Annotated in this window: 40 protein-coding genes and 2 riboswitches (1 of these 42 running past the window's edge); of the genes, 23 read left to right on the forward strand and 17 right to left on the reverse strand. The window is 70.2% G+C overall.

All coding sequences use genetic code 11. The features are described from left to right. Together aceA and aceB are read left to right on the forward strand one after the other, a co-directional pair. Positions 1–877: the 3' portion of an isocitrate lyase gene (gene aceA, locus AC0HS0_RS02950; protein ID WP_472961537.1), read on the forward strand. The gene continues 431 nt to the left of window position 1, outside the view; the window shows 877 of its 1,308 coding nt (coding positions 432–1,308); the start codon falls outside the window, past its left edge; it ends in the stop codon at positions 875–877. A 38-nt stretch (positions 878–915) separates the two neighbouring features. Next, complete coding sequence (aceB, locus tag AC0HS0_RS02955) at positions 916–2,562, forward strand: malate synthase A (RefSeq protein WP_472961538.1); 1,647 nt, start codon at positions 916–918, stop codon at positions 2,560–2,562. Positions 2,563–2,598: 36 nt separating this feature from the next. Here aceB and AC0HS0_RS02960 read toward each other — a convergent pair whose 3' ends face one another. From AC0HS0_RS02960 to AC0HS0_RS03005, 10 genes are all read right to left on the reverse strand, one after another. Then, positions 2,599–2,955, reverse strand: coding sequence for a DUF488 domain-containing protein (locus tag AC0HS0_RS02960; protein ID WP_472961540.1), 357 nt, complete (start codon positions 2,953–2,955; stop codon positions 2,599–2,601). A 27-nt stretch (positions 2,956–2,982) separates the two neighbouring features. After that, on the reverse strand, positions 2,983–3,357 hold the full coding sequence (locus AC0HS0_RS02965) for a cupin domain-containing protein (RefSeq protein WP_472961542.1): 375 nt from the start codon (positions 3,355–3,357) through the stop codon (positions 2,983–2,985). After that, positions 3,354–3,923, reverse strand: coding sequence for a peroxidase-related enzyme (locus AC0HS0_RS02970; protein ID WP_472961543.1), 570 nt, complete (start codon positions 3,921–3,923; stop codon positions 3,354–3,356). Before AC0HS0_RS02970 ends, AC0HS0_RS02965 begins: the two co-directional genes overlap by 4 nt. Positions 3,924–4,007: 84 nt before the next feature. Then, positions 4,008–4,370, reverse strand: coding sequence for an iron chaperone (locus AC0HS0_RS02975; RefSeq protein ID WP_472961545.1), 363 nt, complete (start codon positions 4,368–4,370; stop codon positions 4,008–4,010). A 22-nt stretch (positions 4,371–4,392) separates the two neighbouring features. Then, positions 4,393–5,820, reverse strand: a complete 1,428-nt coding sequence (locus AC0HS0_RS02980) for an MDR family MFS transporter (RefSeq protein ID WP_472962105.1) — start codon at positions 5,818–5,820, stop codon at positions 4,393–4,395. A 231-nt stretch (positions 5,821–6,051) separates the two neighbouring features. Beyond that, positions 6,052–7,200: a cysteine desulfurase family protein gene (locus AC0HS0_RS02985; protein WP_472961546.1), complete on the reverse strand. Its 1,149-nt coding sequence runs from the start codon at positions 7,198–7,200 to the stop codon at positions 6,052–6,054. 13 nt (positions 7,201–7,213) lie between these two features. Continuing rightward, the gene (gene nadC, locus AC0HS0_RS02990; RefSeq protein WP_472961548.1) at positions 7,214–8,074 is read right to left on the reverse strand and encodes a carboxylating nicotinate-nucleotide diphosphorylase; all 861 of its coding nucleotides are present in this window, start codon (positions 8,072–8,074) and stop codon (positions 7,214–7,216) included. After that, the gene (nadB, locus tag AC0HS0_RS02995) at positions 8,068–9,621 is read right to left on the reverse strand and encodes an L-aspartate oxidase (protein WP_472961550.1); all 1,554 of its coding nucleotides are present in this window, start codon (positions 9,619–9,621) and stop codon (positions 8,068–8,070) included. Before nadB ends, nadC begins: the two co-directional genes overlap by 7 nt. Before the next feature lies 1 nt (position 9,622). Beyond that, on the reverse strand, positions 9,623–10,918 hold the full coding sequence (gene nadA / locus AC0HS0_RS03000; protein WP_472961551.1) for a quinolinate synthase NadA: 1,296 nt from the start codon (positions 10,916–10,918) through the stop codon (positions 9,623–9,625). Beyond that, entirely contained in the window at positions 10,915–11,688 is a 774-nt protein-coding gene (locus AC0HS0_RS03005; protein WP_472961553.1) for an NUDIX hydrolase, read from the reverse strand. Before AC0HS0_RS03005 ends, nadA begins: the two co-directional genes overlap by 4 nt. Positions 11,689–11,849: 161 nt before the next feature. After that, positions 11,850–11,943, forward strand: a riboswitch (glycine riboswitch). 1 nt (position 11,944) lies between these two features. Next, positions 11,945–12,052, forward strand: a riboswitch (glycine riboswitch). A 68-nt stretch (positions 12,053–12,120) separates the two neighbouring features. Here AC0HS0_RS03005 and gcvT point away from each other — a divergent pair. Genes gcvT through gcvP form a run of 3 tightly spaced genes read left to right on the forward strand, consistent with a single transcriptional unit; the run spans position 12,121 to position 16,597 of the window. After that, positions 12,121–13,305, forward strand: coding sequence for a glycine cleavage system aminomethyltransferase GcvT (gene gcvT / locus AC0HS0_RS03010; protein WP_472961554.1), 1,185 nt, complete (start codon positions 12,121–12,123; stop codon positions 13,303–13,305). Positions 13,306–13,307: 2 nt separating this feature from the next. After that, positions 13,308–13,682, forward strand: a complete 375-nt coding sequence (gene gcvH / locus AC0HS0_RS03015) for a glycine cleavage system protein GcvH (RefSeq protein ID WP_472961555.1) — start codon at positions 13,308–13,310, stop codon at positions 13,680–13,682. 14 nt (positions 13,683–13,696) lie between these two features. Continuing rightward, the gene (gene gcvP, locus AC0HS0_RS03020; protein ID WP_472961557.1) at positions 13,697–16,597 is read left to right on the forward strand and encodes an aminomethyl-transferring glycine dehydrogenase; all 2,901 of its coding nucleotides are present in this window, start codon (positions 13,697–13,699) and stop codon (positions 16,595–16,597) included. Between the two features lie 13 nt (positions 16,598–16,610). Here gcvP and AC0HS0_RS03025 read toward each other — a convergent pair whose 3' ends face one another. Then, entirely contained in the window at positions 16,611–17,438 is an 828-nt protein-coding gene (locus AC0HS0_RS03025) for a CPBP family intramembrane glutamic endopeptidase (protein ID WP_472961558.1), read from the reverse strand. A 280-nt stretch (positions 17,439–17,718) separates the two neighbouring features. Here AC0HS0_RS03025 and AC0HS0_RS03030 point away from each other — a divergent pair, with 280 nt between their 5' ends. The 3 genes from AC0HS0_RS03030 (at position 17,719) to AC0HS0_RS03040 (ending at position 22,252) form a co-directional block, all read left to right on the forward strand. Continuing rightward, positions 17,719–19,512 carry an ABC transporter family substrate-binding protein gene (locus AC0HS0_RS03030; protein WP_472961560.1) on the forward strand — a complete coding sequence of 598 codons (1,794 nt, stop codon included), beginning with the start codon at positions 17,719–17,721 and terminating at the stop codon, positions 19,510–19,512. A 194-nt stretch (positions 19,513–19,706) separates the two neighbouring features. Continuing rightward, positions 19,707–21,239 (forward strand): ABC transporter permease subunit, encoded by a 1,533-nt coding sequence (locus AC0HS0_RS03035; protein WP_472961562.1) that lies wholly within the window; start codon positions 19,707–19,709, stop codon positions 21,237–21,239. Continuing rightward, the gene (locus AC0HS0_RS03040) at positions 21,239–22,252 is read left to right on the forward strand and encodes an ABC transporter permease (protein WP_472961564.1); all 1,014 of its coding nucleotides are present in this window, start codon (positions 21,239–21,241) and stop codon (positions 22,250–22,252) included. The genes AC0HS0_RS03035 and AC0HS0_RS03040 overlap by 1 nt, the downstream gene beginning before the upstream one ends. A gap of 44 nt (positions 22,253–22,296) precedes the next feature. Here the strand turns inward: AC0HS0_RS03040 and AC0HS0_RS03045 are convergent, their stop codons facing one another. Continuing rightward, positions 22,297–22,923: a PH domain-containing protein gene (locus AC0HS0_RS03045; protein ID WP_472961565.1), complete on the reverse strand. Its 627-nt coding sequence runs from the start codon at positions 22,921–22,923 to the stop codon at positions 22,297–22,299. A 68-nt stretch (positions 22,924–22,991) separates the two neighbouring features. Between AC0HS0_RS03045 and AC0HS0_RS03050 the strand changes: the two genes are divergently transcribed. The 3 genes from AC0HS0_RS03050 (at position 22,992) to AC0HS0_RS03060 (ending at position 27,430) form a co-directional block, all read left to right on the forward strand. Further along, the gene (locus tag AC0HS0_RS03050) at positions 22,992–24,848 is read left to right on the forward strand and encodes an ABC transporter ATP-binding protein (RefSeq protein WP_472961567.1); all 1,857 of its coding nucleotides are present in this window, start codon (positions 22,992–22,994) and stop codon (positions 24,846–24,848) included. A 139-nt stretch (positions 24,849–24,987) separates the two neighbouring features. Continuing rightward, positions 24,988–26,904, forward strand: coding sequence for a translational GTPase TypA (gene typA / locus AC0HS0_RS03055; RefSeq protein WP_472961569.1), 1,917 nt, complete (start codon positions 24,988–24,990; stop codon positions 26,902–26,904). 55 nt (positions 26,905–26,959) lie between these two features. Then, positions 26,960–27,430: a hypothetical protein gene (locus AC0HS0_RS03060; RefSeq protein ID WP_472961570.1), complete on the forward strand. Its 471-nt coding sequence runs from the start codon at positions 26,960–26,962 to the stop codon at positions 27,428–27,430. 7 nt (positions 27,431–27,437) lie between these two features. Here AC0HS0_RS03060 and efeB read toward each other — a convergent pair whose 3' ends face one another. Genes efeB through efeU form a run of 3 tightly spaced genes read right to left on the reverse strand, consistent with a single transcriptional unit; the run spans position 27,438 to position 30,875 of the window. Next, positions 27,438–28,766 carry an iron uptake transporter deferrochelatase/peroxidase subunit gene (efeB, locus tag AC0HS0_RS03065; protein ID WP_472961572.1) on the reverse strand — a complete coding sequence of 443 codons (1,329 nt, stop codon included), beginning with the start codon at positions 28,764–28,766 and terminating at the stop codon, positions 27,438–27,440. Positions 28,767–28,773: 7 nt separating this feature from the next. Beyond that, entirely contained in the window at positions 28,774–29,955 is a 1,182-nt protein-coding gene (gene efeO / locus AC0HS0_RS03070) for an iron uptake system protein EfeO (RefSeq protein WP_472961573.1), read from the reverse strand. A 50-nt stretch (positions 29,956–30,005) separates the two neighbouring features. Then, positions 30,006–30,875: an iron uptake transporter permease EfeU gene (gene efeU, locus AC0HS0_RS03075; RefSeq protein ID WP_472961575.1), complete on the reverse strand. Its 870-nt coding sequence runs from the start codon at positions 30,873–30,875 to the stop codon at positions 30,006–30,008. A gap of 98 nt (positions 30,876–30,973) precedes the next feature. Between efeU and AC0HS0_RS03080 the strand changes: the two genes are divergently transcribed. From AC0HS0_RS03080 to AC0HS0_RS03095, 4 genes are all read left to right on the forward strand, one after another. Then, a complete protein-coding gene (locus AC0HS0_RS03080) occupies positions 30,974–31,363 on the forward strand; it encodes a hypothetical protein (RefSeq protein ID WP_472961576.1) in 390 nt (129 codons plus the stop codon). 45 nt (positions 31,364–31,408) lie between these two features. Continuing rightward, complete coding sequence (fdxA, locus tag AC0HS0_RS03085) at positions 31,409–31,729, forward strand: ferredoxin (protein ID WP_011186402.1); 321 nt, start codon at positions 31,409–31,411, stop codon at positions 31,727–31,729. A 1-nt stretch (position 31,730) separates the two neighbouring features. Then, complete coding sequence (dapC, locus tag AC0HS0_RS03090) at positions 31,731–32,888, forward strand: succinyldiaminopimelate transaminase (protein WP_472961578.1); 1,158 nt, start codon at positions 31,731–31,733, stop codon at positions 32,886–32,888. A gap of 246 nt (positions 32,889–33,134) precedes the next feature. Further along, positions 33,135–34,397, forward strand: coding sequence for a citrate synthase (locus AC0HS0_RS03095; protein ID WP_472962107.1), 1,263 nt, complete (start codon positions 33,135–33,137; stop codon positions 34,395–34,397). Between the two features lie 97 nt (positions 34,398–34,494). Here the strand turns inward: AC0HS0_RS03095 and AC0HS0_RS03100 are convergent, their stop codons facing one another. Together AC0HS0_RS03100 and AC0HS0_RS03105 are read right to left on the reverse strand one after the other, a co-directional pair. Next, on the reverse strand, positions 34,495–37,113 hold the full coding sequence (locus tag AC0HS0_RS03100; protein ID WP_472961580.1) for a penicillin acylase family protein: 2,619 nt from the start codon (positions 37,111–37,113) through the stop codon (positions 34,495–34,497). Between the two features lie 87 nt (positions 37,114–37,200). Then, on the reverse strand, positions 37,201–37,824 hold the full coding sequence (locus AC0HS0_RS03105; protein ID WP_472961581.1) for an SACE_7040 family transcriptional regulator: 624 nt from the start codon (positions 37,822–37,824) through the stop codon (positions 37,201–37,203). A gap of 118 nt (positions 37,825–37,942) precedes the next feature. On the opposite strand from AC0HS0_RS03105, the gene AC0HS0_RS03110 reads away from it, so the two are divergent. The 8 genes from AC0HS0_RS03110 to AC0HS0_RS03145 all read left to right on the forward strand — a co-directional run. Next, positions 37,943–39,565, forward strand: a complete 1,623-nt coding sequence (locus AC0HS0_RS03110; protein WP_472961582.1) for a carboxyl transferase domain-containing protein — start codon at positions 37,943–37,945, stop codon at positions 39,563–39,565. 5 nt (positions 39,566–39,570) lie between these two features. Continuing rightward, positions 39,571–41,766, forward strand: a complete 2,196-nt coding sequence (locus AC0HS0_RS03115) for an acetyl/propionyl/methylcrotonyl-CoA carboxylase subunit alpha (RefSeq protein ID WP_472961583.1) — start codon at positions 39,571–39,573, stop codon at positions 41,764–41,766. Then, positions 41,763–42,965, forward strand: a complete 1,203-nt coding sequence (locus AC0HS0_RS03120; RefSeq protein WP_472961585.1) for an acyl-CoA dehydrogenase family protein — start codon at positions 41,763–41,765, stop codon at positions 42,963–42,965. The genes AC0HS0_RS03115 and AC0HS0_RS03120 overlap by 4 nt, the downstream gene beginning before the upstream one ends. A 43-nt stretch (positions 42,966–43,008) precedes the next feature. Continuing rightward, the gene (locus AC0HS0_RS03125; protein ID WP_472961586.1) at positions 43,009–43,797 is read left to right on the forward strand and encodes a CoA transferase subunit A; all 789 of its coding nucleotides are present in this window, start codon (positions 43,009–43,011) and stop codon (positions 43,795–43,797) included. Continuing rightward, positions 43,794–44,444, forward strand: coding sequence for a CoA transferase subunit B (locus AC0HS0_RS03130; protein WP_472961589.1), 651 nt, complete (start codon positions 43,794–43,796; stop codon positions 44,442–44,444). Before AC0HS0_RS03125 ends, AC0HS0_RS03130 begins: the two co-directional genes overlap by 4 nt. After that, positions 44,441–44,929, forward strand: coding sequence for a MaoC family dehydratase (locus AC0HS0_RS03135; protein WP_472961590.1), 489 nt, complete (start codon positions 44,441–44,443; stop codon positions 44,927–44,929). The genes AC0HS0_RS03130 and AC0HS0_RS03135 overlap by 4 nt, the downstream gene beginning before the upstream one ends. After that, on the forward strand, positions 44,926–45,753 hold the full coding sequence (locus AC0HS0_RS03140) for an HpcH/HpaI aldolase/citrate lyase family protein (RefSeq protein ID WP_472961592.1): 828 nt from the start codon (positions 44,926–44,928) through the stop codon (positions 45,751–45,753). The genes AC0HS0_RS03135 and AC0HS0_RS03140 overlap by 4 nt, the downstream gene beginning before the upstream one ends. Positions 45,754–45,924: 171 nt before the next feature. Beyond that, a partial coding sequence (locus AC0HS0_RS03145; RefSeq protein ID WP_472961593.1) for an aldo/keto reductase occupies positions 45,925–46,746 on the forward strand: 822 nt, incomplete at its 3' end.

Consider the following 46,746-nt stretch of genomic DNA (forward strand, 5'->3'; position numbering starts at 1 on the left):
CGAGGGCACCGACGGCCCGGTCTCCGACTGGATGGCCCCGATCGTCGCCGACGCCGAGGCCGGGTTCGGCGGCCCGCTCAACGCCTACGAGCTGATGCACGGCATGATCCAGGCGGGCGCCGCCGGTGTGCACTGGGAGGACCAGCTCGCCAGCGAGAAGAAGTGCGGCCACATGGGCGGCAAGGTGCTCATCCCGACCGGGCAGCACATCCGCACGCTCAACGCCGCGCGGCTCGCGGCCGACGTCGCCGGGGTGCCGACGATCGTCATCGCCCGCACCGACTCGCTCGCAGCGACCCTGCTGACGAGCGACCACGACGAGCGCGACCGCGCCTTCCTCACCGGAACCCGCACCGCCGAGGGCTTCTACGAGGTGCGGAACGGCATCGAGCCCGTCGTCGCGCGCGGCCTCGCCTACGCGCCGTACGCCGACCTCCTCTGGGTGGAATCGGCCGAGCCCGACCTGGAGCTCGCGCGCCGGTTCGCCGAAGCGGTGCACGCCGAGTTCCCCGGCAAGAAGCTGGCCTACAACTGCTCGCCGTCGTTCAACTGGCGCAAGCACCTCGACGACGAGACCATCGCCCGCTTCCAGCGCGAGCTGGCGGCGATGGGCTACGCGTTCCAGTTCATCACCCTCGCGGGCTTCCACGCCCTCAACTACTCCATGTTCACGCTCGCCAAGGACTACGCCGACCGGAAGATGAGCGCCTACGTGGACCTCCAGGAGGCCGAATTCGCCTCCGAGAGCTCCGGATACACCGCCACCCGCCACCAGCGGGAGGTCGGCACCGGCTACTTCGACCGCATCGCGACCGCGCTCAACCCCGACAGCGCCACGCTCGCACTCGTCGGCTCCACCGAACAGCACCAGTTCTGATCCGCGCCCGCCGCGGACCGAGAGACAAGGACACGACCATGATCGAGATCACCGGGCCCCGCGTCGACGGGACCGACGACATCCTGACCCCGGAGGCGCTCGCCTTCGTCGACCACCTGCACCAGGCGTTCGCCGCCCGCCGCCAAGAGCTCCTGCTGGAGCGCCAGCGCCGGCGGTCGGAGGCCGGCAACGGCCGGGACCCGAAGTTCCTCAGCACGACGGAGGCCATCCGCGAGGACCCGACCTGGCGGGTCGCCGGCGCCGGCCCCGGCCTGGAGGACCGCCGCGTCGAGATCACCGGCCCGACCGACCCGAAGATGGCGATCAACGCCCTCAACTCGGGCGCGCGGGTCTGGCTCGCCGACCTGGAGGACGCCACCAGCCCGACCTGGGGCAACATCGTGGGCGGCCAGCGCACCCTGCGCGACGCCGCGCGCGGCCGCCTCGCCTTCACCAGCCCGGAGGGCAAGGAGTACCGCGTCACCACCCCGCACGAGCACACGCCCACGATCGTGATGCGCCCGCGCGGCTGGCACCTGGTCGAGAAGCATCTCGCGTTCACCGACCGCGCGGGCCGCACGACGCCGGCGAGCGCTTCGCTCACCGACTTCGGGCTCTACTTCTGGCACAACGCGGCCGAGCTGGTCGCGTCGGGCCGCGGTCCGTACTTCTACCTCCCGAAGCTGGAGTCGCATCTGGAGGCGCGGCTCTGGAACGACATCTTCGTCTTCGCCCAGCAGCGCATCGGGATGCCGGTCGGCACGGTGCGGGCGACGGTCCTCATCGAGACCATCCCCGCCGCGTTCGAGATGGAGGAGATCCTCTACGAGCTGCGCGACCACTGCGCTGGGCTGAACGCCGGGCGCTGGGACTACATCTTCTCGATCATCAAGACCTTCCTCGGCCGCGGGCGGCGCTTCGCCTTCGGCGACCGGCGCGGGATCACGATGACCGTCCCGTTCATGCGCGCGTACACCGAACTGCTCGTGGCGACGTGCCACAAGCGCGGCGCTCACGCGATCGGCGGGATGAGCGCCTTCATCCCCAACCGGCGCGACGCTGAGGCGACAGAGCGCGCCCTCGCCCAGGTCGCCGACGACAAGCGCCGGGAGGCCGGCGACGGCTTCGACGGCACCTGGGTCGCCCATCCCGACCTGATCCCGACGGCGCTGGCGGAGTTCGATGCCGTGCTGGGCGACCGGCCGAACCAGGTCGGACGGCTGCGGGACGACGTCCACGTCACCGCGGGCGACCTCCTCGACATCCGCTCGGCGGGAGGTTCGGTGACCGACGCCGGGGTCCGGTCGAACGTCTCGGTCGCGCTGCGCTACATCGAGGCCTGGCTGCGCGGCACGGGCGCGGTCGCGATCGACGGGTTGATGGAGGACGCCGCGACCGCCGAGATCTCCCGCTCGCTGCTGCGGCAGTGGATCGAGAACAAGGCTGTCACCGATGAGGGGACGACCGTCGACCGGGCGCTCGTCGCCGGGGTGCTGGAGCAGGAGCGTGGGCGGCTCAGCGCCGCGGCGCGCAACGCCGGCGTCGAGGAGCGCTTCGACGACGCGGCCGAACTGCTGCGGGAGGTGTCGCTCGCCGAGGAGTTCCCGACGTTCCTGACCATCCCGGCGTACACGTGGTTCCTCGTCGACGAGTCCGAGCGCGAGGAGCTGGCGCCGGCCGTCTGAACCGGGCGCGGCCGGCGCCGACGGCTGTGGTTGCCGTCACCGGGGGTGGTGCTCGAGATATCTCTGGAGCACCACCCCCTGATTCATTTCGGGATCCCGCGCCCCGACCAGCAGGGTGACCACGGGATGGGTCCGGCCGAGCTCCCGCAGCTGATCGACGGGCCCGGGATTCGCGTCGAGCTCGGCCTCGTACCGCGCCGTGAACTCGTCGAACAGGGGAGCCACGTGGTGGAACCAACGTCGCAGCTCCGTCGACGGAGCGACCTCCTTGAGCCACACGTCGACGTGCGCTTTCTCTTTCGTCAGGCCACGCGGCCAGAGCCGGTCGACGAGCACACGGAAGCCGTCTTCAACGGCCGGCGCGTCATAGACGCGTTTGACGACGAACACCATGAGCGGCCTCCTGCAGCGTCGTGCGGATCAGAGCATCGTGAGCGTCGGCTCCTCGTGCGTCGCCACCGGGAAGTGGGCGAGGAACACGACGCCGTCGGGGCCGGCGTCGAACCGGGCGATCCGGGTGCCTTCCTCTTCGTAGAAGGTGTCTCCGACTTCGAGGGTGCGCTCCGGGCCTCCCTCGACCTGGTAGATCGCCGATCCTTGTTCGATCGAGCCGACGACCGGTCCGTTGTGGAGGTGCAGACCGCCCGCCACGTTCGGCTGCATCGTGATGCGGCGGGTCTGGATGCGACCGACCGGGCGCGGGTTGGCGAGCATCACGTCTTGGACGACGTCGCGCTCGATCGGAGCAGGGTCGGCCCGCGCGGAGTCGACCGGGCGCGGATCCCCGGCGTTCACAGCGGCGCCAGCAGCGCGCTGCGGAGGCTGTCGCTGATCCCGGGAGGGACCTCCACCGAGACGCCGAGAGCCTGGATGGCGCGGCTGAAGTAGTTGCGGGCGGCGGCCGCCAGAGTGATGTCGACGATCTCACGGTCGGTGAACCCGAGCTCGCGCAGCCGAAGCGCGTCGGCCTCGGTCATGGAGGCAGCGTCGGTGCTGATGCGCTCGGCATACTCCATCATCGCGACCTCCGCCTCGCTGAGGCCGGCGTTGCGGTAGTCGCGGGCGATGGCCTCCACCGTGTCGGCGTCCATGACGGCGAGCGTCTTGCGGCCGTGCGCCAGCCGGCAGTGCTGGGAGTGCGTTCCCTCGGCGGCGGCGAGGGTGACCAGTTCGTAACGGCGCACCCCGAGCTGCGAGACGATGGCCCGGACCAGCTGCTCCCACGCCTGGTACGCCTCCGGGTTCGAGGCCATCACGCGCGTGTACTCGGCCACGTAGCCGAGGTCGCGCTCGTCTTTCGCATAGATCTCCGCAACGGCCCCGGTCGCCTCACCGGGGTCGACGGTCTGGATGACGGTCATGGCCTCCTCCTCACCTTCACGGCTCCTCCATCGTCGCGAGACATCGTCCCACCGCGCGACGGCGGAGGCCAGAGCGCGCTGCCGCTAGCGACCGAGTTCGCGCAGCCGCACCGCCAGCACGGCGCGCAGCGTCTCGTCGCTCAGCGGCGCCGACGGTGGGAAGTGGAGCGTCGCACCGGTGATCGAACCCTCCGTCAGCCGGCCCGCCAGCTCGGCCGCGGCGGGCGGCGACATCAGCAGGAGGCTGCAGTCTTTCGCCGTCGCGGACAGGCCGACCAGGCTCTTTCCGTCGACCCTGAACGTCGGCACCCGATAGCTGATCAGTTGCTCGGAGTCGGGGACGAGGGCCGCGATCCGGTCGCGTACCGTCCTCAGCGCGGAGCCGAATGGTTCGCCGATCCGGTCCAGGTACTCCTCGACGGTGTCTGCGTCGACTCCGTGCGCCATGTGATCCCCCGTGTTTCTCGCGTCAGTGGGCGAACGCCGCCTCCGACGGCGCGTCGGCCGGCTTCGAGATGAAGAACGAGCCGACGACCCCGAAGAGCGAGATGATGGCCGCCGCAAGGAAGGCGCTGCGGATCCCACCCGCGGTGGCCGCGTCGAGCGTTGCTCCGCCCGCTGCGAGAGCGGCCGTCTGCGCCGAGAGCACCGCGACCAGGAGCGCGGTGCCCGCGGCCCCGCCGACCTGTTGGATCGTGCCGAGGATCGCGCTGCCGTGCGAGTAGAGGTGCGGAGGCACAGCGCCGAGTCCGGCGGTGAACAGCGGCGTGAACATGAGCGCCAGCCCGAGGCTGAGCGTGATGTGCGCGATGAGCACCAGGTAGACCGGCGTCGTCTCGGTCACCATCGTGAGCGACCACATCACGAGGCTGACCAGGATGGCGCCGGGAACGACGAGCACGCGCGGACCGAATCGGTCGTAGAGCCGCCCGACGAACGGCGCCGCGAGCCCCATCACCAGGCCGCCCGGAAGCAGCAAGAGGCCGGTGCCGAGAACATCCAGGTGCAGCACGTGCTGCAGGTAGAGCGGCAGCACGATGATCACGCCGAACAGGGAGGCCGTGGTGATCGCCATGAGGACGATCGCGACCGTGAAGATCGGGCTGCGGAACGTGCGCAGGTCGAGCAGGGCGCGATCCTTTCGCTGCAGCAGGAGCTGCCGCGTGATGAAGGCGGCGAGCGAGACGACGCCCACGCCGAGCGATCCCCAGAGCATCAGCTGGTTGCCGGAGGCCGCCGCCCCGGTCTCCCCGCTCACCGTCAGTCCGTAGACCAGGCCGCCGAAGCCGAACGCCGCGAGGATCACCGAGAGCACGTCGATGCGGCTCTTCTGCGTCTCGGTCACGTTCTCGACGAAGCGGATGCCGATCAGCAGCATCACCAGGGCGATCGGCAGGACGATGAGGAAGATCCAGCGCCAGGCGAGGAAGTTGAGGATGACGCCGGAGATGGTCGGGCCGACCGCCGGCGCGACCGAGATCACGATCGAGACGTTGCCCATGGTGCGCCCCCGGAGCGCCGGCGGCACGAGGGTCATCAGCGTGGTCATCAGCAACGGCAGCATGATGGCCGTGCCGCAGGCCTGGATCACCCGGGCGACGACGAGCACTCCGAACCCCGGTGCGACGGCGGCCACGAGCGTTCCGAGCGAGAACAGCGACATGGCCGCGACGAAGACCTGCCGGGTCGTGAAGCGCTGCAGCAGGAAGCCGGTCATCGGGATGACGACCGCCATCGTGAGCATGAAGGCGGTGGAGAGCCACTGCGCGGCGAGGGCGTCGATGTGGAGGTCGTCCATCAGCTTCGGGATGGCGACGCTCATGATCGTCTCGTTGAGGATCACGACGAACGTGGCGGCGAGCAGCAGCCAGATCACGCGCTGGTCGCGCGGCGCGATGCGCGGCCGCTCGGCGTCGCGGGCGGTCGAGCTGCGATTGCTGCTCCGATCCCCGCCGGACTCAGCGAGCGCGGCGGCGTCGGAGGCGTCGGTGGGCGCTGGTGAGGTCTTCTCAGTCACTGGTTCACACTATCCACGACGACCGACATCGTGGGTTTCGAACAGGTGAACTCGTCCGCCCGTTCACTCTCCGCTTAACTCGGAATACTCCGCAAATCTGGGGCTGGGGGGTCAGGAGGCGAGACCGGAGACCTCGCGCACGGCGTCGGCGACGGCGGGGGCCACGGCGCGGAGGTCGGCTTCCGACACGTCGGCGCCCCAGGAGAACCGCACGGCGGTGCGCGCCACGTCCTCGTCGTAGCCGAGGGCGAGGAGCACGTGCGAGGCGTCCTCGCTGCCCGCGGCGCAGGCGGAGCCGCTGGAGGAGACGATGCCGCGGCGCTCCAGCTCCAGCAGTACCGTCTCGCCGTTGGTGCCCGGGAAGACGAAGGAGGCCGTGCCCGGCAGCCGCTCAGCCGGATGCCCGGTCAGCTGCGCGCCGGGCGTCCCGGAGACCACCGCGGCCACGAACGCATCCCGAGCTGCGGCGGCGCGCGCGGCGTTGGCCTCCCGGTCGCGCATCGCCAGGCGTGCCGCCGTCGCCAGCGCGACGGCGCCCGCCACGTTCTCGGTGCCCGAGCGCCGCCCCCGCTCCTGGCCGCCGCCGTGCAGCACGGGCTCGAGCGGGAGCCGGCCGCGGGCGAAGAGCGCGCCGATGCCCTTGGGTGCGCCGATCTTGTGGCCGGAGACGCTGAGCGCATCGACGCCGAGCTCGCGCACGTCGAGCGGGAGCCAGCCCGCGGCCTGCACGGCGTCGGTGTGGAACGAAATGCCCTGCTCGTGCGCCAGCGCCGCCAGCTCTTTCACCGGCTGGAGGGTGCCGACTTCGTTGTTCGCGAGCATCACGCTCGCCAGCGCCGTGTCGGGGCGTAGCGCGGCTGCGAAGTCGGCGGCGGCTACCCGACCGTCGCGCCCGACCGGCACGAACGTGATCTCGAAGCCGTGGAGGCGCGCCAAGTAGTCGACGGAGGCGAGCACCGCCTCGTGCTCGATCGGCGTCGTGACGATGTGCCGCCCGCGCGGAGCGCCGAGCGCGATGCCCTTGATCGCGAGGTTGTCGGCCTCCGTGCCGCCGGAGGTGAAGACGACCTCCGAGGCTCGGCAGCCGAGCCAGGCGGCGACCGTCGCCCGGGAGTCCGCCAGCGCTCGCGCGGCCGACTCGCCGACCGAGTGGCGACTCGACGGGTTGCCGAATTCCCCGGTCAGGTACGGCCACATCGCCTCCAGCACCTCGCGGCGCACCGCGGAGGTCGCGGCGGCGTCGAGGTAGAGGCCGGTCATGGCTGCCGCCTGCTCACGGTGCGTCGACCACCACGTCGAGTCCGAGGTCGAGGGAGCGGACGCTGTGCGTGAGCGCCCCCGAGGAGATCACGTCCACTCCGGTTTCCGCGATCTCGCGCACCGTGGCGAGGCTGACGTTGCCGCTGGCCTCCACGATCGCGCGGCCGCCGACGATGGCGACGCCCTCCCGCAGCTGGTCGAGAGTGAAGTTGTCGAGCATGATCGTGTCGACGCCGGCGGCCAGCACGGGCTCGATCTGATCGATCTGGTCGACCTCCACCTCCAGGTGGGTGGTGTGCGACATCCGCGAGCGCACCGCGCGCAGCGCGTCGGTGACCGAGAGCCCGGTCTGGGCCGTCAGCACGGCGAGGTGGTTGTCCTTGGCCATGACGGCGTCCGACAGCGAGTAACGATGGTTGTGACCTCCGCCGCTACGCACCGCGTGGCGCTCGAACGCTCTCAGGCCCGGCGTGGTCTTGCGGGTGTCGACGATGCGGGCGGAGGTGTGCGCCACCTCTCGCACGAAGGCGCTGGTGAGGGTGGCGATGCCGCTCATCCGCTGCACGAAGTTGAGCGCGACGCGCTCGCCCTGCAGCACCGAGCGCGCCGGGCCCGTGACCGTTGCGAGCGTGTCCCCGGCCTCGAACGCGTCGCCGTCCGCCACGGCGAGCTCGACACGGATGGCCGGGTCGGTGAGCGTCATCGCCGCCGCGAAGACCGCGCCTCCCGAGAAGGTGCCCGGCTCGCGCGCGGAGAGGCGCGCCGTCGCATATGCCGTTTCCGGAATGAGCAGCTCGCTGGTCAGGTCGCCCCACGGAGCGTCCTCGGCGAGAGCGGCTCCGACGGCGTGGTCGATGATCTGGCGGGTCAGCATGGAACGGTCACCTCGGTCGGGACGGGCAGCGGCGCGAGCACCGTGTGATGCGGTGCAGCGTCTGCCGGCAGCGGGAAGTCGGAGCGGAAATGGGCGCCGCGCGACTCCTCGCGCGACAGTGCGGCGGCGACCACGAGCCGCCCGAGCTGGAGCAGGTTGGCGTCTTCCCCGGCCTCCGGGAGGCGCATCGCGGCGAGGGTGCGCGCGGCGCGTTCGAGCCCGGCGCGGTCGCGGTGGAGGCCGGCGCCGGCCCACAGCACCCGCTGGAGGCGGGCGCGGTCGAAGGGGAGGTCGGCATCGGATGCCGCCGAAGGCATGTGCTCGCCCGGGACCGGCGGGCCGTCCGTCCACGCGGGCGCGTCCGGCCAGGCCGCGCCGATCGCATCCGCGGCGCGGTGCGCGAACACCAGGCCCTCCAGCAGCGAGTTGGAGGCCAACCGGTTCGCCCCGTGCGCTCCGGTGCACGCGACCTCGCCGACAGCGAAGAGGCCCGGCACGCTGGTGCGCCCGTGCACGTCGGTCACGACGCCGCCCATGGCGTAGTGCGCCGCGGGCGTCACCGGCACCGGCTCGCGCGACCAGTCGATGCCCGCCGCGCGGCACGCCGCGTCGATCGTCGGAAAGCGCCGCGCGAGGAAGTCCGCACCGAGCTCTGTCGCGTCGAGAACGACAGGGAGGCCGTCCTGCGCCGCCATCTCGACGGCGATGGCCCGGGCGACGACGTCCCGTGGGGCCAGCTCGGCGTCGGGGTGCGCGTCGAGCATGAACCGCTCGCCTCGGGCGTTGCGCAGCACCGCGCCCTCGCCGCGCACCGCCTCCGACACCAGGAACGTGCGCGAGCCTCCGTCGCCGGAGGGCAGGCGCAGCGCCGTCGGGTGGAACTGCGTGAACTCGAGGTCGGCGAGCAGTGCGCCCGCGCGCCACGCCGCGGCGACGCCGTCGCCCGTCGCGATCGACGGGTTGGTCGTGTGTGCATAGAGCTGACCCCAGCCGCCGGTCGCGAGGATCACGGCGTCCGCGTCGAGAACGGTGTCGGTGCCGTCCGCCAGCAGGAGGGCGACCCCGGAGGCGGCCCCGTCCGACACCAGCACGTCGCGCAGGAAGGCGCCCGTCACCACCCGGATTCCGGCGGCGCGGATCGCGGCCGCGAGCGCCCGCTCGATCTCCGCGCCGGTGGCGTCGCCCCCGGCGTGCAGCACGCGGGCGCTCGAGTGCGCGGCCTCCAGCCCGCGGGCCAGCGCTGCGCCGTCGCGGTCGAACGCGACGCCGAGTGCGATCAGCTCGCGCACGCGCTGCGGCCCGTCGCCGCAGAGCGCCTCCACAGCCGCGAGCACGTTCAGCCCGGCGCCGGCGCGCAGCGTGTCGGCCACGTGGGAGGCGACACTGTCGTCCGAGAACACGGCCGCGGCGATGCCGCCCTGCGCGTACCGGGTGCTGCCCTCGGCGACGGTGCCCTTGGTGACGATGGTCACCTCGTGGCGCTCGGCCGCCCGCAACGCGGCAACGAGACCGGCGATGCCGCTCCCGACCACGACGACGCGTGCCATGTCAGGCCGCCATCGTGGTGTCGGGCCGCGCCGCGAGCATGCGCTCGAGGGCGACCCGGGCGGGCTCGGCGACGGCGTCGGCGACGCGCACCTGGTTGAGCACCTCGCCGCGCACCAGGCCCTCCAGGACCCAGGCCAGGTAGCCGGGGTGGATACGGTACATCGTCGAGCATGGGCACACGACCGAGTCGAGGCAGAAAATCGTGTGCTGCGGGTACTCGGCCGCGAGGCGCTGCACCAGGTTGATCTCGGTGCCGATCGCGAACGTCGAGCCGGCGGGTGCGGCCTGGATCGCCTTCACGATGTAGTCCGTCGAGCCGTACTCGTCGGCGGCGTCGACGACGTCCATCGGGCACTCGGGGTGCACGATCACGCGCACGCCGGGGAACTCGGCGCGGGCGTGCTCGATCTGGCCGACCGTGAAGCGCTTGTGCACCGAGCAGAAGCCGTGCCACAGGATGACCTGCGCGTCGGCGAGGGTCGCTTCGTCGTTGCCGCCGAGCGGCTTGCGCGGGTTCCACAGCGGCATCCGCTCCAGCGGCACGCCCATCGCCTTGGCGGTGTTGCGGCCGAGGTGCTGGTCGGGGAAGAACAGCACGCGCTGTCCGCGCTGGAAAGCCCACTCGAGCACGGTGGCGGCGTTGGAGGAAGTGCAGACGATGCCGCCGTGCTCACCGCAGAACGCCTTGAGCGCGGCCGACGAGTTCATGTAAGTGACCGGGATGACGGGCACGCGGCCGTCGGCGTCCGGCTCGGTTCCGTACAGCTCCTCCAGCGCCTCCCAGCAGTCCTGCACCGAGTCGAGGTCGGCCATGTCGGCCATCGAGCAGCCGGCGGCCAGGTTCGGGAGGATGACCTTCTGCTCGGGCCGCGACACGATGTCGGCCGTCTCGGCCATGAAGTGGACGCCGCAGAAGACGATCGTCTCGGCCTCCGGACGGGCCTTCGCCGCGTTGGCGAGCTGGAACGAGTCGCCGATGAAGTCCGCGTACTGAACCACCTCGTCGCGCTGGTAGAAGTGGCCCATTACCGCGACCCGGTCGCCGAGGGTCGCCTTCGCCGTGCGGATCCGGTCGGCGAGCTCGTCCTTGGAGGCGGTGCGGTACTCGTCCGGCAGCTCGCCCTGACGCGGTGCGTCGGCCGGGATGGGGTCCTCCTGCGACGCGCCGGGACCGTACGACGGCGGCGCGGAGTCGAACAGCCACGGCCCGTCGGCGAGTTCGGGGGCGCAGGTGGCGCCGTCGAGGCTCCCGCTTGCGATGAGCTGGATGGTGGTGTCGACCGATGCGATGGTCATGACTGCTCGCTTTCCGGGGTGGGACGTGGTTCGAGGGGCTGGGACGTGACAGAGGGAGGCTGCTGCCGGGGGAGCGGCCCCGCGTCGGCCAGGTCGATCGAGTCGTTGTAGCGGTAGAGCCGCGGAGGCCGGTGGCGCGTCCCCATCAGGTAGTCGCCGGTCGGGACGACCGCGCCGGAGGCTTCGATCGTCCGTCGGAAGTTGGCCGGGTCGAGGGGCCGGCCGAGCACGGCTTCGTGCACTTCGCGCAGCTGCGCAAGGGTGAAGCGCTCGCCGAGGAAGGCGTGCGCGATGCGGGAGTACTCCATCTTCGTCCGCAGCCGCCAGAGCGCGTACTCGACGATGACGTTGTGGTCGAACGCCAGCTGGGGGAGGTCGTCGGCGGCGAACCAGCCGACGTTCTCGCCCGCAGTCGCCTGCTCGGCCTCGGCACTGCCGACCAGCGCCCAGTACACGATGGAGACCACGCGCTCGACGGTGTCGGCGGCACCCGGGGAGCGCACCGCGTCGCCGAAGGTGTAGAGCTGCTCCAGGTAGCGGGGGCTCAGCCCGGTCGTGTCGCCCAGCGTGCGCGCGGCCGCGTAGGCCAGGTCCTCGCCGATCCGCAGCGGGCCTCCGGGCAGCGCCCAGAGTCCTTCGTAGGGATCGCGGATGCGTCGCACCAGCGGCAGCCAGACCTGGGGCTCGCCTCCCGTCTCCTCGTCGGAGCGCAGCGCGAAGATGACCGTGGACACGGCGAGCATCGCGCTCGCGTGTTCGTGTGCGGCCATCCCGGGCCTCCCGTCGGACTAAAGGTCACCATGACCATAAGTTGTCCGCCATCTTAGTGTCACTCTGACCAGAACACCAAACCGGCCCCGTCGCACTCGAGCGCGCGCGGGACGGCGCGGATGCGGATATGCTGGCCGGGTCAACTGAATACCGGGCCAATCAGGTCGATGCGGGAGAGTCGCGTGCACTGCGCGCGGCACCGAAGGAGCAATCCTCCCCGACAATCTCTCAGGTACGCGTACCGCATCGGACTGGCCACTCTGAAAAGCAGGGCAGCGCTCACGCGTCGCCCTCGCCCACGGTGAAAGCCGCGACCGCAGCCACGGTCGCGGTGAAACTCTCAGGCCGGATGACAGAGGGGGAGTTCTTCACACGTCAGCGCGTCGCGCTGCCGTTCATCCCTCCGGCGACGGCCGGCGAACGGAGAACTCATGAGCTCGCAGGACAGCCAGACCAACGCAGCGGCGCAGACCGATGCGACGGAGCGGACCTCCCCCCTTCACGACGCCCACACGGCGGCCGGGGCGTCCTTCACCGACTTCGCCGGCTGGCAGATGCCGGTCCGCTACTCCAGCGACCTCGCGGAGCACCACGCCGTCCGCACCGCCGCGGGCCTGTTCGACCTCTCGCACATGGGCGAGATCGTGCTCCTCGGGCCGGAGGCCGGCCAGGCGCTCGACTACGCCCTCGCGGGCAAGCTGTCGTCGCTCGCACTCGACCAGGCGAAGTACAGCATGCTGCTGTCGCGCGCCGGCGGCATCCTCGACGACCTCGTCGTCTATCGCACCGGCGAGGACCGCTACTTGGTCGTCGCAAACGCCTCGAACCGGGAGGCCGTCGCCGAGGAGCTGCGCGACCGTACCGCGCCCTTCGACGTGGAGGTGTACGACGAGAGCGACGACATCGCGCTGATCGCCGTGCAGGGTCCCGCCGCGCTGAGCATCGTGCTGGCCACCCCGGGCTTCCACATCGACGGCGAAGACTTCGCGCAGCGCGTGACAGAGCTCAAGTACTACTGGAGTGTGCCGGCCGAGTTCGAGACGCATCCGGTGCTGGTCGCCCGCACCGGGTACACCGGCGAGGACGGCTTCGAGCTGTACACGGCCCCCGACAACGCCCGCGCGCTCTGGGACGCCCTGCTGGAGGCCGGTTCGGCCCAAGGACTGGTCCCCGCGGGCCTCGCCAGCCGCGACACCCTCCGGCTCGAGGCGGGCATGCCGCTCTACGGCCACGAGCTCGGCCGTGACACGATGCCCGCGCAGGCCGGCCTCGGCCGCGTGGTCAACCTCGCCAAGGACAGCGACTTCGTCGGCCGCGCGGCGAGCGAGGAGGGCCCGGACGCCGAGGCCCGTGTGCTCGTCGGCCTCATGGGCCAGGGCAAGCGCGCCGCCCGCGCCGGCTACCCGGTGCTCGCGCCCGCCGCCGACGGCGCGGACGAGGCGGTCGGGGTCGTCACCTCCGGCGCCCTGTCGCCCACGATCGGCGTACCGATCGCCATGGCGTACGTCGCGCCGCGGTTCGCCCGCCCGGGCACCGAGCTGCACGTCGACGTGCGCGGCAGCAGCCTCCCGTTCACCGTCACCGCCCTCCCCTTCTACAGCAGAAAGAAGCATTGACCATGGCCGCAGAGCAGGACCTGAAGTACACCGCCGAGCACGAGTGGCTCCTCGTCGACGGCGACACCGCGACCGTCGGCATCACGGGCTACGCAGCCGAGAAGCTGGGCGATGTCGTCTTCGTCGAGCTCCCGGCCGAGGGCAGCGACGTCGCGGCGGGCCGCGTGGTCGGCGAGATCGAGTCGACGAAGTCGGTCGGCGAGCTCTTCGCCCCGGTCGACGGCACCGTCGCGGAGGCCAACCAGGCCGTCGTCGACGCACCCGAGCTGGTCAACAGCGACCCGTTCGGCGAGGGCTGGCTCATCAAGGTGACCTTCAGCGCCCTCCCCGACGGTCTCCTCTCCTACGACGAGTACAAGGCCCTCACGGGCGAGTAAGGCTTCCGCGACACATGAGCGACCTGTTCCAGACGCGTCACATCGGCACCGACGGGGACGCGCAGCAGTCGATGCTGTCCGCCCTGGGTTACGACACCGTGGAGGCCCTCGTCTCCGCCGCCGTGCCGGACTCCATCCGCGTGGACGCCTCCCGGGTGTCCACGCTGCCCGCTCCGATCAGCGAGCGGGCCGCCCTGCGCGAGCTGCGCGCGCTCGCCGCGCGCAACACGGTGAACCGCAGCCTGATCGGCCTCGGCTACTACGGCACCATCACGCCGGCCGTCATCAAGCGCAACGTGCTCGAGAACACGGGCTGGTACACCGCGTACACGCCGTACCAGCCGGAGATCTCGCAGGGCCGCCTGGAGGCGCTCATCAACTTCCAGACGATGGTCTCCGACCTGACCGGTCTCGACACCGCCAACGCGTCGATGCTCGACGAGGGCACCGCCGTCGTCGAGGGGATGCTGCTCGCTCGCCGCGCCTCCAAGGCCGCGGGCTCGACGTTCGTCGTCGACGCGGACACCTTCCCGCAGACGCTGGCGCTGCTGCGCAACCGGGCGGAGGCCGTGGGCATCGCGCTCGTGGTGCTCGACCTCGCCTCCACTCCGGCGGACGCGCCGGAGCTGCAGGAGGCGTTCGGCCTGTTCGTGCAGTACCCCGGCGCCTCCGGCCGGGTCTGGGACCCGTCCGCCGTCATCGCGTCGGCGAAGGCCGCCGGTGCGGTCGTCGTCGCCGCGGCGGACCTGCTCGCGCTCACGCAGCTGACCTCGCCGGGCGAGCTCGGAGCCGACGTCGCCGTCGGCACCAGCCAGCGCTTCGGCGTGCCGATGGGCTTCGGAGGACCCCACGCCGGTTACATGGCCGTCCGCAAGGGTCTGGAGCGCCAGCTCCCCGGCCGTCTGGTCGGGGTCTCGCAGGACGCGATCGGCAAGCCCGCGTACCGGCTCACCCTGCAGACCCGCGAGCAGCACATCCGCCGCGAGAAGGCGACCTCCAACATCTGCACCGCGCAGGTGCTGCTTGCGGTCATGGCCGCGATGTACGCCGTCTACCACGGCCCCGCCGGTCTCCGTTCGATCGGCCGGCACGTGCACCTGTCCGCCGTCGCGGTCGCGGAGGCGCTGCGCGCGGCAGGTGTGGAGGTGCCCTCGCGGTCGTTCTTCGACACCCTCGTGGTCGAGGTGGACGACGCGGCCGCCGTGGTCGAGCGCGCCCACGAGCGCGGCCTGCTGCTGCACGCGGTCGACGCGGGACTCGTCTCGCTCAGCTTCGACGAGGAGTCGGCGGCCGACCTGCGCGACGGCGTCTTCCCGCTCGGCGACCTGATCGAGGTCCTCGGCGGCACCGTCGACGGCGAGGCCGCCCTGGAGTTCGGCTCCGAGCCCTCGTTCGACCCGGCGCTCGCGCGCACCTCCGCGTTCCTCACGCACCCGGTCTTCTCGACCCACCACTCGGAGACCGCGCTGATGCGGTACCTGCGCCAGCTGCAGGACCGCGACTACGCGCTCGACCGCGGCATGATCCCGCTCGGCTCGTGCACGATGAAGCTCAACGCCGCCACCGAGATGGAGGCAGTCACTTGGCCCGAGTTCGCGGCTCTCCACCCGTTCGCGCCCGCCGCCGACGTCGCCGGGTCGCTGGAGCTCATCGACCAGCTCGAGGCCTGGCTCGCCGACGTGACCGGTTACGACACCGTCTCGCTGCAGCCGAACGCCGGCAGCCAGGGCGAGCTCGCGGGCCTCCTGGCGATCCGTGGATACCACCGCTCGCGCGGCGACGACCAGCGCACGGTGTGCCTCATCCCGCAGTCCGCACACGGCACGAACGCCGCCTCGGCCGTCCTCGCCGGGATGAGCGTCGTGGTCGTCGCGACCGACGACCTCGGCAACGTGGACCTCGACGACCTGCGTGCCAAGATCGCGGCCAACGCCGACACCCTCGCGGCCCTGATGATCACCTACCCGTCGACGCACGGCGTCTACGAGCACGAGGTCGTGGCCATCACGGCGGCCGTGCACGAGGCGGGAGGTCAGGTCTACGTCGACGGCGCCAACCTCAACGCTCTCCTCGGCTACGCGCGGTTCGGCGACTTCGGCGGCGACGTCAGCCACCTCAACCTCCACAAGACGTTCTGCATCCCGCACGGCGGCGGCGGACCGGGCGTGGGCCCGGTGGCAGCGAAGGCGCACCTGGCGCCGTTCCTGCCCGGTCACCCGCTCGCGCAGGATGACACGCACGTGCTCGCCGGCTCCGCCGACCGGATCGTCCACGGCGGCGGCCCGGTGTCGGCAGCGCCGTACGGCAGCCCGAGCATCCTCCCGATCAGCTGGGCCTACGTGCGGATGATGGGCGCGCAGGGCCTCACCGACGCCACCGGCGCGGCGGTGCTCGCGGCCAACTACGTCGCGGCCCGCCTGCGCGAGCACTTCCCGGTGCTCTATGCGGGCGACAACGGCCTCGTCGCGCACGAGTGCATCCTCGACGTCCGCCCGCTCACCGAGCGCACCGGAGTCACCGTCGACGACGTCGCCAAACGCCTCATCGACTTCGGCTTCCACGCGCCGACGATGTCGTTCCCGGTGGCGGGCACGCTCATGGTCGAGCCGACCGAGAGCGAAGACCTCGCCGAGCTCGACCGCTTCGTCACCGCGATGATCGCGATCAAGGCCGAGGCCGACGCGGTGGCCGCAGGGGAGTGGCCGGCCGACGACAACCCGCTGCGCGGCGCTCCGCACACCGCGGAGGCCGTCGCGTCCTCCACCTGGGACCACGCGTACACGCGTGAGCAGGCCGTCTACCCCGTGCCGACCCTGGTGCGGAACAAGTACTGGCCCCCGGTGCGCCGCATCGACCAGGCCTACGGCGACCGCAACCTCTTCTGCGCCTGCCCGCCTCCCGAGGCCTTCGCCTGAGAGCACGCCCGGGCTACGCGAAGACGTGGGGCCAGAGCGCGACGGCGAGCGGGTAGCCGACGAACGAGACGATGTCGATGACGACGTGGGCCACCACGAGGGGCATCACCCGGCCCCAGCGGGTGTAACACCAACCGAAGACCACGCCCATGATGGCGTTGCCGACGAACGGGCCGAAGCCCTGATAGAGGTGGTAGCTGCCCCGGAGTGCCGCAGCGGACAGGATGATGGTCCACTTCGACCAGCCGAGCTGGCGCAGGCGCGTGAAGAGGTAGCCGACGACGATCACCTCCTCCTGGAGCCCCGCGCGGACCGCGGCGAATATGAGGATGGGCACCGTCCACCAGTAGGTGTCGAGCGGCGACGCCTGCACCTGCACCGTCAGCCCGAGCAGCCGGCCGAGCGCGTAGAAGAGAATGCCGGGGATGCCGATCACGAGGAAGAGCAGCATGCCGCCACCGAGGTCTCGGCCGGGCCGGCTCAGATCGAACCCGATGCGGCGGAAGCCGCTGCGCCGCGGCTGCCAGAGCAGGAAGATCACCAGGGCGACCGCGAACAGCGGGAACGCGTTTCCGAGCAACTGGTAGAGGAAGTCGAATACCGGTCGACTCGACTGCGACGGGTTCACCTGCGCGGTCTGGTCGGCCAGGGGAGTGCTCTGGGTGGAGCGGTCGATGATCGTGACGATCGAGTACACCGCAGACTGGCCGAGCGAGAGGCCGAGGACGATCGCGACCTCCCACCAGAGGCGCGGGCGGGCGCCGCGTTCGACCGGGACTTCTCCGCGCCAGGTGATGGCCTCATCCGCCGTCGGGGCGGCTGCGGCCGACTCACTGCTCATATGTGCATCCTGCCAGGCTCTGGACGGGGGCGGCGACACGTTGTATATCCGCGAATTTCACCCCGCGTATGCGCGAACCGCACGATTTCTTGCGTTTCGCGCTGCGAGAGCGCTGTTTGAGGGGGCTCCGCGCAACGATCCACCGACTGAGTTACCACTGTGTAACGTTTTCCAGCCTCATTTTGCATTCCCAGTCAACGCTACCTAGGTTGTTCTTATCCCGCGGGGTTCGGGTGCTCTCGCATGCCCGTGCCGTCGCACACTTCGCACAGGAGGAACATTGCACATCAAGGGAAGAAAGGTCAGGTACGCGGTCAGCGCCGTCGCCGTCGCCGGCGTTGCAGCGCTCGCACTGTCGGCCTGCACCACGTCCGGCAGCACGGGCACGTCGTCCGCGGCCAAGGGCGGCACCGTGACGGTCGCTGTCGTGAACGACTTCACCTCGTTCAACTCGCAGACCCCCCAGGGCAACCTGGACACCAACGGCCAGGTCGGCTACCTCGACGGGTCGTACGGTACTGGCTTCCAGTACATCGACAACAACTACAAGATCGTTCACGACGACAAGTTCGGCAAGTTCGAGAAGATCTCGGACGACCCGCTGACGGTCAAGTACACGCTGAACAAGAACGACAAGTGGTCCGATGGCCAGCCCGTCACTGCTGACGACATGATCCTCGGCTGGGCCATCGCCTCCGGCTACTACGACTCTGCGAAGTTCGACGACCAGGGCAACGTAACCAGCGGAACCCAGTACTTCTCCATCGCGGGTTCGACGGCGGGCATCGACTCGACCGCGTACCCGACCGTGGGCGACAACAACACGTCGATCACGCTGAAGTACTCGACGCCGTACGTGGACTGGGAGCTCGTCAACCCGATCGCGCAGCCCGCGCACATCGTGGCCAAGAAGGCGGGCCTCTCCTCGGCCGCCGACCTGACCAAGGTGCTGAAGACGCTGCCGAAGGGCAACCCTGACGCTCCGGTCGCCCCCAACGCGACCCTGAAGAAGGCCGCCGACTTCGTCAACACCGGCTACGACGTGACCGCGTTCCCGACCGACAAGGACCTGCTGGTCTCCTCCGGCCCGTTCGTCGTCTCCTCGTGGACCCCCGGCCAGTCGCTGACGATGACGCAGAACAAGTACTACGACGGCGGCCTCAAGCCGAGCGTCGACAAGGTCGTGTTCCGCATCATCCCCGACGCCAACGCGCAGGTCACCGCTCTCCAGAACGGTGAGGTCGACATCATCAACCCGCAGGCCTCGGCCGACACGCTCACTGCCCTCAAGCAGACGAGCGCGAAGGTCCTGACCGGCGACCAGGCGTCGTACGACCACCTCGACCTGAACTTCGGTTCGCAGGTCTTCGCCGACCCGAAGGTCCGTGAGGCCTTCCTCATGACGATCCCGCGTCAGCAGATCCTCGACTCGATCGTCACCCCGGTGAACCCGAAGGCCAAGGTCCTCAACTCGCAGATCTGGCTGCCGAACCAGCAGCCCGAGTACGGCGACTCCGTGAAGAACAACGGTTCGAGCAAGTACGACAAGGTCGACATCGACGGCGCCAAGGCGCTGCTCGCCGGTGCCACCCCGACTGTTCGCATCCTGTACAACACGAACAACCCGAACCGTGTCGACGAGTTCCAGGCCATCTCGGCGTCCGCCGCCAAGGCCGGCTTCAAGGTCGTCGACGCCGGCTCGCCGGACTGGAGCAAGCTCCTCCCGGGCGGCAACTACGACGCGTCGCTCTTCGGCTGGATCAGCCCGGGTGCCGGCACGGCGCAGATCCCGCAGCTGTTCACCACCAACGGTGGCGGTAACTACAACCGCTTCTCGGCCGCGAACAGCGACGCTCTGGCCACCCAGACGACGCTCGACACCAGCAAGCTCGTCTCGCTGGAGAAGAACATCGACAAGACCGCCTTCTCGCAGGCCTACGGTCTGCCGCTGTTCCAGCTGCCGGGTGTCTTCGGTGTCAACGCTCGCGTCGACGGCGTGAAGTACATGGGCAACCAGAACGGCCCGTTCTGGAACTTCTGGGAGTGGACCGTCAAGTCCTCGACCGCGAAGTAACGCTCGACAGTGAGAGTGCCCGGGGGATCCCCGGGCACTCTCCTGCGACGGGGCGTCGGCTTCGAGTCGACGCCCCGTTATCATGTAGTCGGCGGTCGTGATCCGACCGTTACCTCGAAATCGCGCCAGGCGAGCCCCCCGCTCCGCCGATCAACCCGTTCGTGGCGCGCCCTGTCAGTAAAGGTTTTGAACCTATGGCGAGTTTCATCCTGAGACGACTCCTTGTCTCAGTGCTCATCATCATCGCCGCTTCGTTCCTGATGTACATGCTGGTCGCGTACAGCGCCGACCCGCTCCAGGATCTGCGAAGCAGCAATTCCCCCAACAAGACGCAGCTCATCAATGCGCGCATCCAGCTCCTCCAGCTCGACATCGCCCCACCGCTGCGGTGGTTGCTCTGGCTCGGCGGCGCGGCCAAGTGCCTCATCCCGTTCGCCAACTCGTGCGACCTGGGATCGACCATCTCCAACGCGAAGGTGGTGGACATCCTCCCGCAGGCGCTCGGCTCGACCGTCCAGCTGGTCACCGTCGCGCTCATCCTCGCGATCCTCCTCGGTGTCACGATCGGCATCGTGACCGCCCTGCGGCAGTACAGCGGACTCGACAACGTCGTCACGTTCCTCAGCTTCTTCCTGTACTCGCTCCCGGCGTTCCTCGTGGCAGTGCTCCTGAAAGAGTTCGTCGCCATCGGCTTCAACAACTTCCTCGGCAATCCGACGATCCCGTGGTGGGTGGCGATCTTGATCGGAGTGGTGGCCGGACTGATCTGGCAGTCGCTCATCGGCGGCGACATGCGGCGGCGCGGCATCACGTTCGCCGTCTCCGGCGTCGCGACGGCCGGTGTGCTGCTGCTGATGAGCGCGACCAACTGGTTCCTGCACCCGGGCCTCGGGCCGGTCGTGATGATCATCCTGATCGCCGGCACCGTGATCGGAGCGACCGCTCTGACCGCAGGCCTGCAGAACCGCCGCGCACTGATCTCCGCGAGCATCGCGGGCGCCGTCGCGCTGGTCTGCTACTTCGGTCTGCAGTGGCTGTTCAACATCTCCACGCCGTCCACGATCATCATCCTGGCGGTCGTCGCAATCGTCGTGAGCCTCGCCATCGGCTGGTTCGTGGGAGGCTACGACCGCGGCCAGAACATGCGCGTCGCGGTGATCGTCACGATCGTGTCGGGCTTCCTGATCATCGTCGACCGGTTCATGCAGGCGTGGCCAACGTACTTCCAGGACACCAACGGCCGTCCGATCGCGACCGTCGGCTCGTCCACCCCGGGCCTCGAGGGCGACATGTGGGTGAACGGTCTCGACACCTTCACGCACCTCGCGCTCCCCACGATCGCGCTGCTGCTGATCTCGTTCGCGTCGTACACGCGCTACTCGCGGGCCGGCATGCTCGAGGTGCTCGGCCAGGACTTCATCCGCACGGCGCGCGCCAAGGGCCTCCCCGAGCGCACGGTCGTGGTCCGCCACGCCTTCCGCAACATGCTGATCCCGATCACGACGCTCGTCGCCTTCGACGTCGGCGCGCTCCTCGGTGGTGCGATCATCACCGAGAAGGTGTTCGCGATCCCGGGCATGGGTTCCCTGTTCAATGCGGGCCTGGCGCGCGGCGACCTGAACCCGGTGATGGCGTACTTCCTCGTCATCGCGATCATGGCGATCCTGTTCAACTTCCTCGCGGATCTGTCCTACGCCGCACTCGACCCGAGAGTGAGGGTCCGCTGATGTCCACGACCGAACCCATGATCGCCGACGAGCTGCAGGAGCCGAGCGCTCCGCCCGTCAGCCAGGGCAAGCTCATCTGGAAGCGATTCCTCTCGAACAAGGTCGCCGTCGGCAGTGCGATCCTGTTCATCCTGATCGTGCTGTTCTCCATCTCCGCGATCGGCATCGGGCCGATCCACGGCTGGTGGAAGTACAACTACGTCGAGCTGAACGACCAGGTCTCGCAGGGCGCTCCCACCCTGGAGCACCCCTTCGGCCAGGACCGCATCGGCAAGGACTACTTCGCCCTCACGATGCGCGGCATCCAGAACTCGGTGCTGGTGATGGTCGTGCTCGGGCTCATCGCGAGTGTGGTCGGTGTCGTCGTCGGGGCCATCGCGGGCTACTTCCGCGGTGTGGTCGACGCGATCCTGATGCGTATCACCGACGTCTTCATCGTGATCCCTGCGCTGGTCATCGGCTCCGTCGTCGGACACATGTTCGGCGGTCTCGGCGCGTTCTTCCTCGCACTGATGCTGGGCTTCTTCTCATGGATGGGCATCGCGCGTCTGGTGCGCGGCGAGTTCCTGTCGCTCCGCGAGCGGGAGTTCGTGGAGGCGGCGCGCGTCGCCGGCGCGTCGGACACGCGGATCATCTTCAAGCACATCCTGCCTAACGCCATCGGCGTCGTCATCGTGGCCTCGACGCTGATCATGGCCTCCGCCATCCTGCTCGAGACCGCGCTGTCGTTCCTCGGCTACGGGATCCGTCCGCCGGACGTGTCGCTCGGTCTGCTGATCAGCTCGAACGAGTCGGCGTTCCAGACCCGTCCGTGGCTGTTCTGGTGGCCCGGCTCGTTCATCGTGATCCTCGCGCTGCTGGTCAACTTCGTGGGTGACGGTCTGCGCGACGCGTTCGACCCGCGCCACCGCCGGTTCAACCTCCGCAAGATGCGCGAGGAGGAGCCGGAGCCCGGCGAGGACGGACAGTCCGGACCCCGCACAGGCGCGGCCCTCGCGGAGGACGTGCTGTGACATCCGCCCGCGCTGCGCTGCTGGTGGCCGCCGGTTCTCCGGCGTCAGGCCGCCAGCAGCGCGGTGAGCGTGCCGGCGATCAGCACGATCAGCACCGCCAGCGCGGCGATGTGCCAGCGGATCGTCACGGGCGTCTCGTCCGCGAGCCCGCTGTCGATCGCTCCGCTCTGCTGGAGCTGGGTCCAGCGGCGGCGCACGACCTCGGCCGCGGCGCCCGACTCGGTCGAGAGCAGGTCGCCCGGGCGGCGCACGCTGTCGGCGACGGCCGGCTTGCCGACGCGCCCCTTGGTCTCCTCGCGGGTGGCGCGCAGCGTGCGCGCCGTGCCGGGAGCGGGCGCGGACCAGACCGGGAACTTGCGGCCGGGCGTGTACAGCGTCAGCGCGTATTTGGTGTCCACGTGGATGAGCGACTGCCATGGGATGCGGATGGTGCGCGTGACGTTGACCACCTCGATGCCGTCGTCGGCGACTGTGAGGCGTGGACGCCAGAGCAGCGCCCAGCCGATGAAGGCGAAGAGCGCGCACGGCACCACGTAGAGCAGGCGCACATCGTGCACGCTCACCAGAAGGCCGACGATCAGGGCGGCAGCGGCCGCCCAGATCAGCACGGCAAGGACCCGGTTGAACCGGGACACGAAAACCTCGCGCTCGGCGGGGGAGACGTAGGGCATGGCTCCATGCTCTCATCCCGCACCGTCTCCGCCTCGTCCGAGCGCGCCCCCGAAAGGAACCACGAATCATGACCGAGAACACCACCGGTGGGGCCGGGGTCGTCGTCGGCGCCCCCGTGCTGGAGGTCACCGACCTGTCCGTCGATTTCGGCGTCGACAACGTCTGGGTGCCCGCGGCGAAGAAGCTGAACTACTCGATCAAGGCGGGTGAGGTGCTCGCCATCGTCGGCGAGTCCGGCTCCGGCAAGAGCGCGAGCTCGATGGCGATCCTCGACCTCCTGCCGCAGAACTCGCGCGTGCAGGGCTCGATCAAGCTCGAGGGCCGCGAGCTCACCGGGCTCACCCCGCCGCAGATGCGCCGTGTGCGCGGACGCCAGGTCGCGGTGATCTTCCAGGAGCCGATGACCGCGCTCAACCCCGTCTACACGGTCGGTTTCCAGATCGTCGAGACGCTGCGCATCCACTTCGGGATGTCGCCGCACGAGGCGAAGGAGCGTGCGCTCGAGCTGCTCGACATGGTCGAGCTCCCCGATCCGGTGAAGGCGTTCAACTCGTACCCGCACCAGCTCTCGGGCGGCCAGCGCCAGCGTGCCATGATCGCGCAGTCGATCTCGTGCGACCCGAAGCTGCTCATCGCCGACGAGCCCACCACGGCGCTCGACGTGACGGTGCAGGCCGAGATCCTCGAGCTGATCCGCAGCCTCCGAGACCGCCTCGACAGCGCGATCCTCCTCATCACCCACGACATGGGCGTCGTCGCCGACCTGGCCGACAACATCGTGGTGATGCGCAAGGGCGACATCGTCGAGGCAGGCACCGTCAAGGAGGTCTTCGACGCTCCGCAGCACCCGTACACGATCGCCCTGCTCGATGCCGTCCCGCACCTCGGCCAGCGCGAGAACGAGGAGATCGACACGACCGCCGCCCTCGCCGCCGGCACGGAGAACCCGGACGCCGAGTTCGCCGAGCGCATCCGCGTCAACGAGCGCATCGCCGCCGCCGAGCACGAGAAGGCGGAGATGGACAAGCGCAAGGTCGTGGTCGACTTCGAGAAGGTCGCCATCGAGTACCCGAAGCACGGCCGCGTGCCGGCCTTCCGTGCCGCGACCGACATCGACCTGACCATCCACGAGGGCGAGGTCGTCGGTCTGGTGGGCGAGTCGGGCTCCGGCAAGACCACGCTCGGCCGTGCCGCCATCGGCCTGCTGCCCATCCACTCGGGCAAGCTCGTCGTCGCCGATCAAGACATCAGCAACGCGAACCGCGACGAGATCCGCAAGCTGCACCGCAACGTCGGCATCGTGTTCCAGGACCCGTCGTCGTCGCTGAACCCGCGCCTCCAGATCGCCGACTCCATCGGCGAGCCGCTGCGCCTGGCCAAGGGCCTCAAGGGCGCAGGCCTGGCGAAGGAGGTCGACCGACTCCTCGACAGCGTCGAGCTGCCGCGCGCCTACCGCAGCCGGTTCCCGCACGAGCTCTCGGGCGGCCAGAAGCAGCGCGTCGGCATCGCCCGAGCGCTGTCGCTGAAGCCGCAGGTGCTGATCGCCGACGAGCCGACCAGCGCGCTCGACGTCTCGGTGCAGGCCCGCGTTCTGGAGCTGATGCAGCAGCTCCAGAAAGAGATGAACTTCGCGTGCCTCTTCATCACGCACGACCTCGCCGTCATCGACGTGCTGGCCGACCGCATCGCGGTGATGCATCACGGCAACCTGGTCGAGGTCGGGACGCGCGACGAGATCCTGCGCTACCCGAAGGAGGCGTACACGCAGCGCCTCCTCGCGGCAGTGCCGCTGCCCGACCCGGAGCAGCAGCGCGCCCGCCGCGCCCTGCGCCTGGAGCTGCTGGCCGCGGGCTCGGACGAGGTCGTGCCGGTCAACGAGGGCCTGCCCCAGCAGCCGGAGCCGCCCGTGGCCCAGGGGCTCTAGAGCCGAGGACGACGAACGCCCTCTGTTCCGTGGACATCTGCGGAACAGGGGGCGTTTCGCATGGCGACGGTTGCACGCTCTCGCTGCGATAGAATGGACCGTTCCCCATTTCTTTCTGACGAGAGTCGAGCCTTCACGCATGTCCGAGAACGCCGTCGCCCACCGCGACGATCTGCGCAACGTCGCGATCGTCGCCCACGTCGACCACGGCAAGACCACGCTGGTCGACGCCATGCTGCGGCAGACCAACTCGTTCGGCGACCACGAGCACGTCGAAGAGCGCGCCATGGACTCCAACGAGCTGGAGCGCGAGAAGGGCATCACGATCCTCGCCAAGAACACGGCGATCTCGTACAAGGGCAAGCACGCCCCGAACGGCCCCATCACGATCAACGTGATCGACACCCCGGGCCACGCCGACTTCGGCGGCGAGGTCGAGCGCGGCCTGTCGATGGTCGACGGCGTCGTGCTCCTGGTCGACGCGTCCGAGGGCCCGCTGCCGCAGACCCGGTTCGTGCTGCGCAAGGCACTGGAGGCCAAGCTCCCGGTCATCCTCGCCGTCAACAAGACCGACCGCGGTGACGCCCGCATCGGCGAGGTCGTCGAGGAGAGCCAGGACCTCCTGCTCGGCCTCGCGAGCGACCTGGCCGACGACGTGCCCGACCTCGACCTCGACGCCGTCCTCGACGTGCCGGTCGTCTACGCCTCCGGCCGCGCCGGCGCCGCGAGCCGCAACCGGCCAGCCAACGGCGAACTGCCCGACAACGACGACCTCGAGCCCCTGTTCGAGGCCATCCTCGAGCACATCCCGGCTCCGACGTACGACCCGTCCGCCCCGCTGCAGGCGCACGTCACCAACCTCGACGCGTCGCCGTTCCTCGGCCGCCTGGCACTGCTCCGCATCTTCAACGGCACGCTCAAGAAGGGCCAGACGGTCGCCTGGGTGCGTCACGACGGCGACGTCCACAACGTTCGCGTCACCGAGCTGCTGATGACGAAGGCACTCGACCGCTACCCGGCCGAGTCCGGCGGCCCGGGCGACATCGTCGCGGTGGCCGGCTTCTCCGACATCATGATCGGCGACACGCTGGCCGACCCCGAGGACGTGCGTGCACTCCCGGCCATCCACGTCGACGACCCCGCGATCTCGATGACGATCGGCACCAACACCTCGCCGCTCGTCGGCAAGGTCAAGGGCCACAAGCTCACCGCGCGCATGGTCAAGGACCGCCTCGACCGCGAGCTGATCGGTAACGTCTCGCTGCGCGTGCTCGACATCGGCCGCCCCGACGCGTGGGAGGTGCAGGGCCGTGGCGAGCTCGCGCTCGCCATCCTGGTCGAGCAGATGCGCCGCGAGGGCTACGAGCTGACCGTCGGCAAGCCGCAGGTGGTCACGCGCAAGGTCGACGGCCGCACGCAGGAGCCCTTCGAGCACCTCACGATCGATGCTCCCGAGGAGTACCTCGGCGCCATCACGCAGCTGCTCGCGGCTCGCAAGGGCCGCATGGAGAACATGGCGAACCACGGCACCGGCTGGGTCCGCATGGAGTTCATCGTCCCGTCGCGCGGTCTCATCGGCTTCCGCACCGAGTTCCTCACCACGACGCGCGGAACCGGCATCGCCAACGCGATCTCGCACGGCTACGACGACTGGGCCGGACAGATCGTCACCCGCAGCAACGGCTCCATCGTGGCCGACCGCGCGGGTGTCGTCACGCCGTTCGCGATCATCGCCCTGCAGGAGCGCATGTCGTTCTTCGTGAACCCGACCGAAGAGGTCTACGAGGGCATGGTCATCGGTGAGAACTCGCGCGCCGACGACATGGACGTGAACATCACCAAGGAGAAGAAGCTGACCAACATGCGTCAGTCGACCGCCGACAACTTCGAGTCGATGACGCCGTCGCGTCAGCTCACGCTCGAGGAGTGCCTGGAGTTCGCCCGCGAGGACGAGTGCGTGGAGGTCACCCCGGAGGCCGTGCGCATCCGCAAGGTGGAGCTCGACGCCACCGCGCGCGGTCGCGCTGCGGCACGCCTGAAGCGTCAGGACGCCTGAGCGCACGGCGCCTGAGCGCACGGCGCTCCGGCGTCCTCCAGCGCATAATCGAACCATGAAACGTGCGCGTCTGCTCGCGGTCCCGGTCGCGGCCCTCCTCGTGCTGGGGGTCGCGCCGGCGCTCGCGGGCTGCAGCTTCCAGACGGTCGTGAAGAACGTCACCGGCGGCAACGTCGACATCGGCGGAGACAAGGTCCCCTCCGACTTCCCGTCGTCGGTTCCGATCTACAAGGGCAGCGTCGTGTTCGGGGCGAGCGTCGGCAGCGGCCACGGCAAGGTCTGGAACGTGACCGTCAAGGTCTCGGGCGCCGACGCGTACAAGGACATCGAGAAGCAGCTCACCGGCGGCGGGTTCAGCGGCCAGTTCGGCGCGCAAGGGCCTGACGGTGGCGGCACGGGAACGTTCGCGAGCGACCAGTACGGCGTCCTCGTCGTGGTCACCGACGCGGGCAGCAACGGCTGGGTCGCCAACTACTCGGTGTCGCGAGCGGCCGTCGATACGCCGACGCCGACGGCCACGCCGTAGCACCCGGCTAGGCGAACAGTCCCTCTCCGACGTACGACCCTTCACGCGCTCCCGGCGGGACGGCGAAGATCGCCGACCCGACGTGCTTGAGGTACTCGTTCATCGCGTCGTTCTTCGCCAGCCGGGTCTGGATCGGGATGAACTGCTTGCGCGGGTCCCGCTGGAAGGCGATGAAGAAGAGCCCGGCGTTCAAACGGCCCAGGTCGTCGTTGCCGTCGACGAAGTTGTACCCTCGGCGCAGCAGTTGCGCGCCGTCGTTCATCGAGGGGTGCGCGAGGCGCACGTGCGAGTCGGGGTCGATCTTGGTGCCCCCGGCGGGCGACAGCGCGAGGAAGTTCGGCTCCGTGAACTCCGTGCCGCCCGACAAGGGTGCGCCCTCGCCCTTGTCGCGGCCGACGATGCGTTCCTGCTCGCCGAGCTGCTGACGGTCCCAGGTCTCGATGACCATGCGGATCTTGCGGGCGACGAGGTAGGAGCCACCGTGCATCCAGGAGGCCCCGTCGCTGGCCGCCGCCCAGACCTGGTCGTCGACGACGGTGGAGTCCTCGGCCTTGATGTTGGCGGTGCCGTCCTTGAACCCGAAGAGGTTGCGCGGCGTCGCCTGGCTGCGGGAAGTCGAGGACGTGCGCCCGAACCCCAGCTGCGACCAGCGGATGGCCGCGCGCCCGAACGCGATGCGCGACAGGTTGCGGATGGCGTGCACGGCGACCTGCGGGTCCTCGCTGCAGGCCTGCACGCAGAGGTCGCCGCCGGTGAGCGAGTCGATCAGTGCATCGCCGGGGAAATGCGGGAGGTCCACCAAGGCGGCGGGCCGCTTGCCCGCGATCCCGAACCGGTCGGTTCCGTCGGCGGCGCGGAACAGCGTCGGGCCGAAGCCGATCGTCAACGTGAGACCGCCCGGTGGGAGGTCGAGCGCCTCCCCGGTGTCGTCAGGCGGGGCGTCGGAGGGACCGGACGCCGGTCCGTACTTTCCAGCGGGCTTGCCCTGCGTCATCCGCGCGGCCGCCACCGTCCAGTCGCGCAGCAGCTCGATGAGGCCGTCGCGGTCGAGGCCCGGGGCGACGTCGAAGGCCGCGAAGTGCAGGCGGTCCTGCGCCGGCGTGACGATCCCGGCCTGGTTGGCGCCGTAGAACGGGTAGGTCGCGTCGGCAGGGGAGCCGCCGACCGCGTGGCCCACGGCCGCTCCGGCGCCGAACCCGACGATGCCGGCGCCGACAGCCGCGCCGGCCAGCCCGAGCATCCCGCGACGGGACACGCCGGACCGCCCGGTGCTCGCGGCGCCCTCGGGGAGAGCGGCGGGCTCCGGGCGGTCGGCGTCGGTGTTCTGCTCGGTCACCCGTCTCCTACTTGACCAGGATCGAGGTGAGCTGGCTGAGCGGCTCGCTCAGGGCGTTGACGGAGTCGGAGAGCTCCTTCACCTGCGCGGTCGTGAGCTCGGTGTAGCTGACGTAGCCGTTCCCGGACGCGTACTGCGCGAGCAGTTTGTCGATCGTCGCGAACTCGCTGTCGAGCTTCTTCGCGGTGGCCGTACCCGTGCTGCCCTTCTGGAGCAGGATCGCCCGGACGTTCCCGTAGGCGACCTCCGCGCCTTCGACGTTCGCCTTGAAGTCCCAGAGGTCGGTGTGCGAGAACGTCTCCTCCTCGCCGGTGATCTTGCTGCGCGAGACCTCCTCCATCAGGCCGCTGGCGCCGTTGGAGATCTGATCGAGGGTGAGCGTGAAGTCCTTCGCGTAGACGAGGTCGTAGAGCTTCTGCGTGTCGGCCACGAGCTGGTCGCCGAGGAGCTTGCGGCCTGCGGCGTCGGACGGTGTGAAGCCGGCGGGAGCCCACAGGTCCTTCTCGATGCGGTGCCAGCCGGTCCAGGTCTGACCCTGCTCGAGGTCGGCCTCGCGCAGGTCGAGCGCGGGATCGATGTCGCCGAACTGCTCCGCGGTCGGCTCGATGCGCTCGTAGAACGAGCGCGCTGCCGGGTACTGGGTGCGGGCCGCCGCGTCATCGCCGGCCTCGTAGGCGGCGGCGAAGGTCTTCGTCGCAGCGAGCAGCTGCCCGGTCTGGTCCTTGACGTAGCTGACGTAGTTGGTCACCGCCTGGGCGACCTGCTTGCTCTCGCTCGCGGTCGTGGTGTCGGCGGATCCCTTGGTCACCGCGAACTTCGCGAGGGAGGTGGGATTGCCGACCATGCCCTTCTTGCAGGCCGTGAAGTAGCTGCCCTCGGCGAGCTGCACCACGTAGTTCACGGTGGTGCCCGGACCGATGTTCTCCTTCTCGCCCGCGATGCGGAGCTTGTCCTGCGCGAGCACCTCGAACTCGTTGACGTCGGAGCCGCTGTTGGTCACCTGGAACGTGATCGGGCCGGCCGGCGCGGTCGCGGTCTTCACCGTGCAGGAGCTGTCGGTGAGCGTGACCTGGATGGCCTCGGCGTCGGCGGAGGCCTTGTTGGGCACGCAGCCGGTGAGGGCGAGCGCCAGAGCGGCGGCGCCGGCGAGGAGACCGGCGGTCGTGCCGAGATGACGGAGTCGGGGCATGGGGATGCTGTGCTTTCTGCTCTGGTGACGTCGGAGGAGTGCGGGACGGGTCAGGAGGCGACCGGTGCGTGCGGAACGGGCGCGGCCACGGGTTTCGCCGGAGTCGCCGCGGCGCGGCCGGCGGAACGGTGCTGACGCAGATAGAAGAACCCGACCACCACGGTGTAGCCGACCCACGCGATCACCTGGAACCAGGTGGGCGACGGGTTGAAGTTGAGGATGCCGGCGAGCGCGGTGCCATACCAGCTCGACGCCGGGATCACGGCGCTGATGTCGTAAGCGTGGATGCCGGCGCCGGGGATCACGCCGGCCTCCTGCAGGTCGCCGATGCCGTACGCGAGCACCCCGCCCGCGACGATGACGAGGAACGCGCCAGTCCAGGTGAAGAACGCGCCGAGGTTGATGCGGACCATCCCGCGGTAGAGCAGGAAGCCGAGCACCGCTGCGGTGATGAGACCGAGGATCGCGCCGATGACGGGCTCCCAGCCGCCGCCGATGCTGGCGACGGTCGCCCAGACGAACAGCGCCGTCTCGATGCCCTCGCGTCCGACGCTGAGCATCGCAAGGATGACGACGCCCCACCCGGCGCCGACGAGCACGGAGTCGAGCCTGCCCTGCAGCGTGGACTTCATGCTGCGCGCGGTCCTGCCCATCCAGAAGATCATCCAGGTGACGAAGCCCACGGCCACGAGCGACAGCGTGCCCCCGACGATCTCCTGCGCCTCGAAGCTGAGTCCGTAGGGACCCCAGGTCAGCAGTGCCCCGATCCCGAGCGGGACGACCAGGGCGATGCCCACGCCGATCCAGAGTTTCGAGAGGACGTCCCGTCGGCCGACCTTCACCACGTAAGCGACGAGGATGGTGACGATGAGCGCCATTTCGAGGCCTTCGCGGAGGCCGATCAGGTAGTTCGCGAGCACAGTGGACCTTCGAACGGAGGTGGGGGAGGTTGGTAAGGCTAACCTTACCCGACGACTCTAGATCACCTCCGCCGAATGTGTCCAGCTAGGATTCGAAGATGCTCAGCCGGATCGTCAACGCCGTGCTCCTGGTGGCCGCCGGCGCGATCGTCGGCGGGATCGGCACCGTCGCGCACCAGATCACCGTGACCTGGGGAGTGTCGATCCCGCTCGGCCTGATCGGCTCGCTCGTCTGCTACACGGCCCTGCTCGTCGGACTGCGCCTGCTCGGCGACTCACGCTGGCCGGCGCTCTGCGCGGCATTGGGCGCGATCGCCGCGATCCTGCTGTTCACGCAGCAGAGCCCGGGAGGCTCCGTCCTGATCCCGAACAACCTGGTCGGCCAGATCTGGCTCGTCGCCCCCATCCTCATCGCGGCCGTCGTCGTCGCGTGGCCCGACCTGCGCGGCCGTCGCCGCCCGGGCGCCACCGAGGCGCGGACGTCCTAAGCTAGAGGGACAGCCTCCCGTTTCGCGAAGGGAATCCGAAGCACAGTGACCTACGTCATCGCCCTCCCGTGTGTCGATGTGAAAGACCGCGCCTGCATCGACGAATGCCCCGTCGACTGCATCTACGAGGGCGAACGCTCGCTGTACATCCACCCCGACGAATGCGTCGACTGCGGAGCCTGCGAGCCGGTCTGCCCGGTGGAGGCGATCTACTACGAAGACGACCTCCCCGAAGAGTGGGCCGACTACTACAAGGCCAACGTGGAGTTCTTCGACGACATCGGCTCGCCCGGTGGCGCCGCCAAGGTCGGCGTGATCGCCAAGGACCACCCGATCATCGCAGCGCTGCCCCCGCAGGCGCACTGACGTGGCGCTCGGCGAGCTTCCCGACTACCCCTGGGACCTGATGGCGCCCTACGCGGCGCGCGCCAGGGAGGCCGTGCCGGGCGGCGATCCGGCCGGCGGACCGTTCGAGGCAGCCTCCGGTGTCGTCGACCTGTCCATCGGGTCGCCGGTCGACCCGACGCCCGAGCTGATCCGCCGGGCACTGGCCGACGCGACCGACGCGCACGCCTACCCGCAGACCGTCGGCACGCCGGCGCTTCGGGAGGCCATCACCGCCTGGTTCGAGCGCCGCCGCGGCGTGCCGGGGCTCGAAGCCGAGAACGTGCTGCCCACGATCGGCTCCAAGGAGCTCGTCGCCTTCCTGCCGTTCTTCCTCGGCCTGGGGGACGGCGACGCCGTCGTGCATCCGCGGGCGGCATACCCCACGTACGCGATCGGCGCCGCCCTCGCCGGGGCGGAGGCCGTCGCGAGCGACGACCCGGCCGACTGGCCCGCGAACACGCGACTGGTCTGGCTGAACAGCCCGGGCAACCCCGACGGGCGGGTGCTGTCGGTCGACGAGCTGGCCGCCGCGGTCGCCCGCGCCCGCGAGCTCGGCGCCGTCGTCGCGAGCGACGAGTGCTACGCGGAGCTCGGCTGGGACCGCCCGTGGGACGAAGAGCCCATCCCGAGCGTGCTCGACCCCCGCGTCGTCGGCGACGACCGCACCGGTGTGCTCGCCGTCTATTCGCTGAGCAAGCAGTCCAACCTCGCCGGCTACCGCGCCGCGTTCGTCGCGGGCGACCCGCGCCTGATCGCCCGCCTCACCACCGTGCGCAAGCACGCAGGGCTCATGCTGCCCTCTCCGCTTCAGGCCGCGATGGTGGTCGCCCTCGGCGACGACGCGCACGTCGCGCAGCAGCGCGAGCGCTACCGCCGGCGCCGTGACCTGCTCAAGCCCGCGCTGGAGGCCGCGGGCTTCCGGATCGACCGCAGCGAGGCCGGCCTCTACCTGTGGGCGACCGAGGGGCGCGACGCCTGGGAGAGCATCGGCCGACTCGCCGATCTCGGCATCATCGCCGGCCCCGGCGTCTTCTACGGCGACCACTACCCGCAGCACGTGCGGCTCTCGCTGACGGCGACGGACGAGCGGATCGCGACGGCGGCCTCCCGCTTGCAGGCTTTTGGAGAGACCCTCTAACCATCGGCCACCTCCTTTGCGCGATGCGACAGTTGTCGCGCGGGTTGGCTAGGCTGTACCAGCACGGCTTCTCAGCGGCGCTGACACGAACGGCGCGCGAAGCATCCCGAAACCCCACCAGGAGGCGTTGTGAGCGGACTCGGCACCGAGCAGGCCGGCACCGAGCAGGCCGGCACCGATCAGGCCGGAACCGACCAGCCTCGGGCGGAGCAGCGCGGCCCCGCCGACGAGGCCGCGGTCGCGGAACTGCGCTACCCGGGTGGAGTCGCCGAGTTCCCGATCCTGCCGAGCACGCAGGGCGCGTCGAGCATCGACCTGTCAAGCCTGACCAAGCAGACCGGGCTGACCAGTCTCGACTACGGCTTCGTCAACACCGCCGCGACCCGCTCGGCCATCACGTACATCGATGGTGACGCGGGCATCCTGCGCTACCGCGGCTACCCGATCGAGCAGGTCGCAGAGCACTCGACCTTCCTCGAGGTGGCGTGGCTGCTCATCCACGGAGAGCTGCCCACGCCCGCCGAGCTCGCCGACTTCGACGAGCGCATCCGCCGTCACACCCTCCTGCACGAAGACCTGCGCCGCTTCTTCGACGCCCTGCCGCACGACGCGCACCCGATGTCGGTGCTCTCGAGCGCCGTCTCGGCCCTGTCGACCTTCTACCAGGACTCGCTCAGCGTGCACGACCCGGAGCAGGTCGAGCTCTCGACGGTCCGCCTCCTCGCCAAGCTCCCCGTGATCGCGGCGTACGCGCACAAGAAGAGCATCGGCCAGGCGTTCCTCTACCCGGACAATTCGCTGAGCTTCGTGGACAACTTCCTGCGCCTCAACTTCGGCACGATGGCAGAGCCGTACGAGGTGAACCCGGTGCTCTCGCGTGCGCTCGAGCGCCTGCTCATCCTGCACGAGGACCACGAGCAGAACGCCTCCACCTCGACAGTGCGGCTCGTCGGCTCCACCCAGGCGAACCTCTTCGCCTCGGTCTCCGCCGGCATCAACGCGCTGTACGGGCCGCTGCACGGCGGCGCGAACGAGGCCGTGCTGCAGATGCTCGCGGGCATCCGCGACTCGGGCGAGAGCGTTCAGAAATTCGTCGAGCGCGTCAAGAACAAGGAGTCCGGCGTCAAGCTGATGGGCTTCGGGCATCGCGTCTACAAGAACTTCGACCCGCGCGCCAAGCTGGTCAAGCAGTCGGCCGACGAGGTGCTCGCCGCGCTCGGCGTGCACGACCCGCTGCTCGACATCGCCAAGGAGCTCGAGGAGGTCGCGCTCGCCGACCAGTACTTCGTCGACCGCCGCCTCTACCCGAACGTGGACTTCTACACCGGCGTGATCTACAAGGCGATGGGCTTCCCGACGCGCATGTTCACCGTGCTGTTCGCGATCGGCCGCCTCCCGGGCTGGATCGCCCACTGGCGCGAGATGACGCAGGACCCGAGCACCAAGATCGGTCGCCCGCAGCAGCTGTACGTCGGCGACGCCGAGCGCAGCTGGCCCGCCGGCCGCTGACTCCTGCCCGCCGACTTCTACCCGAGGGGCACGTCGTTGTCGCTTTCGCGCGCCGAAAGCGACAACAACGTGCCCCTCGGCGTCTCAGGGAGACGTGTCAGGGGGTCAGGGTCAGGGTCTGATCGGCGGCGGCTCTCACCGCTTTCGGTGAGAACGGCCAGGGCCGCGTCTTCCCCGTCGCCCACAGCGGCGCCTGATCGGCGTAGTGCGGATCGAAGGCGTGCCCGGAGGCTCCCGTCAGGTTGATCCAGGTGCTGTGGTCGAAGTCGGCGAGATCGACGACCATCCGCATCGATGGCGCCCGGTCGACCTGGTAGCCGACGGAGGCGTCCCAGCCGGTGGCGTCCACGATGCTCGCCCCTCCGCCGACCGGGTACGGCCCGCGGTTGAACAGCCACTCGATCGGCGCGACGCCCGACGACCCGAACGACGCGTTGGTCAGCTCCAGGGTGTGGAGGCTGTCCCACCTCCAGTTCTTCGCATCCCCGCCGAGGCGGCTCTGCGCTTCCTTCCAGGCCTGGTCGGCGGCGTAGGCGAACATCTCGTCGCGGTCGGACGTGCCGAGCTTGCTGTCGGCCCACCACGCCGAATCGGGCTGCTTCGCCAGAGCGTCGACGACCGCGAACCAGCGATCGCCTCCCGTGGGCGGGGCGGTGGCCGGCAGTTTGCGTGCGAACGCGTCGGCGAGGAGGTTCTTCCAGAACACCGCGAAGTAGGCGGCCGCCGCGCTGTCGGCGTCGTCGTGGTAGTCCCAGCCCCGCAGCAGCGCCGCCCCGCGCGCGGCCCCGGAGGTCGGATCCGCGTTCGCGCCGACCGCACGCAGGATCGGGACCAGCGCCGCCGCGTTCGCGTCGTAGGTGTCCGCCTGGATGACCGACATGTCCTTCGAGTTCAGCTTCGTGCCCGCGTCGAGCAGCTTCCTCAGCCGCACCTCGATCTGGTTGGCCCGGAAGCCGTGATCCCAATCCTTCGTGATCATCGCGGGGAAGTCGGGTCCGACCGCGGCGTTGTTCGCGGTCACGATGTAACCGCTGGGAGGGTTGAGCACGTTCGGCAGCTCGTCGTAGGGGATGGTGCCGACCCAGCCGTACTGGCTGGTCCAGCCCGGCACCGGCACGGTGCCGTCGCCGCTCGCCCGCACCGGGATCAGCCCGGGCGCCTGGTAGCCGATGTTGCCGTCCACGTCGGCGTAGAGCAGATTCTGCGACGGCACCTGGAACGAGGCCGCGGCCGCGCGGAAGCTCGCCCAGTCGTGCGCGGTGTCGAAAGCGAAGATGGCGTTCGCGGTCGGCCCCGGTGTGAGCGCCGTCCACTCCAGCGACAGCTGGAACTGCTGCGCGGGCACGCCGAACTTGCCCGCCTGGTCTTTGGCTATCGCGCCATAGCCGTCGCTGAGGTCGGTGACGATGGGCCCGTGGCGCGTCGAGCGCACGGTGACGCGCACGTTCGGGCCTCCCGCCACCGTGATCGTCTCGTGCCGGATGGTCAGCGGCACCTGTTTGCCGTCGTACTCGTAGGTATCGCCGGTGACCTTCTCGACGTAGAGGTCGGCCACGTCGGGGCCGAGGTTCGTGAATCCCCAGGCGATCCGGGAGTTGTGGCCGATGATGATGCCGGGGAGGCCGGAGAAGCTGAAGCCGGCGACGTCGAACGGGCACTTCGGGCCGACCGTCGCGCAGTGCAGGCCGACCTGGTACCAGACCGACGGCATCACCGCCCCGAGGTGCGGATCGTTGGCGAGGAGCGGCTTGCCCGTCGCCGTGTGCGCGCCCGAGACGACCCAGGAGTTGGAGCCGATGTCGTCGCCCGCGGGCCCCATCAGCCGGGGGAGCGCGTCCAGGCTCGACGCCACCTGTTGCAGGCGGTCGCGGTAGGCGTCGGCCGGCACCGCGGCGGCCAGGGTGGCCTCCGCGTCGTCGTCGGCGGCCGCCGACGCCGCGGAGGAAGACCCGGCCGGCGCGGCGACCGGCGTCACCGTGTCGGGCGAGCCTCCGCCGAGCGCCGTGATGGTCGGGTGCTGGTCGTACGCGTACCCGGGATGCAGTTCGGCGACCTGCTCGGGCTTCAGCTTCGTGGCCAGCAGCGCCCGGTCGATCTCGTCCTCGAGGTTGGAGCGGAGGTCCCAGGCCATCGCCTTCAGCCACGCGACCGAGTCGGCCGGCGTCCACTTCTCAGGGTGGTATCCGGGGTTCTGGATGCCGAGGACGGCGTATTCGAGCGAGAGCTCGGCTCCCGAGTGGGCGGCGAGGTACGCGTTCACGCCGTCGGCGTAGTCCTGGTAGTACCGCAGCGAGGTCGGGTCGAGCAGCTTGACCTCCTGCTCGGCGACCTGCCGCCAGCCGAGTGTGCGGATGAAGGTGTCGGTGGGCACCTGGCTCGCGCCGAACAGCTCGGACAGCCGCCCCGCGGTGACGTGACGACGGAAGTCCATCTCCCAGAACCGGTCCTGCGCGTGCACGTAGCCCTGGGCGCGGAAGAGGTCGTCGGCCGTGTGCGCGGTGATCTGCGGAACGCCGGCGAAGTCGCGCACGACCGTGACGGTGGCGGTGAGTCCCGGCACCTTCAGCGTGCCGGAGGTCTGGGGGAACGAGCGCATGACCGTCCAGACGCCGAGGCCTCCCGCAAGCACGGCGAGCACGAGCACCACGGCGAGGGTGACGCCCAGCGTCCGCAGCACGCGATGATGCAGCCTCAGCCGGGGAGTGTCGTCGCCCACCAAAGCTCCTCACGTCGAGTCCGTCGCGCTTCCTCGGACTCTAACCCAAGCGGATGACGCAGCCGAGAGGGCGTTGCCGGTCTCGTGTCAGCGCGACGTGAGCGCGGCCCAGGCCATCCGCTCCAGCACCGGGCGCACGGAGGCGTCGGTGGTGTGCGACGCTCCGATGCGCGCGGAGTGCGGCGTGGAGTTGATGAGCCCGAAGGTGGCCTGCACCCTGACCCTCAGCTCGTCGGCTTCGAGGGACGGGTGGAGGTCGCCGAGCACGCGCATCCAGAGTTCGATGTAGCGGCGCTGCAGGGTGCGCACGGCGCGGCGGTCCTCGGCGGCGAGGGCGTCGAGGTCGCGGTCCTGCACGCGGATCGTGTCGGCCTCGGTGAGCGCGAAGTCGACGTGGAAAGCGATCAGACCACGGAGGGCGCCCGCCGCGTCGGGGGACTGAAGCTCGACCGCGGCGCCGCCGTCGAGGAGGTTCTCGCTGACGCCGACGAGGAGGGCCGCGAGCACGGCCTGCTTGGAGGCGAAGTGCCGGTAGACGGCGGGGCCGCTGACGCCGGCCGCCGAGCCCAGGTCTTCGATCGAGACGCCGTTGAAGCCGCGTTCCGCGAACATCCCGGCCGCGGCGGCCAGCAGTGCGGCGCGTCGATCGGCCTTGGCCTGGCTGCGCTGGGTGGGTCGGGCGAGCGGGTCTGCCGGAACGGTCTCGGTCATGTCGCTCGCTTTCGCACGGTTGCCCCCGCGGGCGGGGCTGGACATTCGGGTTAATGAACACTAACCTAAATTCGAGTTAGTGACCACTAACTCATGTCGACGAAGACGCGGGAGCACCATGACGCTGAGCACGGTATCGAGCGCGGCCCCAGCGGCGGAGGCCGCCGCCCCGGGCTCCGGACGAGACGACGCCGGCCAGCGCGCCCTGGTGGCCGACCTCCACGAGCGCCTGCGCGTGGCCGCGGCCGGCGGCCCGGAGCGCGCACGGGAGCGCCACGTCGCCCGCGGCAAGCTGCTGCCGCGCGACCGCATCGACACCCTGCTCGACGAGGGCAGCCCGTTCCTCGAGATCGCCCCGCTCGCCGCGACCGGGATGTACGACGACGAGAGCCCCGCCGCCGGCGTGATCGCCGGGATCGGCCTGGTCGAGGGCCGTCACGTGATGATCGTGTGCAACGACGCCACGGTGAAGGGCGGCACCTACTACCCGATGACCGTGAAGAAGCACCTGCGCGCGCAGGAGATCGCGCTCGAGAACCGGCTCCCGTGCATCTACCTCGTCGACTCCGGAGGCGCCTTCCTGCCGATGCAGGACGAGGTGTTCCCGGACCGCGACCACTTCGGCCGCATCTTCTACAACCAGTCCCGGCTGTCGGCCGCGAAGATCCCTCAGATCGCGGCTGTGCTGGGCTCGTGCACCGCTGGAGGCGCGTACGTCCCCGCAATGAGCGACGAGACGGTGATCGTCCGCAACCAGGGCACGATCTTCCTCGGCGGGCCGCCGCTGGTGAAAGCGGCGATCGGGGAGGTCGTCACCGCGGAGGAGCTCGGCGGGGGAGATCTGCACGCGCGGACCTCCGGAGTGGTGGACCACCTGGCCGAGGACGACGAGCACGCGCTCGCCATCGTTCGCGAGATCGTCGCCACGCTGCCTCAGCCGGCGGCTCCGGCCTGGGAGGTGCTCCCGACGCGTGCGCCGCTGGGCGACGCCGACGAGCTGTACGACGTCGTGCCCGTCGACGTGCAGGCGCCGTACGACGTGCACGAGGTGATCGAGCGCTTGGTGGACGGCGGAGAGTTCAGCGAGTTCAAGCCCGAATACGGCACAACGCTGGTCACCGGTTTCGCGCACATCCACGGGCATCCCGTCGGCATCGTCGCCAACAACGGAGTGCTGTTCAGCGAGTCCGCCCTGAAGGGCGCGCACTTCATCGAGCTGTGCGACCAGCGCGGCATCCCCCTGGTGTTCCTGCAGAACATCTCCGGATTCATGGTGGGCCGCGACTACGAGGCGGGCGGCATCGCCAAGAACGGCGCGAAGATGGTCACCGCCGTCGCCACCACCCGGGTGCCGAAGCTCACGGTCGTGATCGGCGGCTCGTTCGGCGCGGGGAACTACTCGATGTGCGGTCGCGCCTACTCGCCGCGCTTCCTCTGGATGTGGCCGGCCTCCCGGATCTCGGTGATGGGCGGCGCGCAGGCCGCGAGCGTGCTCGCGACGGTCAAGCGCGACCAGCTCGAGGGCCGGGGCGAGGAGTGGAGCGCGGAGGACGAAGCCGCCTTCAAGGCGCCGATCGCCGCGCAGTACGAAGACCAGGGCAACCCGTATTACTCCACGGCCCGGCTGTGGGATGACGGCGTCATCGACCCGGCCGAGACCCGCACGGTGCTCGGCCTCGCACTGGACGTGTGCTCGCGGGCACCGCTCCCCGACACGGCCTTCGGCCTCTTCCGGATGTGATGGCGATGACCGACACCACCCGCAGCAGCGTTCCGTTCCCGGCTGTCCTGGTCGCCAACCGCGGCGAGATCGCCTGCCGCGTCATCCGCACCCTGAACCGCCTCGGCATCCGCTCGATCGCGGTCTTCAGCGACGCCGACCGCGACGCCCCGCACGTGCGTCTCGCCGACTCGGCGGTCAGGATCGGTCCGGCGCCCGCCCGCGACAGCTACCTGTCGGTCGACGCCATCGTCGACGCCGCCCGGCGCGCGGGAGCCGCGGCGGTGCATCCGGGCTACGGGTTCCTGTCCGAGAACGCGGCGCTCGCCGAGGCGTGCGAAGCGGCGGGGATCGTGTTCGTCGGCCCCGGCGTGCACGCCCTGGAGGTCATGGGCGACAAGATCTCGGCCAAGAACGAGGTCGCGCGGTCCGGCGTGCCGACCATCCCCGGCGTCGCCGAGCCCGGCCTCACCGACGACGAACTGATCGCCGCCGCCGAGCGCGTGGGTTATCCCGTGCTGGTGAAGCCGTCCGCGGGCGGCGGGGGCAAGGGCATGCAGGCGGTCCGCGAGGCCGCCGAGCTTCCGGAGGCCCTGCGCGCCGCGCGCCGCGTCGCCGCGTCGGCGTTCGGCGACGACACGCTCTTCCTCGAGCGTCTCGTCTCCTCGCCCCGGCACATCGAGGTGCAGGTGATCGCCGACCGCCACGGCGCCGTCGTGCACCTGGGGGAGCGCGAGTGCTCGCTGCAGCGCCGCCACCAGAAGGTGGTGGAGGAGGCTCCCTCGCCGCTGCTCGACGCCGAGACCCGGGCCCGGATCGGCGAGGCCGCCTGCCGGGTCGCCGCAGGCGTCGGCTACGTCGGCGCCGGGACCGTCGAGTTCCTGGTCTCGGCGGAACGCCCCGGCGAGTTCTTCTTCATGGAGATGAACACCCGGCTTCAGGTCGAGCACCCCGTCACCGAGCTGGTGACCGGGGTCGACCTCGTCGAGTGGCAGCTGCGCGTCGCGGCGGGCGAACCGCTCGGCTTCGTGCAGGAGGACGTGCGCCTCACCGGGCACGCGGTCGAGGCCCGGGTCTACGCCGAGAACCCCGAGCGGGAGTTCCTGCCCGGCGACGGTACCGTGCTCGCGCTGCATGAGCCGGTGGGCGAGGGCATCCGCGTCGACAGCGGGCTCGCCGCCGGCACGCGCGTGGTCACCGACTACGACCCCATGCTCGCCAAGGTGATCGCATGGGCGCCCGACCGCGCCGGCGCCCTGGCCCGGCTCGACCGGGCGCTCGCCGACACCGCCGTGCTCGGCGTCGTGAACAACATCGCCTGGCTGCGCGACCTCCTAGCCGACGCAGACGTGCGGGACGGGTCGATGGACACCACCCTCATCGACCGGCGGTTCTCCGCGCTGGAGCCGGCGCCGGCCTCCACCGCCGAACTCGTGACTGCCGCGCTGCTGGCCCACCGCGACCGGGAGGCCGAGGCGCCGTCCGGGGTCGGCGCCCTGTGGGGCGCGCCGAGCGGCTGGCGGCTCGGGGAGCCGCGGGCGGTGCGCCACGATGTGGACCGCGCGATCGTGGAGGTGCTCGGCGACCGGGTCACCGTGCACGGCGCCGACGGAGAGCGGTCCGAGCACGTCGCCCGGATCTCGGTGCGGCCCGGTGCGGCCGGTGAGCCGGAGCGCGTCGCCCTGGATCTCGACGGCGTCGTCATCCGCTTCGATGCCGCCCACGACGGCGCGACGATCTGGCTGGCGACGGCAGGCCGCTCCCGCTCCCTGCGCCTGCGCACCTCGGCGGAGCGGGTGGCCGCCGCGCTCGCCGCTCGGGAACGCGGCGAGGCCGCCGCGCATCCGGAGGTCCGCTCGCCGATGCCCGGCACCGTCGTCGCGGTCCCGGTCGTCTCCGGCGCCGTGGTCGCGCCCGGTGACACCGTGGCCGTCGTGGAGGCCATGAAGATGGAGCACCGGCTCGTCGCCCCGATCGCCGGCACCGTGACGGTGTCGGTCGCGCCGGGCGACCTCGTCAAGCTCGACCAGCTCGTCGCCGTCGTGGACGCCGTCCCGGCCGCGGAAGCCCCCGGATCCGCCGAGCCCGCCGACGCGGCGCCCGGACACGACGTCCCGCCGAACCCGGCGGACACCACCGAGCCGACAGAATCGGCCACCTCGTCCCGCGGCGAACCCGCCGCGGCAGGGATCGTCACCACAACAGACAGGAACCTCCCATGACCATGCAGATGTCCCGTCCCGAGCTCGACGTCGCCGGCTTCGAGCTCACCGACGAGCAGCGCCGCCTCCGCGACGAGGTGCGCGACTTCGCCGACACCGTCGTCGCGCCTGCCGCGTACGAGTACGACACCAAGCGCAGCCTCCCGTACGGCATCATCGCCGAGATGGGCCGCATGGGCCTGTTCGGTCTGCCGTTCCCCGTCGAGTACGGCGGCCAGGGCAAGGACTACCTCTCGCTCTGCCTCGCGGTGGAGCAGCTCGGCCGCGTCGACCAGTCGATCGGTGTGACACTGGAGGCCGGCGTCGGGCTCGGCGCGATGCCGATCTACCGCAGCGGCGATGAGGAGCAGAAGCAGCAGTGGCTGCCGATGCTGGCCCGCGGCGAGGCGCTCGCCGGGTTCGGCCTGACGGAGGCCGACGCCGGCTCCGACGCCTCCGGCACGAAGACCACGGCGGTGCTTCGCGACGGCGAGTGGGTCATCAACGGCACCAAGCAGTTCATCACCAACTCCGGCTCGGAGATCACCAGGCTCGTGACGATCACGGCGGTGACCGGCGAGGACCGCCGGGCCGACGGCACGATCAAGAAGGAGCTCTCGGCGATCATCGTGCCCAGCGGTACGCCCGGCTTCGTCGCCGAGCCCGTCTACGACAAGGTCGGCTGGCACACCTCCGACACCCACCCGCTCACGCTGACCGACGTGCGGGTCCCGGAGGCCAACCTCCTGGGCGAGCGGGGCCGCGGCTACGCTAACTTCCTCACGACGCTGGACGAGGGCCGGGTGGCGTTCGCCGCGCTCTGCACCGGCGCCGCCCAGGGCTGCCTCGAGGAGGCGATCCGGTACGCGAAGAGCCGCAACGTCTTCGGCCGTCCGATCGGCTCCAACCAGCACATCGCGTTCAAGATCTCGCGCATGCAGGCGCGGGTGCACGCTGCCCGGCTGGCCTACTACGACGCGGCGTTCAAGCTGATGGCCGGAGCGCCGTTCAAGATGGAGGCCTCCATCGCCAAGCTGATCGGCAGCGAGGCCGCCATGGACAACGCGCGCGACGCGACCCAGATCTTCGGCGGCTACGGCTTCCTCAACGAGAGCCCGGTCGCCCGGCACTACCGCGACTCGAAGATCCTCGAGATCGGCGAGGGCACGAGCGAGGTGCAGCTCATGATCATCTCCCGGTCCCTCGGCTTCGAGGCCTGATCGCGATAGCTTTCGCATATTCGACGGTGAGGGGAGACACGGCGTGATCGACAAGACGGTGGCGAGCGCGGCGGAGGCGGTGGCCGACATCCCGAGCGGCAGCAGTCTCGCGGTGGGCGGCTTCGGGCTGTGCGGCATCCCGAGCGCGCTCATCCAGGCGCTGCTGGAGGCCGGCACGACCGACCTCGAGGTGGTCAGCAATAACTGCGGAGTCGACGACTGGGGCCTCGGCCTGCTGCTCGCCGAGCGAAGGATCCGCAAGATGATCAGTTCGTACGTGGGAGAGAACAAGGAGTTCGCCCGGCAGTTCCTCTCCGGCGAGCTGGAGGTCGAGCTCACCCCGCAGGGCACGCTCGCCGAGAAGCTCCGCGCGGGCGGGGCGGGCATCCCGGCGTTCTACACGCCGGCCGGGGTCGGCACGCAGATCGCGCTGGGCGGCCTCCCGCGCAGGTACGACGCCGACGGTTCCGTCGCCGTCGCGAGCGAGCCGAAGGAGGTGCGCGAGTTCGACGACGCCTCCTACGTGCTGGAGCGCTCGCTGCGCCCCGACTTCGCCCTGGTGCACGCCGCCAAGGGCGACCGGCACGGCAACCTGGTGTTCCACGCCGCCGCCATGAACTTCAACCCGCTCGCCGCGATGGCGGGCGGTATCACGATCGCCGAGGTGGAGGAGCTGGTCGAGCCCGGCGAGCTCGCGCCGGGCGAGGTGCACCTGCCTGGGATCTTCGTGCAGCGCGTCGTGCACGCGCCCGACGTCGAGAAGCGGATCGAGCGGCGCACGGTGTCCGAGCCGGCGACGGCGGCCTCCGACAGCGTAGGGAGCGACCGATGAGTCTCACACGCACCGAGCTCGCGGCGCGCGTCGCGCGCGAGCTGCAGAACGGTCAGTACGTCAACCTCGGCATCGGGATGCCGACGCTGATCCCGAACTACATCCCGGAGGACGTCGAGGTCATCCTGCACTCCGAGAACGGCGTGCTGGGCGTCGGCCCCTACCCGACCGACGCCGACGTCGATCCCGATCTGATCAACGCGGGCAAGGAGACCGTGACCGTGAAACGCGGCGCCGCCTACTTCGACTCGTCGCTGTCGTTCGGGATGGTCCGCGGCGGCCACGTGGACGTCGCGGTCCTCGGCGCGATGGAGGTCTCGGCCTCCGGCGACCTCGCCAACTGGATGATCCCCGGGAAGATCGTCAAGGGGATGGGCGGCGCGATGGACCTCGTCTTCGGCGCCAAACGGCTCATCGTGATGATGGAGCACGTCGACCGGGAGGGCCGCCCCAAGATCCTGGCCGAGTGCACGCTGCCGCTCACCGGCACGGGCTGCGTCGACCGGATCATCACCGACCTCGCCGTCATCGACGTGACCCCGGACGGGCTCGTCCTGCGCGAGACCGCGCCGGGGGTCACGGTCGAGGAGGTCGTGGCGGCGACGGGTGCGCCGCTGACCGTGGAACTGCAGGAGGCGGTGCAGTGAAGGAGATCGAGCAGCGCGGACTCTACTACGAGGAGTTCGAGTTGGAGACGCGGTACCTCCACCGGCCTGGCCGCACGGTGACCGAGGCCGACAACGTCCTCTTCACCACGCTCACGATGAACACGCAGGCCCTGCACCTCGACGCGGCGTGGTCGGCGCGGCAGCCGTTCGGCGAGCGGCTGATGAACTCGATGTGGACGCTGGCGACCATCGTGGGCGCCTCCGTCGCGCAGCTGACGCAGGGCACGATCGTCGCGAATCTCGGGTTCTCGGAGGTCGCGTTCCCGCATCCGCTGTATCACGGCGACACGCTCTACTCGGAGACCGCGGTGACCGCCAAGCGGCTGTCGGCCTCCCGGCCGGGCCAAGGCATCGTCACGCTCGAGCACACCGGGCGCAACCAGGACGGCGTGGTCGTCGCGACCGCGACCCGTCAGGTGATGGTGTGGTGCAAGGACGCCCACCTCGGGACGGCCGACGTATGACGGCGCCGGCCGTGTTCCCGTGGGGTCCGGCGCTGCTGTTCTGTCCCGCCGATCGACCCGACCGGTACGTCAAGGCGCTGGAGCGCTCCGATGCCGTGATCCTCGACCTCGAGGACGCCGTCGACCCCACCCGCCGCGGAGTCGCACGGGAGGCGATCGCCGCCTCCGACCTCGATCCGGCCCGGGTGATCGTCCGGGTCAATCCGTCGGGGACGGCCGACCAGTCGGCCGACCTCGCCGCGCTGGCGCTCACGCCCTACAGCGCGGTGATGCTGCCGAAGGCCGAACGGCTCTCCGACCTCGCCGCGTTCGACGGGCTGGACGTGATCGCGCTCTGCGAGACCGCCGCCGGCGTGCGCGCGGCGGGCGAGCTCGCCGCCGCCGACGGGGTCGTCGCACTGATGTGGGGAGCGGAGGACCTGGTCGCGTCGCTCGGCGGCTCCTCCAGCCGGCACGTCGACGGACGCTATCGCGATGTCGCGCTGCACGCGCGCTCGGAGGTGCTGCTCGCGGCCGGCGCCGCCGGACGCTCGGCGATCGACACCGTGCACCTCGACATCGCCGATCTGGCCGGTCTCGCCGCCGAGGCGGAGGACGCCGTGGCCGTCGGTTTCGCCGCCACAGCGTGCATCCACCCGTCGCAGGTGGAGACCGTGCGGCGCACATATCTGCCGAGCGAGGAACAGGTGCGGGAGGCGGTGGAGCTGCTGGCGGCGGCCGAAGCGGCGGGCGGGGGAGTGTTCCGGCATCGGGGCCGGATGGTGGACGGACCGGTCGTCGCGCACGCCCGCGCGCTCCTCCGGCGGTCCTCCGACACACCGTGATGAAACTGTGATGAACGATTATGGCGCCGTTCACCGGTTTGGTCGTGCGGTGTCGGAGGCATGCCGTACTCTGCCCTTAACGTTCCAGAGCAGAGCACGCTCGAATCGATTCGAGGCCACGCGTCGAGTTCCCGTGTGATACACCGCTCGAACGACTGGAAGGGGGAAGAGATGCCGCAGCTTCTTCCCCTGCGCCTCCTCGAGACCGTCGGTCTCCGCGCCCCGTCGGCTGCCCGCTCCACGGGCGACGACCCGGCAGCGGCGGCGCCCACTCCGTCGGTGACCGCCTCCCCGGCGACCGTTGCTCCGGCGACCGTCGCCCCGGTGACCGCCGCTCCGCGCGACACGGCGTCGTTCGTCGAGCCCTCGACCGACACGGGCGGCCCACTCGACATCGACACCCGCCTCGAGCGCACCGCTCCGCTGTCGATCATCGCACCGCGTCGCATCGGCGAGAGTGACCTGGCGGTCTACCCGCTGTCGCTCGGCGCCAGCGTGTTCGGCTGGACGGCCGACGGCGACACCTCCCTCGCGATCCTCGACCGCTTCGCCGCGCTCGGCGGCAACTTCATCGACACCGCAGACAGCTATGTCGGCGGTCGCAGCGAGGTCCTGATCGGCAAGTGGATGCGCGAGCGCGGCAACCGCGACGATCTCGTCGTGGCGACCAAGGTGGGTCGCCACCACGAGAACCCCGGTCTCGGCTCCGTCAGCGTCGTGCGCGCCGTCGAGGCATCACTCGAGCGCCTGCAGACCGACCGTATCGACCTGCTCTACTTCCACGACGACGACCCCGGGGTCCCGATGGAGGACAGCCTGGCGACCGCCGAGTGGCTCATCGAGTCGGGCAAGGTCCGCTATCTGGCGGCCTCCAACTTCAGCGCCGACCGGCTCATCGAGGCGCGCATCATGGCCTCGGCCGGGCTGCCCAAGTTCGTGGCGATCCAGACCCAGTACAACCTGATGCACCGGGCCGAGTTCGAGAGCGCGCTT

The sequence above is a fragment of the Leifsonia sp. PARNA 1/14 genome (genome assembly GCF_055720965.1).

Coding starts and splice junctions, on each gene's coding strand:
- nadB (WP_472961550.1), bottom strand. CDS start 9,621: ATGGCACGCGTCGTCGTGGTCGGGAGCGGCATCGCCGGTCTCGTTGCC.
- AC0HS0_RS02975 (WP_472961545.1), bottom strand. CDS start 4,370: ATGGCGCACGGAGTCGACGCAGACACCGTCGAGGAGTACCTGGACCGG.
- typA (WP_472961569.1), top strand. CDS start 24,988: ATGTCCGAGAACGCCGTCGCCCACCGCGACGATCTGCGCAACGTCGCG.
- AC0HS0_RS03005 (WP_472961553.1), bottom strand. CDS start 11,688: ATGGCCGCACACGAACACGCGAGCGCGATGCTCGCCGTGTCCACGGTC.
- AC0HS0_RS03110 (WP_472961582.1), top strand. CDS start 37,943: ATGACGCTGAGCACGGTATCGAGCGCGGCCCCAGCGGCGGAGGCCGCC.
- AC0HS0_RS03050 (WP_472961567.1), top strand. CDS start 22,992: ATGACCGAGAACACCACCGGTGGGGCCGGGGTCGTCGTCGGCGCCCCC.
- AC0HS0_RS03140 (WP_472961592.1), top strand. CDS start 44,926: ATGACGGCGCCGGCCGTGTTCCCGTGGGGTCCGGCGCTGCTGTTCTGT.
- AC0HS0_RS03120 (WP_472961585.1), top strand. CDS start 41,763: ATGACCATGCAGATGTCCCGTCCCGAGCTCGACGTCGCCGGCTTCGAG.
- aceB (WP_472961538.1), top strand. CDS start 916: ATGATCGAGATCACCGGGCCCCGCGTCGACGGGACCGACGACATCCTG.
- AC0HS0_RS02985 (WP_472961546.1), bottom strand. CDS start 7,200: ATGACCGGCCTCTACCTCGACGCCGCCGCGACCTCCGCGGTGCGCCGC.
- AC0HS0_RS03025 (WP_472961558.1), bottom strand. CDS start 17,438: ATGAGCAGTGAGTCGGCCGCAGCCGCCCCGACGGCGGATGAGGCCATC.
- AC0HS0_RS03115 (WP_472961583.1), top strand. CDS start 39,571: ATGACCGACACCACCCGCAGCAGCGTTCCGTTCCCGGCTGTCCTGGTC.
- AC0HS0_RS03080 (WP_472961576.1), top strand. CDS start 30,974: ATGCTCAGCCGGATCGTCAACGCCGTGCTCCTGGTGGCCGCCGGCGCG.
- AC0HS0_RS03130 (WP_472961589.1), top strand. CDS start 43,794: ATGAGTCTCACACGCACCGAGCTCGCGGCGCGCGTCGCGCGCGAGCTG.
- efeO (WP_472961573.1), bottom strand. CDS start 29,955: ATGCCCCGACTCCGTCATCTCGGCACGACCGCCGGTCTCCTCGCCGGC.
- AC0HS0_RS02970 (WP_472961543.1), bottom strand. CDS start 3,923: ATGACCGTCATCCAGACCGTCGACCCCGGTGAGGCGACCGGGGCCGTT.
- gcvT (WP_472961554.1), top strand. CDS start 12,121: ATGAGCTCGCAGGACAGCCAGACCAACGCAGCGGCGCAGACCGATGCG.
- AC0HS0_RS03105 (WP_472961581.1), bottom strand. CDS start 37,824: ATGACCGAGACCGTTCCGGCAGACCCGCTCGCCCGACCCACCCAGCGC.
- AC0HS0_RS03035 (WP_472961562.1), top strand. CDS start 19,707: ATGGCGAGTTTCATCCTGAGACGACTCCTTGTCTCAGTGCTCATCATC.
- nadC (WP_472961548.1), bottom strand. CDS start 8,074: ATGCTGACCCGCCAGATCATCGACCACGCCGTCGGAGCCGCTCTCGCC.
- gcvP (WP_472961557.1), top strand. CDS start 13,697: ATGAGCGACCTGTTCCAGACGCGTCACATCGGCACCGACGGGGACGCG.
- AC0HS0_RS03045 (WP_472961565.1), bottom strand. CDS start 22,923: ATGCCCTACGTCTCCCCCGCCGAGCGCGAGGTTTTCGTGTCCCGGTTC.
- gcvH (WP_472961555.1), top strand. CDS start 13,308: ATGGCCGCAGAGCAGGACCTGAAGTACACCGCCGAGCACGAGTGGCTC.
- nadA (WP_472961551.1), bottom strand. CDS start 10,918: ATGACCATCGCATCGGTCGACACCACCATCCAGCTCATCGCAAGCGGG.
- AC0HS0_RS03040 (WP_472961564.1), top strand. CDS start 21,239: ATGTCCACGACCGAACCCATGATCGCCGACGAGCTGCAGGAGCCGAGC.
- AC0HS0_RS02960 (WP_472961540.1), bottom strand. CDS start 2,955: ATGGTGTTCGTCGTCAAACGCGTCTATGACGCGCCGGCCGTTGAAGAC.
- AC0HS0_RS03060 (WP_472961570.1), top strand. CDS start 26,960: ATGAAACGTGCGCGTCTGCTCGCGGTCCCGGTCGCGGCCCTCCTCGTG.